Annotated in this window: 54 protein-coding genes and 1 riboswitch (2 of these 55 running past the window's edge); of the genes, 28 read left to right on the top strand and 26 right to left on the bottom strand. The window is 62.7% G+C overall.

Features of this window, described 5'->3' with window-relative positions:
* The 13 genes from tssG to KEC16_RS09745 all read right to left on the bottom strand — a co-directional run.
* Positions 1-666, bottom strand: the 5' portion of a protein-coding gene (gene tssG / locus KEC16_RS09805) for a type VI secretion system baseplate subunit TssG (RefSeq protein WP_211548331.1). Its footprint begins 396 nt before the window's first position; only the first 666 of its 1,062 coding nucleotides appear in the window; it begins with the start codon at positions 664-666; the stop codon falls past the left edge of the window.
* Positions 630-2,447, bottom strand: a complete 1,818-nt coding sequence (gene tssF / locus KEC16_RS09800) for a type VI secretion system baseplate subunit TssF (protein WP_211548329.1) — start codon at positions 2,445-2,447, stop codon at positions 630-632. Before tssF ends, tssG begins: the two co-directional genes overlap by 37 nt.
* Entirely contained in the window at positions 2,437-2,895 is a 459-nt protein-coding gene (gene tssE, locus KEC16_RS09795) for a type VI secretion system baseplate subunit TssE (RefSeq protein ID WP_211548327.1), read from the bottom strand. Before tssE ends, tssF begins: the two co-directional genes overlap by 11 nt.
* A 6-nt stretch (positions 2,896-2,901) precedes the next feature.
* Positions 2,902-3,393 (bottom strand): Hcp family type VI secretion system effector, encoded by a 492-nt coding sequence (locus KEC16_RS09790; protein ID WP_211548325.1) that lies wholly within the window; start codon positions 3,391-3,393, stop codon positions 2,902-2,904.
* A 110-nt stretch (positions 3,394-3,503) separates the two neighbouring features.
* A complete protein-coding gene (gene tssC, locus KEC16_RS09785) occupies positions 3,504-4,967 on the bottom strand; it encodes a type VI secretion system contractile sheath large subunit (RefSeq protein ID WP_211548323.1) in 1,464 nt (487 codons plus the stop codon).
* A gap of 63 nt (positions 4,968-5,030) precedes the next feature.
* The gene (gene tssB / locus KEC16_RS09780) at positions 5,031-5,552 is read right to left on the bottom strand and encodes a type VI secretion system contractile sheath small subunit (protein WP_211548320.1); all 522 of its coding nucleotides are present in this window, start codon (positions 5,550-5,552) and stop codon (positions 5,031-5,033) included.
* A gap of 98 nt (positions 5,553-5,650) precedes the next feature.
* Positions 5,651-6,748 carry a type VI secretion system protein TssA gene (gene tssA / locus KEC16_RS09775; RefSeq protein WP_211548318.1) on the bottom strand — a complete coding sequence of 366 codons (1,098 nt, stop codon included), beginning with the start codon at positions 6,746-6,748 and terminating at the stop codon, positions 5,651-5,653.
* Positions 6,735-7,343, bottom strand: a complete 609-nt coding sequence (locus KEC16_RS09770) for a hypothetical protein (RefSeq protein ID WP_211548316.1) — start codon at positions 7,341-7,343, stop codon at positions 6,735-6,737. Before KEC16_RS09770 ends, tssA begins: the two co-directional genes overlap by 14 nt.
* An 81-nt stretch (positions 7,344-7,424) precedes the next feature.
* The gene (locus tag KEC16_RS09765; RefSeq protein WP_211548314.1) at positions 7,425-11,339 is read right to left on the bottom strand and encodes a type VI secretion system protein; all 3,915 of its coding nucleotides are present in this window, start codon (positions 11,337-11,339) and stop codon (positions 7,425-7,427) included.
* The gene (locus tag KEC16_RS09760) at positions 11,336-12,124 is read right to left on the bottom strand and encodes a DotU family type IV/VI secretion system protein (RefSeq protein ID WP_211548312.1); all 789 of its coding nucleotides are present in this window, start codon (positions 12,122-12,124) and stop codon (positions 11,336-11,338) included. The genes KEC16_RS09765 and KEC16_RS09760 overlap by 4 nt, the downstream gene beginning before the upstream one ends.
* Entirely contained in the window at positions 12,124-13,542 is a 1,419-nt protein-coding gene (tssK, locus tag KEC16_RS09755) for a type VI secretion system baseplate subunit TssK (protein WP_211548311.1), read from the bottom strand. The genes KEC16_RS09760 and tssK overlap by 1 nt, the downstream gene beginning before the upstream one ends.
* Before the next feature lie 4 nt (positions 13,543-13,546).
* Positions 13,547-14,035 (bottom strand): hypothetical protein, encoded by a 489-nt coding sequence (locus KEC16_RS09750; protein ID WP_211548309.1) that lies wholly within the window; start codon positions 14,033-14,035, stop codon positions 13,547-13,549.
* The gene (locus KEC16_RS09745) at positions 14,035-14,424 is read right to left on the bottom strand and encodes a DUF4280 domain-containing protein (protein ID WP_211548307.1); all 390 of its coding nucleotides are present in this window, start codon (positions 14,422-14,424) and stop codon (positions 14,035-14,037) included. Before KEC16_RS09745 ends, KEC16_RS09750 begins: the two co-directional genes overlap by 1 nt.
* Before the next feature lie 237 nt (positions 14,425-14,661).
* Between KEC16_RS09745 and KEC16_RS09740 the strand changes: the two genes are divergently transcribed.
* The 4 genes from KEC16_RS09740 to KEC16_RS09725 are packed head-to-tail and all read left to right on the top strand — an operon-like array spanning position 14,662 to position 19,950.
* Positions 14,662-15,588, top strand: coding sequence for a DUF4157 domain-containing protein (locus KEC16_RS09740; RefSeq protein ID WP_211548305.1), 927 nt, complete (start codon positions 14,662-14,664; stop codon positions 15,586-15,588).
* A gap of 53 nt (positions 15,589-15,641) precedes the next feature.
* Entirely contained in the window at positions 15,642-17,309 is a 1,668-nt protein-coding gene (locus KEC16_RS09735; RefSeq protein ID WP_211548303.1) for a DUF4157 domain-containing protein, read from the top strand.
* Between the two features lie 6 nt (positions 17,310-17,315).
* Positions 17,316-19,283, top strand: a complete 1,968-nt coding sequence (locus KEC16_RS09730) for a type VI secretion system Vgr family protein (protein WP_211548301.1) — start codon at positions 17,316-17,318, stop codon at positions 19,281-19,283.
* Position 19,284: 1 nt separating this feature from the next.
* On the top strand, positions 19,285-19,950 hold the full coding sequence (locus tag KEC16_RS09725; protein ID WP_211548299.1) for a hypothetical protein: 666 nt from the start codon (positions 19,285-19,287) through the stop codon (positions 19,948-19,950).
* Between the two features lie 104 nt (positions 19,951-20,054).
* Here KEC16_RS09725 and ahcY read toward each other — a convergent pair whose 3' ends face one another.
* The 8 genes from ahcY to KEC16_RS09685 all read right to left on the bottom strand — a co-directional run bounded on the left by ahcY (position 20,055) and on the right by KEC16_RS09685 (position 27,416).
* Positions 20,055-21,452 (bottom strand): adenosylhomocysteinase, encoded by a 1,398-nt coding sequence (ahcY, locus tag KEC16_RS09720; protein WP_211548297.1) that lies wholly within the window; start codon positions 21,450-21,452, stop codon positions 20,055-20,057.
* A 164-nt stretch (positions 21,453-21,616) separates the two neighbouring features.
* Entirely contained in the window at positions 21,617-23,449 is a 1,833-nt protein-coding gene (locus tag KEC16_RS09715) for a phosphoenolpyruvate carboxykinase (GTP) (RefSeq protein ID WP_211548295.1), read from the bottom strand.
* A gap of 188 nt (positions 23,450-23,637) precedes the next feature.
* Positions 23,638-24,324, bottom strand: coding sequence for a HugZ family pyridoxamine 5'-phosphate oxidase (locus tag KEC16_RS09710; protein ID WP_211548293.1), 687 nt, complete (start codon positions 24,322-24,324; stop codon positions 23,638-23,640).
* Positions 24,325-24,494: 170 nt separating this feature from the next.
* The gene (locus KEC16_RS09705; protein ID WP_211548291.1) at positions 24,495-24,752 is read right to left on the bottom strand and encodes a hypothetical protein; all 258 of its coding nucleotides are present in this window, start codon (positions 24,750-24,752) and stop codon (positions 24,495-24,497) included.
* 183 nt (positions 24,753-24,935) lie between these two features.
* The gene (locus tag KEC16_RS09700) at positions 24,936-25,784 is read right to left on the bottom strand and encodes an energy-coupling factor ABC transporter ATP-binding protein (protein ID WP_249209033.1); all 849 of its coding nucleotides are present in this window, start codon (positions 25,782-25,784) and stop codon (positions 24,936-24,938) included.
* The gene (cbiQ, locus tag KEC16_RS09695; RefSeq protein WP_211548289.1) at positions 25,775-26,500 is read right to left on the bottom strand and encodes a cobalt ECF transporter T component CbiQ; all 726 of its coding nucleotides are present in this window, start codon (positions 26,498-26,500) and stop codon (positions 25,775-25,777) included. Before cbiQ ends, KEC16_RS09700 begins: the two co-directional genes overlap by 10 nt.
* Positions 26,497-26,772 (bottom strand): energy-coupling factor ABC transporter substrate-binding protein, encoded by a 276-nt coding sequence (locus KEC16_RS09690; RefSeq protein WP_211548287.1) that lies wholly within the window; start codon positions 26,770-26,772, stop codon positions 26,497-26,499. The genes cbiQ and KEC16_RS09690 overlap by 4 nt, the downstream gene beginning before the upstream one ends.
* Positions 26,769-27,416 (bottom strand): energy-coupling factor ABC transporter permease, encoded by a 648-nt coding sequence (locus KEC16_RS09685; RefSeq protein WP_211548285.1) that lies wholly within the window; start codon positions 27,414-27,416, stop codon positions 26,769-26,771. Before KEC16_RS09685 ends, KEC16_RS09690 begins: the two co-directional genes overlap by 4 nt.
* Before the next feature lie 90 nt (positions 27,417-27,506).
* A riboswitch (cobalamin riboswitch) is annotated at positions 27,507-27,744 on the bottom strand.
* Positions 27,745-27,830: 86 nt separating this feature from the next.
* Here KEC16_RS09685 and KEC16_RS09680 point away from each other — a divergent pair.
* The 7 genes from KEC16_RS09680 to ptsP all read left to right on the top strand — a co-directional run bounded on the left by KEC16_RS09680 (position 27,831) and on the right by ptsP (position 34,091).
* On the top strand, positions 27,831-28,538 hold the full coding sequence (locus KEC16_RS09680) for a response regulator transcription factor (protein ID WP_211548283.1): 708 nt from the start codon (positions 27,831-27,833) through the stop codon (positions 28,536-28,538).
* Positions 28,525-30,195, top strand: a complete 1,671-nt coding sequence (locus KEC16_RS09675; RefSeq protein ID WP_211548406.1) for a stimulus-sensing domain-containing protein — start codon at positions 28,525-28,527, stop codon at positions 30,193-30,195. Before KEC16_RS09680 ends, KEC16_RS09675 begins: the two co-directional genes overlap by 14 nt.
* Before the next feature lie 99 nt (positions 30,196-30,294).
* Positions 30,295-30,726, top strand: coding sequence for an HPr kinase/phosphorylase (locus tag KEC16_RS09670; RefSeq protein WP_211548281.1), 432 nt, complete (start codon positions 30,295-30,297; stop codon positions 30,724-30,726).
* Entirely contained in the window at positions 30,726-31,610 is an 885-nt protein-coding gene (gene rapZ, locus KEC16_RS09665; RefSeq protein WP_211548279.1) for an RNase adapter RapZ, read from the top strand. Before KEC16_RS09670 ends, rapZ begins: the two co-directional genes overlap by 1 nt.
* Positions 31,611-31,623: 13 nt before the next feature.
* A complete protein-coding gene (locus tag KEC16_RS09660; protein WP_211548277.1) occupies positions 31,624-32,031 on the top strand; it encodes a PTS sugar transporter subunit IIA in 408 nt (135 codons plus the stop codon).
* Positions 32,028-32,330: an HPr family phosphocarrier protein gene (locus KEC16_RS09655; protein ID WP_211548275.1), complete on the top strand. Its 303-nt coding sequence runs from the start codon at positions 32,028-32,030 to the stop codon at positions 32,328-32,330. Before KEC16_RS09660 ends, KEC16_RS09655 begins: the two co-directional genes overlap by 4 nt.
* Positions 32,331-34,091, top strand: coding sequence for a phosphoenolpyruvate--protein phosphotransferase (gene ptsP, locus KEC16_RS09650; RefSeq protein WP_211548273.1), 1,761 nt, complete (start codon positions 32,331-32,333; stop codon positions 34,089-34,091). It begins immediately after the preceding gene.
* Here the strand turns inward: ptsP and KEC16_RS09645 are convergent.
* Positions 34,063-35,862 (bottom strand): potassium/proton antiporter, encoded by a 1,800-nt coding sequence (locus KEC16_RS09645; protein WP_211548271.1) that lies wholly within the window; start codon positions 35,860-35,862, stop codon positions 34,063-34,065. The genes ptsP and KEC16_RS09645 overlap by 29 nt on opposite strands.
* Positions 35,863-35,978: 116 nt before the next feature.
* Between KEC16_RS09645 and KEC16_RS09640 the strand changes: the two genes are divergently transcribed.
* The 15 genes from KEC16_RS09640 to KEC16_RS09570 all read left to right on the top strand — a co-directional run bounded on the left by KEC16_RS09640 (position 35,979) and on the right by KEC16_RS09570 (position 49,456).
* Positions 35,979-37,688: a cation:proton antiporter domain-containing protein gene (locus KEC16_RS09640; RefSeq protein WP_211548269.1), complete on the top strand. Its 1,710-nt coding sequence runs from the start codon at positions 35,979-35,981 to the stop codon at positions 37,686-37,688.
* 487 nt (positions 37,689-38,175) lie between these two features.
* Positions 38,176-38,475, top strand: coding sequence for a 50S ribosomal protein L21 (rplU, locus tag KEC16_RS09635; protein ID WP_211548267.1), 300 nt, complete (start codon positions 38,176-38,178; stop codon positions 38,473-38,475).
* Between the two features lie 28 nt (positions 38,476-38,503).
* Positions 38,504-38,773 carry a 50S ribosomal protein L27 gene (gene rpmA / locus KEC16_RS09630; RefSeq protein WP_211548266.1) on the top strand — a complete coding sequence of 90 codons (270 nt, stop codon included), beginning with the start codon at positions 38,504-38,506 and terminating at the stop codon, positions 38,771-38,773.
* An 84-nt stretch (positions 38,774-38,857) separates the two neighbouring features.
* Complete coding sequence (gene obgE / locus KEC16_RS09625; RefSeq protein ID WP_211548263.1) at positions 38,858-40,177, top strand: GTPase ObgE; 1,320 nt, start codon at positions 38,858-38,860, stop codon at positions 40,175-40,177.
* Complete coding sequence (proB, locus tag KEC16_RS09620) at positions 40,125-41,273, top strand: glutamate 5-kinase (protein WP_211548261.1); 1,149 nt, start codon at positions 40,125-40,127, stop codon at positions 41,271-41,273. Before obgE ends, proB begins: the two co-directional genes overlap by 53 nt.
* A 139-nt stretch (positions 41,274-41,412) precedes the next feature.
* Entirely contained in the window at positions 41,413-42,675 is a 1,263-nt protein-coding gene (locus KEC16_RS09615; protein WP_211548260.1) for a glutamate-5-semialdehyde dehydrogenase, read from the top strand.
* 3 nt (positions 42,676-42,678) lie between these two features.
* Complete coding sequence (locus tag KEC16_RS09610) at positions 42,679-43,299, top strand: nicotinate-nucleotide adenylyltransferase (RefSeq protein ID WP_211548259.1); 621 nt, start codon at positions 42,679-42,681, stop codon at positions 43,297-43,299.
* Positions 43,300-43,330: 31 nt separating this feature from the next.
* On the top strand, positions 43,331-43,672 hold the full coding sequence (gene rsfS, locus KEC16_RS09605; RefSeq protein ID WP_346344060.1) for a ribosome silencing factor: 342 nt from the start codon (positions 43,331-43,333) through the stop codon (positions 43,670-43,672).
* A gap of 6 nt (positions 43,673-43,678) precedes the next feature.
* Positions 43,679-44,137 (top strand): 23S rRNA (pseudouridine(1915)-N(3))-methyltransferase RlmH, encoded by a 459-nt coding sequence (rlmH, locus tag KEC16_RS09600; RefSeq protein ID WP_211548258.1) that lies wholly within the window; start codon positions 43,679-43,681, stop codon positions 44,135-44,137.
* 90 nt (positions 44,138-44,227) lie between these two features.
* A complete protein-coding gene (locus tag KEC16_RS09595) occupies positions 44,228-44,734 on the top strand; it encodes a hypothetical protein (RefSeq protein WP_211548256.1) in 507 nt (168 codons plus the stop codon).
* 6 nt (positions 44,735-44,740) lie between these two features.
* On the top strand, positions 44,741-44,998 hold the full coding sequence (locus KEC16_RS09590; protein WP_211548254.1) for a hypothetical protein: 258 nt from the start codon (positions 44,741-44,743) through the stop codon (positions 44,996-44,998).
* Positions 44,999-45,111: 113 nt separating this feature from the next.
* Positions 45,112-45,537 (top strand): DUF2946 family protein, encoded by a 426-nt coding sequence (locus KEC16_RS09585; protein ID WP_211548251.1) that lies wholly within the window; start codon positions 45,112-45,114, stop codon positions 45,535-45,537.
* A gap of 77 nt (positions 45,538-45,614) precedes the next feature.
* On the top strand, positions 45,615-47,681 hold the full coding sequence (locus KEC16_RS09580) for a TonB-dependent copper receptor (RefSeq protein ID WP_211548249.1): 2,067 nt from the start codon (positions 45,615-45,617) through the stop codon (positions 47,679-47,681).
* A gap of 138 nt (positions 47,682-47,819) precedes the next feature.
* The gene (gene tpx / locus KEC16_RS09575; protein ID WP_211548247.1) at positions 47,820-48,320 is read left to right on the top strand and encodes a thiol peroxidase; all 501 of its coding nucleotides are present in this window, start codon (positions 47,820-47,822) and stop codon (positions 48,318-48,320) included.
* On the top strand, positions 48,320-49,456 hold the full coding sequence (locus KEC16_RS09570; RefSeq protein ID WP_211548245.1) for a DUF3095 family protein: 1,137 nt from the start codon (positions 48,320-48,322) through the stop codon (positions 49,454-49,456). Before tpx ends, KEC16_RS09570 begins: the two co-directional genes overlap by 1 nt.
* Here the strand turns inward: KEC16_RS09570 and KEC16_RS09565 are convergent.
* The 4 genes from KEC16_RS09565 to KEC16_RS09550 are packed head-to-tail and all read right to left on the bottom strand — an operon-like array spanning position 49,440 to position 56,017.
* Positions 49,440-50,594 carry an HD domain-containing phosphohydrolase gene (locus KEC16_RS09565; protein WP_211548243.1) on the bottom strand — a complete coding sequence of 385 codons (1,155 nt, stop codon included), beginning with the start codon at positions 50,592-50,594 and terminating at the stop codon, positions 49,440-49,442. The genes KEC16_RS09570 and KEC16_RS09565 overlap by 17 nt on opposite strands.
* Complete coding sequence (locus tag KEC16_RS09560; protein ID WP_211548241.1) at positions 50,591-51,811, bottom strand: response regulator; 1,221 nt, start codon at positions 51,809-51,811, stop codon at positions 50,591-50,593. The genes KEC16_RS09565 and KEC16_RS09560 overlap by 4 nt, the downstream gene beginning before the upstream one ends.
* Positions 51,804-55,193, bottom strand: coding sequence for a PAS domain S-box protein (locus tag KEC16_RS09555; protein ID WP_211548239.1), 3,390 nt, complete (start codon positions 55,191-55,193; stop codon positions 51,804-51,806). The genes KEC16_RS09560 and KEC16_RS09555 overlap by 8 nt, the downstream gene beginning before the upstream one ends.
* Positions 55,190-56,017: a phosphate/phosphite/phosphonate ABC transporter substrate-binding protein gene (locus tag KEC16_RS09550; protein ID WP_211548237.1), complete on the bottom strand. Its 828-nt coding sequence runs from the start codon at positions 56,015-56,017 to the stop codon at positions 55,190-55,192. Before KEC16_RS09550 ends, KEC16_RS09555 begins: the two co-directional genes overlap by 4 nt.
* 292 nt (positions 56,018-56,309) lie before the next feature.
* Here KEC16_RS09550 and KEC16_RS09545 point away from each other — a divergent pair, with 292 nt between their 5' ends.
* Together KEC16_RS09545 and KEC16_RS09540 are read left to right on the top strand one after the other, a co-directional pair.
* A complete protein-coding gene (locus tag KEC16_RS09545; RefSeq protein WP_211548235.1) occupies positions 56,310-56,621 on the top strand; it encodes a DUF485 domain-containing protein in 312 nt (103 codons plus the stop codon).
* Positions 56,618-57,363, top strand: the start of a protein-coding gene (locus tag KEC16_RS09540; protein ID WP_211548234.1) for a cation acetate symporter. Its footprint extends 934 nt past the window's final position; the window shows 746 of its 1,680 coding nt (coding positions 1-746); its start codon is at positions 56,618-56,620; the stop codon falls past the right edge of the window. Before KEC16_RS09545 ends, KEC16_RS09540 begins: the two co-directional genes overlap by 4 nt.

Here is a 57,363-nt window from a genome sequence, read left to right as displayed (position 1 = left end):
ACGACCGACGAAAGGAATAACCGCGACCGGCACGTTCAAGGCATAGGCCAGGGTCTGTTCGATGGCATGGGCGCTGACCGGGCGTTGGTTAAGCAAGCCGACGCAGGCCAGCAAGGTTTGGTCCTGGCCATTCAGGCGGTGCCGACGGTGGCGACATTGGGAATGTCGCAAGCCCGGCGTCGATAATCCCAACAAGGCCCATAGCAGGCGGGCGAAGTCGGTGTCCTCGGGGCGGCCGGGTTGCAGGGGCGGGCGGTGAATTCGCTTGGCCCGGATGAACAACGACATCAGCCGATGATTGAAGACATCGAGAAAGTCACGAATGCCGGTATCGCCGCGCCGTTGCCGTTCCAGCCCCAGTTCGGACAAGGGCGGCGGCAATGGACCAAAGGCGCCGCCAAGGCTGAGAAAGGCGGAGAGCAGCGAAGGCGGTTCGCCGTCTTTGCCCTCGGTCCAACTGACGATATCGCTGGCGGGAAAGGATTGCGACAGGCTGCCGCGCAGGCGGATGGCCTCGCGCCGGGGATCAAAGCCGGTGCCGACCGGCACAGCCGTGGGTATGGCCTGCTCGGCCAGCCGCACCGCTTGCAACAGGGCAAAGCGGTGCGGCTCGTTGCGCAGCTGTTCGGTCAGAGAATGGTTGCTTCGCCGGATTGGGCGGGCCATCTGATCCAGGTTCCTTCGTGCCGGCGCGACGCCACCACCAATTGGGTGAACATGTTGACGCCGCAATAAAGCCCAAGAAAGCGCGATAGAACGGCGGTGAAAAGGTAAAGTCCCGGTCCGAGAACGCGATCATCGACGGTCAAGGTCACCTCGGTGCCGCGACAAAAGCCGCGCCAAGCATCCTCGCCCATACGGCGAATGATCCGCCGCGTCGACAGCGCTTCCATGGAATCGATCACCTGCTGGCCGCGTGGGCCGCGCAATCCACCGTAAAGGTGCAAAATCTCTTTCAAGGCGGCCAGGCTTTCATGGCCGCCGGCCAAGGACAAATGGTTGAGCGATAGGTGCGAGACCAGCTGCCACAAGGTTTCGCCATCCTCGGGCGGGGCCAATTGCTGGGTCGGCCTGGTCTGGCAGACGATGGAAGCCACCGGGGCGCCGAATTCCATGGATAAAGGCGATCCCACCGGCAATTGCTCGGCGGCGCCGCGATTGGTGCACAGGGTATGGGCGAACAGCACCGCACTTTCCGGCACGGCCGGCTGCAAGCCTAAATCCTTGAATGACAAGACGATATCGGTGCCGGGAAGATCGGGGCGGCCGGTGGGCTGCCGCCGGGCCATCCAATAGCAATCGCGCGCCCCCGCCGATGGCGGATGCGAGACGGAAAAGAACGGCAATATGGCGCGGTCGGCGCTATTGGCGGCGGCGGTGTCCGACACTTTGACAATGGTGTGGATTTCGGTGGCCCGCTCCCAGCGGATATCGGGGTTTAGCCGGTATTCGGTCTGGGTGTGATCCAGCCGGATCGGTTCGCTGGTGCGAAGGAACAGATTGACCATGGGGGTACAGCCCAGACACAAGGTGTCTTGGTCCAAAATCAGCCCGGCCGGCGGTCGCGAGGTCAGCAGGAACAGCAAATCGACGCTGGTTCCCGGTCCCATGGGCGGCAGGCCGGCGACGTCGAGGAATTGGTACTTTTCCGGAAACAGGAAATATTCCTGCAACAGACGATACGCTTGATGGGCGGTGTTTGGATGCGGCAATACCGCCTCGTCGGCGCCAAAGCCCACCGGTTCGATGCGGATGGAACCGCCGGCGGTGTTTTCCGCCCCGTCGGGCAGGGCGGCAATGGCGCAGACCCGGTGACACAGCACCTCGTACAAGGCCTCGGCGGTGGCATGGTCGGCGTCGATGAAAAAGCGCAGCCGATCGGGGGTCATCTCGGCGAAATTGCGGGTGCCTTGACATTGCAGTCGGACGCGCAAGATGGCGGCGGCCTTGGTGTCTTCGGCCAGCGCCGCCACCGCCGGGATGGCGAAGGGGGGAAGGACCTCGACCGCGCCGACGGTGATCGGCCACAAGGTCACCGGATAGCAACTGAGGAAGCGGCAGGTCAGGCCATCCTCGGCCGTGGCGAAAAGCTGAGTGCGCGCGGGCACCGATATGCCCATGACCGCGCGCGAATGTTCGGCATCGGTGATGAAGCGGGCAATGGCCATGGAGGGCACGGGGGCGGTCAGATGGGGGTATAATGTCCCCAGCACCGCCGCCGGGATCAGCGGAAAGTCCGCTTCGATTTCCCGCTGGATGCGCCCGGTCAGAAAGGCAAAGGATTCGATCAGGCGCTGGACCTGCGGATCGGCGGAGCCTTCGCGGCTTAATTCCAGGCGGCGGGCCAATTTGGGGTGAATGCGGGCAAATTCGCCGCCGGCCGTGCGCAGATAGGCCAGTTCGTTCACATAGGCGCGAAACAGCGGATCGGGATCTTCAGCGCTCATCGCCGGCCCCAAGCGGAATGGCGAAGGAAACCGGCTCCAGCAGGCCGTCGATGACCAAATGGGCGGCAATATCGGCAATCAGCGCATTGCCCTGGGTCGCCACGGGCCGCAGCGAAACCAGTGGATCTTGCAGCCGCGGCTCGAAGACGACGATGGCGGCTTGAATCTGTGCCGCCAGCACCAGGCAGCCTTGGGGGTCGGCCGGGCTGATGATGGCCCCGTCGGGGATGCCGTAATCAAGGGTGCCGCGTTGCCGCTTTTCCAATGCTCGCGGGGGGACGGACAAACGGGTCGACAGCAACCGCTCCAACTCGGTGGCGATCGAACGCATCAAGCCATTCCGGTCATGTAAAATGAACGGCTTGCCTTCCCGTTGTCCCGGTTCCCCATCGATAAGGCGTTCGAACAGCAAGGCCCGTCCGCCTTCGATGGGCTGTAGCCCCGCCACTCTGACCTACTCGACCTTTTGCAGGGCCAGATCGTGCGATGCCGCCTTGTTGCCGTCATTGCCGGCGCCGGCGACCTTTTGCTGGGTATAGGTGTATTTGACCTTGCTATAGGACAGCGTGATGGTTTCCGACGCCATGTCGCCGGTGCCGCCGCCGAACGAGATGTTGGAGATAAGGACGTTGGTCATCTCCACCTTCAGGTATTCGATCAGCGAATCGCCATCCGAGCGATAGGCGGTGAAGGTGGCCGTGGCGATGGTCTTGCCGTTCCAGCACGACTTCATCAGCGGAACGCTGGCCACGTCCACATATTTGGTGAAGGAAAAGTCGGCATGGTTGGCCTGTTCCACCGTGCCGCCGCCGGCGGAAGAGCGGGTGGCCGATGTCGGCTGGTTGAAGGAATGGCTCCAGGACAGAACCTGGATATCCTTGGTATGGCCATCGACTTGCGACTCGCCGTCGATGCCGTCGATCTTGATGAAAAAATTCTGGGCCATTGGCCAAAAGCTCCCTGGTTAGAACAATTCCGGCGCCGGAATTGCAAAACACCCCAATCGCAAAACCTCCGAACGGCGCTTCGTCCCCAGCGGGAACGAAGCGCCCCGGATCACGCCGCCGGCGGCGGCAGTTCGGCGACCAGACGGATGGATGCGGTCAGTTCTTCCAATTGGAAGTGCGGACGCAGGAACACCACCGCATTGTAGCAACCGGGCTTGCCGGGAATGTCCGACACGTCCACCCGGCCTTCGCGCAGCGGATATTGGGCCTTGATGCTTTGGCCGGCATCGTCTTGGCCCAGCACATACATGCTCATCCAGGTGTTCAGATAGGTGGCGACATTGTCGCGGGTCATGAAGCTGCCGATCTTGTCGCGCATGATCACCTTGATGTAATGGGCGAAGCGCGACGCATTCAAAATATAGGGCAGCATGGCCGACAGCCGCGAATTGGCGTTGGCCTGGGGCGTGTTGTACAGCTTGGGCTTGTTGCAGGTGGCGCCGCCGAAGAACGCCGCGTAATCGGTGTTCTTGCAATGCACCAGCGAAATGAAGCCCAAATCCGACAATTCCTTTTCCCGACGGTCGGTGATGGACACCTCGGTCGGGCATTTCAGGGCGATGTCGCCATCGGGACTGCGGAAGGTGTGGGCCGGCAGCCCCTCGACCTTGCCGCCGCCTTCGACGCCGCGGATGGCCGCCGTCCAGCCGAAGCAGGAAAAGGCGTAGCCGATGCGCTGGGCCATGATGTAGGCGGCGTTCCCCCACAGATAACGATTGTGATCCAAGCCGTCGCATTCTTCGACGTAATGGAAACCTTCCACCGGCACGGTGTCGGGGCCATAGGGCAGACGCATCAACGCCCGCGGCAGGGCCAGCGCCACATAGCGGCTGTCCTCGCTGGCGCGGAACGACCGCCATTTGATCAGTTCGACGCTTTCGAAGATCTTGGCCAGATCGCGCGGCAGTCCCAGTTCGGTGAAGCTGTCCATGTCGAACAGCCCCGGATTGGGGGCGGTGATGAACGGGGCATGGGCGGCGGCGGCGACGTTGGAAATCTTTTCCAGCAAGGCCATGTCCTGGGGATGGCGACCGAATTCATATTCGCCCACCAACAAGCTGTAGGGGGTGCCGCCGAAGGTGCCGTATTCTTCTTCGTAGACCTTTTTGAACAAGGCGCTTTGGTCGAATTCGACCGCCTTTTCCAGGTCCTTGAGCAGATCCTGCTTGGAGACGTTGAGCAGGCGGATCTTCAACATGGTGTTGGTTTCGGTGTTGAACACCAGATAGGACAGACCGCGCCACGACGCTTCCAGCTTCTGGAACTCGGGGTGGTGCAGGATTTCGTTGACCTGGGCGGTCAGCAGCTCGTCGATATGGGCGATATGATCGGTGATCAGCGCGATGATATCGTTGGGGACGGTGCCGCCGGTCTGGGCCAGGACGTCGTTGACGTATTCCGCCAGCAATTCACGGGCGTACAGGCGTTGCGATTCTTCGCGTGCCATTTTGCCATCGACAAAAATCTGGTCCAGCAGGCTGGGGGTCTCGGTGGTGGTGGTCTCGTCGGCCATCGTGTCCTCGTTTCCTCGGAATGGGCTGCAAGGGAGAAGTCGGCGCGCCGCGCCGGCCCTTGATTATTCGGCGGCAGCCTCTTCGGCGGCGGGGGCCAGCAGTTTCTTCAGTTCTTCCTGCTTGGCCGGGTCTTCCGCCACCTGCTTGAGCAGGCCTTCCAGCATGTCGTTGCCATCCAGCTTGGTCAGCAGATCGCGCAGACGTTCGCGGGCTTCGAACAGGCGGCGCAGCGGCTCGACCTGTTTGAGCACCTCGACCGGGCCGAAATCGTCCATGTGGCTGAAGCTTAGGGCGGCCGACAATTGTTCGTCGTTGTCGGGAGCCAGGCGGTTGGGAACGCGCACCACCAGCTCGGGTTTGATCGAGGCCAGAACCTCGTTGAAATTGTCGCGGTCGATCTCGACGAATTTGCGATCCTTGACCGCCGGTAACGCCTCGGTCGGTTTGCCGGAAAGGTCGGCCAGCACCCCGATGATGAAAGGCAGTTCCTTGCGTTCGATCGCGCCGCCGGTTTCCACGTCATAGGTAATCTTGACGCGGGGCGGACGATTTCGCAGTAACCACTTTTGTGAGCTTTCCGCCATCACACTCTCCCATCAGGTGCAGAATCATTAGAAAGTTACGCAACTCTGACTCTATATAAAACCAGAGTCAAACTCTTTACGGTCGCTTTAACGCTGGTTTACTCACGAGATAATATAAGTTCAAGAATTGCGGACAGCTCATTGCGACCGCTGGCCATTTCCATCAAAACCTCGTGCAGGGGCATGTGACTCCAGCCCAGGACCCGGCGCAGCACATAGGGGGCCGGACTATGCGGTTCGGTTCGCATCAGGTAATCGGCGATTTCGGCCAATCGGCGATAGGCGTCATCGCGACTGCCGATGGGACCGCTGGCAAAGCCGTCACGGGAGGAAAGGGGCGAGGGCGCGGCTGCGGCCATCTCGGAATCTCCGGCGAATGCCGCTTGGGGCGGCTCGGGGGCGGGGGAAAAGGCGGCAGGCGGCAGCGTGGCCCCCAACCAGGCGGAAATGTCGATCAGCAGAGTCTTGATCCCCATCAGCGAGGGGGCGTCGCGACCACAGGCGTCGTCAAGGAAGCCATCCAGGCTTTCCACCGCATCCAGGCCCGCTTGCACGTCGTCGCGCAATCTTTCCAGGATCTGGCGCGGGGTGGCGGCGGCGCTGTCTTGAAAGACGGTGGTGGTGGCTTGGTTGGGGCTGCTCCCGCGTGTCTGATACAGCCGGGCGGTTTCGTAATCTCCCCAACTCAGGCGCACCGGTTCGGCGAAGCCCGATTGGGTGATCGGCTTGGTGCGCAAGGCCGGCGGTAGGCGGCTGTTGAGCAAGGCAATGGTGTTGGCGCGGGCCGAGAGGTCGCCATCGTCGTCGATGACGGGATGGATGGCGGGCCAAAATTCCCGGCACAACGCCTCGATCACGGCAAAAGCGGGGGCGATGCCGGCGAAGCCGTCACGCTGAACCAGGGCCTCGGCCAGCCAGGCGGCAATGCGCAGATCCTTGGAACGGGTGCTGAGGACGCTTTGGCACAGACTGACCACCATGTCCCAATCGGCGATCTTGCGGTCATGCACCCACACCCCCTGATCCAGGGAATCGTCCTGGCGGCGGGCTTCTTCTATGGCGGCCAGAGGGTTGTCGGGCTCGCTGCGCAAATCGGGGCCAACGCCGCCAGCCCCGCCCAGCGGCGCCAGGATCGTCGTCAAGGTCAGGTCGGTGTGTTTGTGCGGACGGCGATCGCCGCTTTCAACCCTGGTCATCGTCGGTCTTTCTTTCCGCCCCGGACCAGGCGCGCAAGCTGCTGGGAATCATGCGTTCCAACAACGCTTTGACGGCGTTGCTCAGGCGTTGGCTCAAGGCCCGGTGCTCGCTTTGCAAGGTGGCGACCATGCTGCGTTCCAAGCGGGCCAAGCTTTGGCGATGGCCTTCGTTCAGGGCCAAAACCGTATCCAGGCGTTGTTGCAAGACGACGATTTGTTGGGCCATTTCTTCCATACGGGTCACGGATGTGGGAAAGCCGAGATCATCGCCGCCGCCGCCGCTGCCCGCCAGGGCGGCGGCCGGCATGGCGCGGGCGCGGGCCGAGGTGCTGGGCGTCGGCCGGCGCGGGATCGGCAGTACCGGCGCCGGGGTCAGGGGGATGCGCGCTTCCTCGCCATCCAGCAGATGGCAGACCGAGGCATAACTCATGTCCAGGCTGGCGGCGATGCGGCGGTAGCTCCAGCCATCCTTGCGCAAGCGCCGGGCCCGGCGGGCGCGCTCATCGTCACTCCAGCCGCCGGCCGCGCTCACCTTGCTGTGGCCGTTGGCGACGCCGACATTAATAGTCACATAGCCGTTGACACCCCGTGCCATTTCATCTTCCCAACCGGCTTGACGTAAAACCTATCGTATCTCAGATCGCCACGCTTAACCATCAATGCGAGTCTATATTTCTCAGCGAACAATCTTAAGCGGTTGCGTGTCTTCCAGCCGGGGCGCGGCCACCGGGAAGGGGGAAAGCTGCACGGTTTGCTTCTCGTCGGGCTTCCCCGCTTTGTGCAGCACCCCGGTCAGGCCCAGACGCAGATACAAGGTGGCGTTCGGCGCCGAGGTGGCGCCCGGAGCGGCATCGGGGTTGCGTTGCAAATCCAGGGTCAGAGCCAGGGTCTGTGGCCGCCGGTCGGCCAGTTCGTGCAAGCGGCCGGGTTCGGGGCTGAGTTCTTGAATAAGCGATAGCAAGGCCCACGGGTCGTGGGCTTCCCAGGTGGCCATGGTGCCATCGACGCGATAGCGGCCCAAGGGGTCGGGGGCGGGGATGGAGGGGGCGTTGCGGGCGAAGCGGACGAACAGGCGGGCAGGCTGGCCGATGGACCACACCGCCATCCGTTTGGCCTCTCGCGATGAGACCCACTGGTCGCCGCCAAATTCCACCCCCCATTCGATGATTTGATTGCCGCCGACGTCTTGGGCCGGATTGGTGCGAAATTCGGCCTCGACCTCGTAGATCAAGGGCTGTTCCAGCGTCGGGTCGACCAGCATGGGGGCCAGGATCTTGCGGGCGGCGGCAAGCTCGGCGGCGAAGGCGGCGGCCGGGCGGCCGGCCGCCGCCTGCAAGATGGCTCCGGCCGGCAGCGGGTTTTGTTCCAGTGACCAAAAGAACTGGCGCACCGCCAATGGGTCGGCGCGCGGCACCGCCGGCTTGGCCTCGCGCGCGAAGGGGAAGCGGCCGGCCAGGGTTTCGTTGAAATGCGTCTGCACCTGGGCGTAGCTGTCGCGCACCCGGTTGGTGCCCAAGGCCTCGCACCGCTGGGCCAGATTCCGTTTCAACTGATCCAGATGCATGGCGAACATATCGCCGCCAGGGGTGGGCGGGCCGTTGGCGACGTTGGCGCAATTGGAGGGGCTGATCTGATCCATGTCGACCAGCAGGAATTGCTCCAGCCGGCGCAATGACGAATCGCGGTCCTTTTGTTCATAGCGCTGCAACGAGCGGGTAATGCTTTGCCATCTGGCGACACTCTCGCTGCGTCCGCCTTCACCCGGGATCGTCGCCAAAATCTTCAGCAAGGGGGCGACGTATTCGTGAATAAGCTTGCTCAACGAATCGCGGTTGGCTTCGACCAACAAGGACAATTCCGGCAGGCTGGGGACCCGGAAGGCCCGCGCCGCCACCGGCATGCTGCCGTCCCACCAATCGAATTCGGGCGGCGGCGCGGTCAGGAGCAGGCCGGTGGACAGGCCGTCGACATCCGAGAGCAAACGCAGGGTTTGGGTGTGGACGGTGCCGCGTAATTGGCTGCTGGCATAATCCATTTTGGCCAAGCGCAGTTGATCGGCGATCCCGGCCAAGGTTTGGCTGATGCCGATCAGGCCGCGCAATTCGGCTTCCATGTCATAGGCGCCCGACATCACCCGTTCCGCCGGTTGCGCCGCCGCCGACAAGGCGGTCAGCGTCCGTTGGCTGGCTTGATCGAACGCGGCCATTTCCACGGTGAAGGACAGTTCCGGCGGGAAGTTCAGGGCCTCGGTGGCGGCAAAGGCCAGATAATCATCGACCATCTGATGGGTTTTTTTCAGCCATTGCGCGTTCCACACAATGGGGCGTTGCCCCGAACGCAATTCGGGCTGAGAGGGCAGCGCTTCGCTCATGAACGGCCGGGCCAGCAGGGCGTCGAGTTGCGTCCTCAGGCTTTGCAGCGCTTGGGACAGCACCGCCTTGGTGCCGTTCAACTGCATCTGTTCGATCCGTTGGGCGTTGAGGCGGCGGAACAAGGCCTGACGGGCGCTGACGATTTGGTTCTCACCGGTCTTTCTGATCTGGCCAAGATCGTCGTCCGACACCAATCCCAAGCCGTCGAGTTGGGCGAGCATGGTGTCGAAGGCCGGGCCGATATCGTGGCCCTCGCCGTTGATCCAGCCGTAATCGCGCGAATCCAGGTCGTTGCTGATGCCGGCCAGCAGCGTTTGCAATTGCGTCAGCCGATCCATGGCGTCCATGGGATTATGGGGCTGATTGCTGCCGCTCAACTTGGCGATCTGCTCGAAACGCTGTTGCAGCCGCCCATCGTTGAAGCGATTGCGGAAAGCGGTGGTGAAATGGGTCTTGAGCGAACGGCCGATCAGTTCCGGCGCCTGTTCCAGCGGCGGCACCGCCGAAAAGCCCATGGCGCGCTGGTAAAGCTCGGCGTTTTCGTGGAAGTCGGGGGGCAGTTCGATGGCCAGGGCATAGCGGCTGACCAAGGCCAAGGCGGCGGCGCTGCGCAGCGTCGGCAAATCCTGATAGACGCGGTAAATGCGGTCGAACTCGGCCAGTTCGCGGACCATGCGTTCCAATTGTTTCATGATCACGTCGTCGCTGGCCCCATCCAGGGCCGGCATCGACACGATGTTGCGCAGCCGATTGCCCAGTCGCGTACGAATTTCATCGACGATGATGGCGTTGTAGCCAACGGCGATGGCGCCTTCGAGCTGACTGTCCGGGCTTTGCAGATAGGAAGCCGGGGCCAGCGGCGTCGCCAGGGTACTGACTTCCAATCGGGTCAGTTCCTGCAACAGGCGGATGGCGGCCCCTTGGGCAACGTCGGCGTTTTGCCGGCCTTCGGCTTGAACCCGGCTGGTCAGGTCGGAATTGATGGTGGCCAGCAGGTGGCGCAGGTTTTCCGCCCGAAACGGCGCGTCATAGGACAACCAGGTCAATCCCAACGCCTCGGCGACCAGGGTCAGGGCCAAGACGGCCTGGGTAATGCGTAGCTTCTTGGTGCGGGCGGTCAGAATGCCGCGCACCGGCTGAACCAATTGATACTCGCGGAAGGCCTTGCCCTCGAACAGGCCGCTGACGAAGGCCCAATTGGTCGTTTCGCCGGGTCTTTTGCCGGTCAGGTAAAGACCACGGAACAAAAAGGCCTCGTGATAGGCCGAGGGCTGGAACATGGCGGCCATCAGCGGTTTCAACCGCATGGTCAGCCGCCGGATTTCGGTTGGCAGCAACAACAGGCCGTCGGCATCGGTCACCGATGTTCCGGCCATCAATAATTGAATGGAGGTGTCCGACAGGCCGGCGGCGATGGTTTCCGTCGCCAATTCCGCCCATTCCGCCTGATAGGCGGTTTCCATGGCGAAGGGCATGGCCCAGCCCAGGGCGTCGGACAAGGTTTCCTCGGACAGGGCCGAGACCAGGGCGGCGAAGCCTTGCAGGCGGTCGCAGCCGCTGATGACCACCGTCACCGGAACCCGCAATCCGGTGATGCTTTGAACCGAGGCGATCATGGCGCTGAGGCGGGCGCCGAGATCGGCCAGGGTGTCGAAGGCGATGGCCTCGGGCCCGCTCAGCATGGTGGCGGGCAGGGCCAGGACCACCCCGTCCACCGGGCGATGCGGGCGGGCGGCGGTCATCAGACGGATCAATCGCCGCCAGCGGCGCAGCCCGCCATTATTTTCCAACAGATCGTCGCCAGCATGGAAGACCGCGCCCTGGCGGCAGAAATGCACGGAACCGGCGCTGGGAATGGTGCTGCCGCTGAGGTCGGAATGGGGGGCGATGGCCTGGATCATTCCCCGGCTATCGGCCCCGGTGGCGCCGACGGCGACAATCCATGGCACGGAATACGGATTGCCGCCGCTGTCGCTGAGGCGGGACAGGGTTTGCAGCGATCGCCGCACGTCGCGGCGCATATACGTGGTTTCCCAACGGTCGGCATCGTCTTCGGGGACGGCGGCGTCGGTGGCGGCGGGCGCGGCGGCGGCGGGTTTCTTGCGCAACAGCCACCACAGCACGGCGATGGTCGCGGACATCAGCAATGCGACGACGGCCAGCACCAGCCAAGGCAGCCAGTTTTGCGGTTCCGCCGCCAAGGTCGCCGCCGCGGTCATGGCGCCCCCCCGTCGCTGACCGAAAGGCCAAGCATGCGGACCTTTTTCGCCAAATCCAATGTCTGCTGCGAGGCGTTGTTCCAGATTATGGTGGAAACAGCCAATGTCAGGCCGAAGGCCGCGGCCATGGCCAGCACCCACGGCGTCACCCGCGGCAGGCGTTGCATGGGCTTGGCGTCAAGGACCGGGGCCAGTGCCGCCGGTAATGGCGATGGCCAGTCGATGGCCGAGGGCGGCGGCTGGTTATAGGCGTGTTCGAACAGATGGCGGCGCATGGCGTCGATGGCGCCGTTATCGGCAATATCGCGATAACGGCCGCGAAAGCCCAAAGACAGGGCCAGCATGATCGTCGCGGCCAGATCGGCCCGGCCGGTCAGGGTGCCGTCGATGATGGACTGGCCGAGGTCAAAGATTTCCTCGCCGGCCACCTGCGAGCCGTAGAGCGATTGTTCAAGCAGCGAGCCCATCCATTGCTCGCGGCCGGGCCAATCCACCTGATGCAGCATGGCTTCATCGGCCAAAGCGGTCATCACATAGCCCATGTCGGGACGGCCGTCGGTGGCCGGTGGCGGCGTGCCGCCGGGGCAGATGGCCACGCGCAGGCGCAAGAACACGTCCACCGGGGTGATGCCGTTATAGACGATCTGGGGGGTGACGCCGACTTGATCGGATTCGATCAGGATCATGGAATCAGCCACGCGCTTGGCCTCGACCAATTCCATGTGAAAGGCGAGAAAGCGGTCGATGGCGGCCTTGGCCATGGGAACGGGGCGCGGCGCGCTCATTATTTCGGCTTCGGCGCGGGGGCCGCTTCGCTGGCGGCGGCGGGTTTCGGCGGCTTGGGCGCCGGCGGCTTTTCCACCGCGGTATCGGCGGTGAACAACAAGATTTCCTGCGGTTCGCTGCTGTCGGCGGGGCCGATGAGTTCCAGAATCTGATCGGCCAGGACAAAGGCGGGGTCCACCGTCACCCGGAACAACACCATGCCGGCCGGCGGCAACAATTTCAGCTCGTCGGCGGTTTCGATGCGTTGCCGAGGGGCGCCACGGACGCGGCGGCTGCCGATGGTCTTCATCATCGAGCGCGAGCCGATCAGGGCCTTGCGCAGCCATTCCGTCGTTTCCGCCGGGGATGCCCCCGGCGCCGCCCGCACGCCGACCACCAAGGTGCCGGGGGCCAACATCTCGGGGCTGACCAAAAGCGAGTAAGCGTTGTCGCCGCTCCGCTTGAACCGAAGGGTGCGATAGCTTTCGCGGATCCGTTCCATCATGCGCAGCAGGAACTGAACGATGGTGACGAAGGCGGGCAGGCAATCGTTGTGATGATAAGGCGGGGGGGATGGCGGCACCGGCTGCCCGCCCATCCATGACAAGCTGCCCATCATGTCGCACAAGGCCAGATAGATCAGAAACGGATGAATCCGTTCGGCTTGCAGCAATCCCTCCATGCGCGGCAGAATCGCCACCATGGCCCGCAACGCGTCGAGCTGGGCGCCGCCGGGAAGGTCGGCCGAGGCTCCTGGCGTCGCCTGCAGGCGGTCGGCGATGCCCGAGGCCTTTTCGCGCAGCCGCTGCACCACCGTGCCGATCAACACCGCTAGATCGCTGGTGGCGGGGAAATCGGTGCGCGGCGGCGCGAACGGTTCAAGCGAGAAGGCGTCATCGCGAAAACCGACGCGGGCGATGGGCATGGAAACGAAACGGCGCGGCGGCGGCGTCAACGGCGAGTCGGTCAAGGCCAAGCTAAGCGCCGGGCGCAGACGCGGCACCGGGATTTCGTTGTCGCGGGAATTGGTGTCGGCGACGGCGCGGCCTTCGACCGAACGCCAGCGGCGGGTTTCGCCCGGCTCGGGGCGGGCGTTTTCCAGCGGAATGCTGAGGTGCACCGCCATGGTCGCCTGAACCAGATCGTTCTTGGCGGTGGTCAGGTCCAGTTCCAGCAACGGCTCGTCGTCGCGCGGGTGCAAGATGGCAAGGCCATCGGGCATCACCGCCTCCAGCGCCAACAGCCGCAACTTGCCCTGCGCCAATTGCCCGCGATCGATGACCAATTGCCGGACCCCCCACGGAAACAATCCGGCATGGCCAACGGCATAGCCCAACATGGCTTCATTGCGCAGCCATGCTTGCTGAAAATGCTGGGGCGCCAGCAACATGCCTTCATGCCATTGGACCGCTTCGGGGATTTCGCTCAACTCGGCCATGTGGCTATTCCGCTTTCTTTTTCAGGCCATCGACGATGAAATCGCTGGCTTGCAGGGTGATCCGCGCCTGCGATCCCTCGCCCGATAGACGGATGCGATGTTCCCCGGGCGAGCCGTAAGCGGCGAAGACAAAGCCATCCAGCACCTCGCGGCGGATCCGCTGGGACACGGTTTGGCCAGGGATCAACTCCCACGACAGCACGACCAGGCCATCCGGGTTGTCGCGCAGAATCTGTGTCTTGCGGCGGAACCATTCCGCCGCCGGCAATTTGCTCAGGGCCTCGCCGGCGCCGACCTTGGTCACCAGAACCACATCGACGGCAATGGCGCTGTTGGCGTTGGCGTCGGTGGCGGCGTTGATGGCGACATCGTCCAGACTAAGGCTTTGCGCCGCGCAGCCGCCCAGCGCGGCCAGCATGGCGGCGGTCAGCAGCAAACGCCGAAGAGGCCGGGGCCGGCGGGACGGCGGGGAGGGCGGCGGATGGGGATGCATTACGCCACCTGAACGGTCGTTTGTCCGGGCACGCTGACCTGGATAACCCCGGCCCAGTTGCACATCAGCTTGCAGCTGTTGCTCAGGGCCGGCATGCCGCCGATCAGGACGGTGGGGGAACCGGGAGCCCACGGCGCCGCGGTCGCCGGAATGCATGGCATGGGGGTCAGCACCCCCAGCGCCGCCGCCGTCGCCGCCGCGACGGTGGGATTGGCCGGGCTGGTGCACATGGCGAAGGGCAGGATGTTGACCATGGGGGCGTTATCCATGATGTTGGCGGCGACGGGGCCGCCGGCAAAGGTTTTGTTCGCCGGCAACACGCTGAGCGTGCTGGGCGCCGTTCCGAAGCTGCACATCAGCGTTGCCCCCATGCAGACTTGCACTGCCATGCCCCATCGACCCTTCAGTTTCCATCTAAAGTGGCTGATCAAAACATTATAGCCTCAGCCGACTGTCCGCAATGATTTAGGGTGATGGTTCTTCTTGCTGCAAGTCCTGATAGCTGTCTGTTGATTTTATCGGCAATAGCGCGGGCAATGGGATGGGGGATAAAATCTCTTTATGAGGCAATCAAAAACGATATTATCCATCAGTTGGAGATTTTTGCCTTTCTTGGGAATCGTCTCATGAGCACCCGTCATCAGCCGCCGCCAACCCGTTTCGGTCAGTCGAGCGCCGCGCAACCAAAGGGCGGCCACAAGCTCATTGTCGGCGCTTACCTGCATCAAGGACCGCAGGCGGCCGGCTTGCCGCCGGCCCTGGCCGGTCATGCCTTTGTTGGCATCGAAAGCCCCGACGGCCGGCGAGAAACCTTTGGCTTTTCCCCGCAAGAACGCTTTGACGGCAAGCGCGATGCCCGCAGCTTGTCCGCCGGAGTTCAGGGCAAGGTGCACGGCGATGCCGCCGCGTTTGCCAAGCCCGGTGTCCGCGTCTCGGTTATTCCCATTTCCGAAACCCAGGCGCGGGCGGCTTTGGCCAAGGTCGATCAGTACAAATCCGGGGGCCAGGAATTCAGCGCGACGCGGCGCCAATGCACCACCTTCGCCACTGACGTGGCCAAGGCGGCCGGGGTTTCGGTCTCAGCCACCGCCAGCGGGCAGCCGCGGCGGTTTTACGAAATGCTCAACCAACCCAACGGGGTGATGCAGGGGCGTTTTCAAGGCAGCTTGCAGGCCAAGGGCGATGCTTTCGCCTTGCCCGCTTCGTTCAATCTGCCATCGGGGCCGGGGCAGACCTTGCCCGATGCGGTGCGCGGCAAGATGGAGAGCTTTTTCGGGACCGATTTTTCCGGTGTCCGCATCCATGTGGGGCCAGAGGCTCCGGCCATCGGCGCCCTGGCCTTCACCGTTGGCGACACCATCGTTTTCGCTCCGGGTCAGTACGACCCGGCCAGCCCGCGCGGCCAGCAAATTCTGGGGCATGAACTCGCCCATGTGGTGCAGCAACGGGCGGGCCGCGTGCGCAATCCTTTCGGATCGGGATTGGCGGTGGTGCAGGACCGGGCGCTGGAAGCGGAAGCGGATCGTCTGGGGATGCGGGCCGCCTTGGGCTGAAGGCTCGGGATATGCCCCCGAGGGGGCTGGATGATTCGGCAAGGACTGGTTTCATGGGTAATCATCACGCACCGCCGCCGACACGGTACGGCGCCCCCGCCGGCGCCGGAGGAGGGATGAGCCGTCAAGGCGCGCCCAATCGCGTCATGCCCAATGGTGTCATGCAGGGACGGTTTCTTGGAAGTCTTCAGGCCAAGGGCAACGCCTTTGCCTTGCCGCCCTCGTTTACCTTGCCGTCAGGGCCGGGGCAAAAACTGCCCGAGGATGTTTGCGGCAAGATGGAAAGCTTTTTCCGCGCCGACTTTTCCGCCGTACGCGTCCATGTCGGCCCCGAGGCGTCGGCCATCGGCGCTCAGGCCTTTACCGTCGGCGACGCCATTGTCTTCGCCCCCGGCCAGTACGACCCCAAGACGACGCGGGGCCAACAGATTTTGGGGCATGAACTGGCCCATGTGGTGCAACAGCGTTCCGGTCGGGTCCGCAATCCGTTCGGCGGCGGTCTGGCCGTGGTTCAGGACCCGGCCTTGGAAGCCGAGGCTGACCGCCTGGGCCAGCGGGCGGTGCTGTCGGTGCAGATGACGGCGGCGCCGGGGGCGCCCCCTTGGGCCGGGCCACGGGGGGGCGCGGCTCTTCAGCCTTACAAGGTGCTCGGCCACGAAAAATTGTATAGTTGGGAGCCGGAAAAGCGACCTTGGGGCGGTTATCCCTATGCCATCGTGCCGCCGGGAACGATGGCGGCGCAGCATCGCAAACGTCCGACCCAAAGCGAGGCGATGTTTCTGGGGCGTCAGGACAAGACCACGGCCCATGTGGTTTATCGCGGCGCCGGCGACGTGTCGCTGCGGGTTTCCGATGATAACAGCATGGCCATCGAGGACAGCGATTTGGGGCGGCGTCAGCCCAAGACCTTCTTTGCCACCGATGCGGTGATCACCGCCAGCAACAATAGCTTGACCCAGGTCGGAAGTCCGGTGCGTCTGGTTCGCACCGGCGATACGGTCACCATTTTGACCGGCTGGTGGAGCCAGACCACCTTGCACGGTGTGCGTCCCAGCTTCAATAACGCCACTCCGAACGCTCTGCCGCAGAATTGCAACGAGATCGCCTCGACCATCACCGGCATCGCCAATGTCGATAATGCGGGCGAAAATTTGATGGAGGCCCGGTTTCGCGACCTGATGGGGCTGAACCGTGGCGATGATTACAGCGCCAGGGCGCAAGATTACGTCACCCGGCATGGGAATGCCGGCAATCGCAACAATCGGGCGCTGTCGCAGCGGCACCTGAACCAGTTCGCCAATCCGGGGGTGGGCGACACCTATATGATCCATACTGTCGGCCAAACGGAAAAAGACCAATTGCTCAACGAGCAGGCCGATTTGATGGGCATTGCGCTGAACGCCCAGACCCGCCAGCGTTTGGCCCAGATCGAACAGCGGCTGATCGTGTTGGCCCAGGCGCCGACGCGGGTTCACGATTTTGAAAGCAACACCGATCGTCAACTGAGCTGGTCGTATCATTTTGCCGCCGTCGTCGCCCGCAGCGGCGGCGATTGCGTCAGTCTGGAAAATTACGCCCGTGGCGACATGCGTGGCGCCGGGTCGGATCCTCGCTGGTATTTTCAGATGTACAGCCAGACCAAAACCGGCCAGACCTTCCACGAGTTCCACAAGGGCAAGGGCGATTACGCCAACCCGATCACCGTCGCCGTTTCCCGGTAAGCGCCGATGGCTTCGACCAACGACACCCAATCGCTGCAAGTGACCACGCCGTTGGGCAAGGACAAGCTGGTGGCGTCGGGCTTTGCCGGGTCTGAATATATCAGCGCGCCGTTCCAGTTCACCCTGACCGCCTCGGCTACCGCCGACGGCTTGGACCCCACCGCCGTTTCCGGCAAGGCGGTAACCGTGACCCTGGTCGATGGCGATGGCAAAACGCGCTTGTTCAACGGGTTGGCGACGCGGGTGGCGGTGACCGGCAGTCACTGGTCGCTGGATGTGCGGCCGTGGCTGTGGATGTTGCATCTGGGCTCGGACAACCGGATTTTCCAGCAAAAGACGGTGCCCGAAATCATCAAGGCGGTTTTTGATGGCGCCGGATTTTCCGATTACAAGGACAGCCTGACCGGCAGCTATACCGCCCGCGATTATTGCGTCCAATACAATGAAAGCCATTACGCCTTCGTCCATCGGCTGATGGAGGATGAAGGCATCTGGTATTGCTTCGAGCATGCCGATGGCGTCCATACCCTGGTGCTGGGGGACGACGCTTCTGCCCATGCCGCCTGTCCCCAGGTGGCGGCGGCGAAGTTTCTGGAATTGCCGATCGAGAAAAACTGGCTGGAAAACAACCGGGTCGAGGCGTTGACCCTGGAACTGGCGGTGGTGACCAGCAAGTACCAGGCCGATGATTTCAACTTTGAAACCCCCTCCACCGAGTTGAAGGCGCAGGCCAGCGGCACCGGCTCGGATCAGCAGATTTACGAATTTCCCGGCGGCTATGACAAAAAGGATGCCGGCGACAGCCGCGCCGCCAAGCGATTGCAGGCGTTCGAGGCCGGAACCAAAAGCATTTCCGCCCGGTCCGATGTGCGGCATTTCGTTGCCGGTGGAAAATTCACCTTGTCCAATCACCCGGACGCATCGCTGAATGCCGATTGGGTGCTGGCCTCGGTCAGCCATGACGCCAGTCCCGGCAATTATAGCAACAGCTTCACCGCCTTTGCCGCCGATGTGGTGTTTCGGCCCATGCCGAGGACGCCGCGTCCGCGCATCGCCGGCAGCCAGACCGCCATCGTTACCGGCAAATCGGGCGAGGAAATCTGGACCGACAAATACGGCCGCATCAAGGTGCAGTTTCATTGGGACCAATTGGGGGCCAAGGACGAAAACACCACCTGCTGGATTCGGGTGGCGCAATCCTGGGCCGGGAAAAGTTGGGGGGCGTGGACGCTGCCCCGGATCGGCCAGGAAGTGGTGGTCAGTTTTCTTGACGGCGATCCCGACCGGCCGCTGGTCACCGGCTGCGTCTATAATGGCGAGAATTCGCTGCCTTACGCCTTGCCCGACAATCAGACCCGCACCACGTTGAAATCCAATTCGTCGAAGCAGGGCGAGGGCTATAACGAGATCCGTTTCGAGGACAAAAAGGATTCCGAGGAAATCTTCGTCCATGCCCGCAAGGACATGAACATTGAGGTGGAAAAGGGCAATCGCGCCGCCACCATCATGGAAGGCGACGACAGCCTGACCATCTCCAAGGGCAATCGCACCACCACCATCTCCAAGGGGAACCTTGCCACCACCATTACCGAGGGCAACGAAACCCACGACGTGTCCAAGGGCACCCGCGCCATCACCGTCAAGGATAACGAAACCCACACCAATTCCGCCGACTTCACCCACGAGGTCAAAGGCAATTTCACCTTGAAGGTAACCGGTGATCTGACCATCCAGGCCACCGGCAAGATCAGCATGAAATCCGATGCCGACGTGACGGTCGAGGCGGGAACCACCGCCACGGTAAAGTCAGGCACCAGCATGACGGTGCAATCGGGCACCGATCTCACCGCCAAGGCCGGGACCGGCGCCACCCTGTCCGGCGGCACCACGGTCGAGGTCAAGGGCTCGGCCTCGGGGACCGTCGATGGCGGCGGTATGTTGACGGTCAAGGGCGGCATGGTGAAGATCAACTGAGATGAGCACAAAAACCCATCTGCCTCCGCCAATTTCCTGGTCCGGCCCGGCCCCGCGACACGCCGCGCCGCTCCAGCCCATGCGCGCCTTTGGCGCCCATCAGCGCCCCCAAGGACCGCAGCCCCGACAGGGCGCGGCCGGCGACGAATTGGTTTCCCTGTCCGGCGGCGCCTATGGGCTGCGGGCGCATGAGCGGCCAGCGCTGAGCGCCCCCAGCGGGGTGTATAACTTCGTTCGGGTCCAAGGCATGACCCGCAACCAATCCACCACCATGCTGTCGGCGCAGGCGCCGCACGCCGCCTTGGCCAATGGCCGTTCGGTCCTTTATGCGGGGACCGCCGCTTTCGATGCCGGCAAGCTGCAATGGTGGAGCAATTATTCCGGCACCTATCAGCCGCTGGCCGAGTTCAACCGCCAAGCCGGTTTGCCGACCGACCGCTTTGTCCCGTGGCAGAAATTGCAATTGGGCGGCGTCGGGATGCAGCGCGGGATGTTGCACGATTTGCGCGGCGCCCAGGCCGAACCGGCCCCAGAAAAAAAACAACCGCGGAAACCCGAGCCGGTGGTCAAATCGGCGGTTCCGGCTGGGGGCGAAAAATCACCGGCCTTGCCGGTAGGGGCAAAAGCACCGGCTTTGCCGGCAGGTCCCGATCGCCCATTGAAATGATCGGTTGCGATCACCGGGATCGGGCATAAGAGCGAATTCACCCATGCCGTGGGCAAAAGAAAACCCCCGCCCGGTGTGGGGCGGGGGCTGTCCATCAGACAAACTTAATAGCGATAGGTTTCCGGCTTGAACGGGCCTTCGACGGCAACGCCGATATAGTCGGATTGCTTGGCGTTGAGCTTGGTGAGCGAGGCCCCCAGCTTGGCCAGATGCAAGGCCGCGACCTTTTCATCCAGATGCTTGGGCAGCACATAGACGCTCTTGCCGAACTTGCCGTCGGCATTGTTGGCGAACAGCTCGATCTGAGCCAGCACCTGGTTGGTGAACGACGCCGACATGACGAAGCTGGGGTGACCGGTGGCACAGCCCAGATTGACCAGACGGCCTTCGGCCAGCAGCAAGATGCGCTTGCCATCGGGGAAGCCGATTTCGTCGACCTGCGGCTTGATGTTGTTCCACTTGAAGTTCTTCAGGCCGGCGACCTGAATTTCGCTGTCGAAGTGGCCGATATTGCAGACGATGGCGCGGTCCTTCATGGCCCGCATGTGATCGACGGTGATCACGTCCACATTGCCGGTGGTGGTGACGAAGATGTCGCCGCGGGGGGCGGCTTCTTCCATGGTCAACACCTCATAGCCTTCCATGCAGGCTTGCAGGGCGCAGATCGGGTCGATTTCGGTGACGATGACGCGGCAGCCCTGGCTGGCCAGACTTTCGGCCGAGCCCTTGCCGACATCGCCGAAACCGGCGACCACGGCGACCTTGCCGGCCAGCATGACGTCGGTGGCGCGACGGATGCCGTCGACCAGGCTTTCACGGCAGCCATACTTGTTGTCGAACTTGGACTTGGTCACCGAATCGTTGACGTTGATGGCCGGCCACAACAAGGTGCCCTTCTTTTCCATCTCGTACAGACGATGCACGCCGGTGGTGGTTTCTTCGGTGACGCCGCGAATAGAGGCGCCGTTGCGGGAATAGAAGGTGGGGTCGCTGGCCAGCTTCTTCTTGATGGAGGCGAACAAAACCTCCTCTTCCTCGCAGGTCGGGGTGTCGAGGACCGAGATGTCCTTTTCGGCGCGAATGCCCAAATGGATCATCAAGGTGGCGTCGCCGCCATCGTCCAGGATCATGTTGGGGCAGCCGCCATCGGTCCATTCGAAGATGCGGTGGGTGTAATCCCAGTATTCTTCCAGGCTTTCGCCCTTGACGGCGAACACCGGGATGCCGGCTTCGGCGATGGCGGCGGCGGCGTGATCCTGGGTCGAGAAGATGTTGCACGAGGCCCAGCGGATATCGGCGCCCAAGGCCTTCAAGGTCTCGATCAGCACGCCGGTCTGAATGGTCATGTGCAGGGAACCGGCGATGCGGGCGCCCTTCAACGGCTGGCTGGGGCCGAATTCGGCCCGCGTGGCCATCAGGCCGGGCATCTCGGATTCGGCGATGTCCAGTTCCTTGCGGCCCCACGAGGCGAGCTTGATATCGGCAACCTTATAGTCAGTCATGGCGGTCCCTTGTCTTGGCTGGGTGTACATGGTCACGGGTTGTAGCAGGGCCTGAGAAGAAAGGCAATATGATATAAAGATATCTTTATGTCGGCATGGGGCTGGAAATGGCGACAAAAAAGCCCCCGTCGACACCGACGGGGGCTTGATCGCAAGCAGACTGCTTACAGTTCCCACTTATCGGGCGAACGCCACAGCCGCGACTTCAGCAACTCGCGCAGGGCGCTGAATTCGGGCGGCAGACGGTCGTGGAACTTGTCGAACAGTTCTTCCTGGCTGCGGGCTTCCGCCACACCCTGTTCGCGGTCGATGGACATCAGTTCCAGGAACTTGTCCTTGGGATAGTCCAGGCCCTTCCATTCGATGTCTTCGAAGGTGGGAACGTTGCCGAACGGGCTTTCCACCGCCGGGGCGCGGCCATGGACGCGGTCGACGATCCACTTGAGCACGCGCATATTGTCGCCGAAGCCCGGCCACATGAACTTGCCGCCCGCATCCTTGCGGAACCAGTTGACACGGAAGATCGGCGGCGGATTGGCGACCTTGCGGCCCATGGACAGCCAATGGCTGAAGTAATCGGCCATGTTGTAGCCGCAGAACGGCAGCATGGCGAAGGGATCGCGGCGGATGGCGGCCTGGCCGACGGCGGCGGCGGTGGCTTCCGAACCCATGGTGGCGGCCAGATAGACGCCGTGGGCCCAGTTGAACGACTGATAGACCAGCGGCATGGTCTTGGACAGGCGGCCACCGAAGATGAAGGCCGAGATCGGCACGCCGGCCGGGTTTTCCCAATCCGGGTCAACCGACGGGCATTGCGACACCGGGGCGGTGAAGCGGGCGTTGGGGTGGGCGGCCGGAGTTTCCGAAGCCGGAGTCCAATCCTTGCCCTTCCAATCGATCAGATGGGCCGGCTTGTCGTCGGTCATGCCTTCCCACCAAATGTCACCGTCATCGGTCAGGCCGACATTGGTGAAGATGGTGTTGGAAGCGCAGGCGGCCATGGCGTTGGCGTTGGTCGACGCACCGGTCCCCGGGGCGACGCCGAAGAAGCCGGCTTCCGGGTTGATGGCGTAGAACTTGCCGTCGGCGCCGGGCTTGATCCAGGCGATATCGTCGCCGACGGTCCAGATCTTCCAGCCGTCAAAGCCCTTGGGCGGCAGCAACATGGCGAAGTTGGTCTTGCCGCAGGCGCTGGGGAAGGCGGCGCCGACATAGGTCTTTTCACCCTGGGGGTCTTCGACGCCGACGATCAGCATGTGCTCGGCCAGCCAACCCTCGTCGCGGGCCATGGTCGAGGCGATGCGCAGCGCGAAGCACTTCTTGCCCAACAGCGCGTTGCCGCCATAGCCCGAACCGAACGACCAGATGGTCCGCTCGTCGGGGAAATGCGAGATATAGATATTGTCCGGGTTGCACGGCCAGGCGACATCGGCTTCGCCGGCGGCCAGCGGGTGGCCGACCGAGTGCAGGCACCTGACGAATTCGCCATCCTTGCCCAGCAGGTCCAGCACCTTTTGGCCCATGCGGGTCATGATGCGCATGTTGGTGCAGACATAGGGGCTGTCGGTGATCTCGACGCCGATATGGGCGATGTTGGAGCCCAGCGGCCCCATGGAGAACGGCACCACGTACATGGTGCGGCCCTTCATGCAGCCGTCATACAGCTTGCCCATGACGACCTTCATATCGTCCGGGGCCATCCAATTGTTGGTCGGGCCGGCATCGGCCTTGGTGGCCGAACAGATGAAGGTGCGGTCTTCGACGCGGGCGACGTCGCGCGGGTCAGAGCGGCACAGATAGGAATTGGGGCGCTTGGCCTCGTTCAACTTGATCATGGTGCCCGCGGCCACCATCTGGGCGCACAGGGCATCGTATTCCGCCTGGGAACCATCGCAGATGTGAATGCTGTCGGGTTTGCACAGCTTCGCCATCTCGTCGATCCACGCCAGCAGGCCAGCGTTGATCGTCGTTCCGCCGGGGATACCGATATTGCTCATAATCTGCCTTTCTCCGTCCCTTTTTTTGGGAAGTCGCCCTGGTCGCCGGTCCGACCACCGGACCGGGCGTTGTAGGGTCATCCCCGTTTGGCGCTTTAGGCCGCGCCATCGCCTGAAGAGGTGGCGAAGATACTCGCCTCGGCGTCAGGACGCAATAATATTGCTGTCATGTCTGCCGCGATCAATGCTCAGAACTGGCCTTGTATTTGCAAGTTTTCCAAGGCTTTTCGGGCGTTTCCCAGGTTTTCAGCGGGGTGGCTGAAAGCGATACGGGTTGTGCTTTCATTGCGTGTCACATCGACACCGTCCACATCCCAGCCGATAACGTCTCCGCCCCCCCAAAGAGTGGGGATGCGCTGCCCAAGCACCTCGGATTGCGCGGCGCTCAAGGTTTCAGCCACGGCTGAATCAAGGCCGAAGGGGGTGTTGATCCAGACCGCCCGGCCAAAGCCGCCGACGAAATGGGCGCGGTCGGGGTTGACCCGCCAAAAGCCGAAATCGGCAAAATCGGCATAGAGCGCCGCCGCCGGATGAAGGGCTAAAAAGCGGGCGCGCAGACGCGGGCAGTCGGTTTTCTCGGCCCGGCCCATCAGGGTGACGCGGGGACCGGTTTGCGGATTGGGGTGACCGTCGGTGCCATCAAACAGCAAGGACACCCGGTCATCGGCGGCGATGTTGCGGCTATGGTCCGCCAGGCCCGACAACAACAAGATGGCCGACAGATCGTGATCGAGCGCCACTGTCACCAGCGAGCCGTAAGGGGCGCCGCCCTCGGCCATCACCGTGGCCAGGGTCGCCTTGCGGCAGGCGCGGGCCACGTGGCGCAGGGCCAGTTTGTTGTCCTTGGGCAGCTGTTGCGGAGGGGCGGTATCCATGGGTTTTCCATCATGGTCAGGGGAAACCCATCATGACAGAGGGCCGAGCCGCAGGCAAAGAAGGTATCCCCCTTCTCCGGGGAGGCGGAGAAGGGGGAAGTCTGCCGGCGACCTGTGTGGGGGGGCGGGATGGTCGCCGGCAAGGGGAAATTCTTCGAACGCCGCCGCTGTTAACGCGTCTCCAACCAGCGATGCAGCAGGGCCATGTCGGTGGCGACACAGACCGGGTGGGCGGTCCGGTTGCGCCGCCAGCGCAGCACGTTGCCGCGCGGCTGATCCTTGATGGCGCCGATGATGTCGTCGAAAAGATCGTCCAATTCAGCCCGCATCGCCTCGCAATCGGCGTTGGCCTGACCTGCCGCCAGCAGGGTGTTATAACGATCAACCCACTGTTCGGCGTTGATCCAGCTGGTGTGCAAAGCTTTCATGGTCCACTCCGCGAGCCCTCGGACGGAAGGCGTTTTGAATGGAACCAAATTGCACTATTAATACGAATGTCGTTCGTGGCGCGGGTAAAGCACCAAACAATGGACTATGACGTTTGTATAAATATGTGCAGATTTTTCAGCTTATACCGGCCGTCTCGGCATGAACTGAGCCAACGGATCAGTTCATTGGCCGGGCGGTGTTAAACGGTCCAGCAGGGCCAAGCTTTCGCTCCGGCCGCGCGGCAAGGACTGATCGGCGGCCAGCAATCCCAGCTGTCGGGCCTTTAATCCCAAGGCCAGGGCCATGGGCATCTTAAGATGGGCGGCGGCCAGGGCGGCGCGGTCGCTCAACAGGCTCTCGGCGCTGCCTTGGCAGGCGACGCCGCCTTGGTGGAACAGCGCCACCTGGTCGGCCCAGGACCAGGCCAGATCGACGTCATGGGTGGTGAACACCAAGGTGGTGCCGGCTTGACGCAGTTGATCCAACGCCGCCAGCAAATGGGCGGTTCCCATGCTATCCAGCCCGGCCGAAGGCTCGTCCAGCAGCAGCACTTCGGGGCGCATGGCCACGGCCCCGGCGATGGCCACCCGCTTTTTCTGACCAAAGGACAACATGTGGGTGGGGCGTTCGGCCAGGGCGGTGATGCGCAAGGCTTCAAGGGCTTCTTCCACCCGAAGGCGGGCTTCGGCTTCGCTCAGGCCCAGATTCAGCGGCCCGAACGAGACATCCTCGAACACGGTGGCGGCGAACAATTGGTCGTCGGGTTCCTGCAACACCAGACCGACGCGGCGGCGCCAGCTGTTCAGACTGGCGCGGTCATAGCCGACGGCCCGTCCATCCAGCAGCACTTGGCCGCTTTTCGGGCGCAAGGTTCCGTTCAGATGCAGCAGCAAAGTGGTCTTGCCGGCGCCGTTGGGGCCAAGAATGGCCAGACGTTGGCCGCGCGGCACCGCCAAATCAAGATCGCGCAGGGCCTCGACGCCGCCGACATAGCAATGTCCGAGGCGGCGGGCTTCCAAAATCAAATCCATAGGCTTAATCCCGCCATCAGGGCCAACCCGCCGGCGATGACCGCCAAGCGCCAGGGCCGGACGCGTTGCGCCGGCATCAAGGTGCGCAAACTGCCGTCAAAGCCACGGGCCAATAATCCCATCTCCAGTCGTCGCGCCTGATCAAGCGCGCGCGGCAGCAACGCCGCCGCCAACAGGCCGGCGGAACGGATGCGCCGGCGCCAGCCGTCGCCGCCCAGCCGGGCCATTTGACTGGCATGCATGGCGGAGGCGGTATCTTGCAAAATAAAGATGAAGCGATAGGTGGTCATGGTCACTTCCGCCAATTCCACCGGCAGGCCCAATCGGCGCAAGCCTTGGACCAACTCGGCCATGGGGGTGGTGACGGTCAGCAGCAGCAAGGCGGCCACCGCGGCCAAGGCGCGGCTCAGCAACAGGCCGGCCTGGATGCCGCCATCGGCGGCCAGACCGATCCCGTCGGCACTGACCTGCACCAGCAAGGTGGCGGCCCCGGTGAGAATGAAAAAACAAGGCGGGGCCAATAGCCGCAGCCATGTCGGCAGGGTAAGGCCCGAAATCACGGCGCCAGCCGATGCGACCAGCAGCACCAGAACCGCGCCTGGCCATGGCGGCAAGGCCATGGCCAGGATCAGCAGGCCGAGGCAAAGCAAGGCCTTTTCCGCCAACGGCAGCCGTCGCCACCGGCTGGCATGGGCCAGCCGGTCGGCTTCGATCACTGTTGCCGCTCACGCCGGCCGTGCAGACGGCCGACGACATACCCGACGACGCCAGCCCCCAATGCGGCTTGCAGGGCGAACAGCATGCTGGCGATCTCGCCCGAGGGCGGTTCCCAGATGGAATCGAACCACGGCTGATAGCCGGTTTCCTCGATGGCCGATTTGGCCCGGTCATCGGCGCCGCCGTATTCGCCGGGGATGTTCAGGATCATCGGCGCGGCGGCGATCAGCACCGCCAACCCAATCAACATCCAGTTCAAGCGCGCGCTCATGCCCGGATCTCCGTTTTGATCTGGCGTCCGGCCAGGGCGTTCATCACCACCACGGTCAGCAATCCCTCGGCGATGGCCAGCGGGATTTGGGTGATGGCGAAAATGGTGGCGAACTTGGCGAAGGCGCCGCCGAAACCACTGACCGCGTCGGGGAAGGCCAAGGCCAGTTGGAACGATGTCACCACATAGGTGCCCAGATCGCCAAGCGTCGCCCCCAAAAAGATGGCCAAGCCCATCGGCGCGCCCAGTTTCCCCGCCAATTTCCAGACGCCAAAGGCGATCCATGGGCCGGCGATGGCCATGGAAAAGACATTGGCGCCCAAGGTGGTCAGTCCGCCATGGGCCAGCAACAGCGCCTGGAACAGCAGCACGATGGTGCCGATCACCGAGGTTGCCGCCGGCCCCACCGCCATGGCTCCCAGCCCGGTCCCGGTCGGATGCGAGCACGAACCGGTGACGCTGGGCAGTTTCAGCGCCGACAAGACGAAAGCAAAAGCGCCGGCAGCGGCCAGGGTCAACCGTGCTTCGGGACGATCGCGCAGGATTTTGCGCAGCCGCATGGCCCCGACCACGACCAATGGCGCCGACACGGCGCTCCACGCCAGCGCATGGCCGGCAGGAAGAAAACCTTCCATGATATGCATTCTATTCCACCTTCAAACCGCGAAAGCGGGCGCACTTCCGGCTCAAACGAACCAGAGCACCTTCCAGGGTCACCCCGCCCGGAAAAGCGTGCGCACGCAAGTGCGATGGCAGGTCTCCTGGCTTGCGGGTCACGGGTCTGGTCAACAGCCTTCCCGGCTTTATTCGTGCGTCGGTGGAAACCTTGACGACGAGCCAGTGGCGATCTTAAAAGCGACCGAACCTATCCGCCTACAGTTGCGGGGGCAGCCCCGGCTTGTGCCGCGAACGACAGGACCGGGTTCCCTTTTCACCCCGGCGAACCGGGGAACCATCAGCGGCCACTATAATTTCGCCACATTGGCAAAGTCAATTGCCCCCAATGGCGGGATTAGGCACCCTGCCATCGGTATTCTTCGGATGATAAGGTTTAAGACGTGGCCCACACCATCGCTCTGGTCGATGACGACCGCAATATCCTGACCTCGGTTTCCATGGCGCTCGAGGCCGAGGGCTATAAGGTCCGCACCTATTCCGACGGTGCCGAGGCCCTGCGCGGGTTGACCAGTCAACCCGCCGATTTGGCGATCTTGGATATCAAGATGCCGCGCATGGACGGCATGGAGCTGTTGCAGCGTCTGCGCAAGCAATCGGCCATCCCGGTGATCTTCCTGACCTCGAAAGACGACGAGATCGACGAATTGCTGGGTCTGCGCATGGGGGCCGACGATTACATCAAAAAGCCGTTCTCGCAGAAATTGCTGATCGAACGCATCCGCGCCTTGTTGCGCCGTCTGGATCTGGCCAATGACGCCGAAGCCGGCGCCGCCAATGCCAATGCCGCCATCGTGCGGGGGCCGCTGGTTCTTGATCCCGGTCGCCATATCTGCACCTGGAACGCCAAGCAGGTGGATTTGACGGTCACCGAGTTTCTGTTGCTGAAATCCCTGGCCAGCCGTCCCGGTCACGTCAAGAACCGGGATCAGCTGATTGATGCCGCCTATGGCGAAAGCATTTATGTGGATGATCGCACCATCGACAGCCACATCAAGCGCCTGCGCAAGAAATTCCGCGAAGTCGACGACGATTTCGCCCAGATCGAAACCCTGTACGGCGTCGGCTATCGCTATCGTGACGAAGCCTGAGCCGCAGCCCGGCACGGGCCGCGCCAAAACCTCAGCCCGAGCGGCGTCTGAGCAGCCCGGCACGGGCCGGGTCAAGACTCCTCCGCGCCGCCGCTGGAATCCGTTATCGTCGCCGCTGACCCGCCGTATCTTGCTGGTCAATCTGGTGGCTCCGATCATCTTGGCCACCGGGTTGCTGTATCTGGACCGCTATAAGCAAGGCCTGATCCGCAGCGAATTGGCCGGCTTGGCGACGCAAGCGGAAATGGTCGCCGGGGCGGTGGGCGAAGGCGCGGTTTCCGAACAGGCCTTGGGATTTCTTGAAATCAATCAAGACTTGGCGCAGCACATGGTGCGTCGCTTGGCCAAATCGGCGCAGATCCGCGCCCGTCTGTTTGACGCCGTCGGCGGTCTGGCCGCCGATTCCCGCTTTTTGCTGTCGGCCAAGGGCAATATCCGCATCGAGGATTTGGACCCGCCGCGTAAATTGGGGTGGCTGGCGACACTGGCTTATTGGTGGGAAGCGGCCTCGACATGGATGCCGCTGGACGAATCCTTGCCGGTCCACCTTGAACCGCCCCGACAAAAAGCCGAGCATTTCCCCGAAGTGGTCGCCGCCTTGGGCGGACGCGGCCAGGGGGTGGTGCGGACCGATCCCAAGGGCGGGATTATCTTGTCGGCGGCGGTGCCGGTGCAGCGCTACAAGCAGGTGGTTGGCGCCTTGATGGTCAGCCATGACGGCAGCCGCGTCGCCCACGCTTTGTTTCAGGTGCGTCTGGCCATTATTCAGGCCTTTTTGGTGTCCTTGGCGGTGACGATCGGCCTGTCGCTGTACATGGCCGGAACCATCGCCCGGCCGATTCGCCGGCTGGCCTTGGCGGCGGAGCAGGTCCGCCATGGCCGCGGGCGTGCCCACCGCATTCCCGATCTGTCGGCGCGGGGGGACGAGATTGGCGAATTGTCGCTGGCTCTTAAGGAAATGACCGAGGCCCTGTGGGCGCGCATGGACGCCATCGAACGTTTCGCCGCCGACGTGGCGCATGAGATCAAGAACCCATTGACCAGCGTGCGCTCGGCGGTGGAAACGGCGGCGCGGCTGTCCGATCCGGAAAAGCAGAAAAAGCTGCTGTCGATTATCCAAGACGACGTCGAGCGCCTGAACCGGCTGATCAGCGACATTTCCGACGCGTCGCGGGTGGACGCGGAAATGAGCCGGGCCGATACCGAACCCGTGCCGCTGGCGTTGTTGTTGGAAACCCTGGCCGAGGTTTATCGCAGCACCAGCGAAACCCTTCATTTCCCCCTTGAGCTGCCGGCTGGCGACGCCTTGGTGGTCGAGGGAATCGAAGGGCGGCTGGTGCAGGTGCTGCGCAACTTGATCGGCAACGCCATCTCGTTTTCGCCTGCCGGCGGCACCATCCAACTGGCGGCGTCCCGCCATGGCCCCCATATCCGCATCAGCGTCGATGATGGCGGCCCCGGTATCCCCGACGGCAAACTTGAAGCCATCTTCGACCGCTTTTATTCGGAACGTCCCGAAGGCGAGAAATTCGGCACCCATTCCGGCCTGGGCCTGTCCATCAGCAAACAGATCATCGACGCCCATGGCGGCCGCATCTGGGCGGAAAACCGGAGCGAAGGCGGCGCCCGTTTTGTCTTGGAGCTGAAAGCGGCATAGTGGGGGGCAGGCGTAAGCCCGGCCAACGTTAGCTCGACAAACGTAAGATGGACGGCGCGGTGACTTGACTCGTCTGTCTGGTGGGCACACCCTGATCACATGCAGCTGGTTCACGCCACCAGTATCGAGATTGATGGTCATGCCGTCCTGATCCGCGGCCCGTCGGGCTGCGGAAAGTCTGATCTCGCCCTGCGTCTGATCGATGGCGGCGCCATGCTGGTGGCCGACGACCAGACCGAGATTTCGGCTGAAAATTCACGGTTGTTCGCCAGTTCGCCCGCCACCATCAGCGGGATCATGGAAGTCCGGGGCCTGGGGATCGTGCGTCTGCCGCATCGCGACCGGGTGCCGGTGGCCCTGGTGGTTGATCTGATTGCCGCCAAGGATGTGGAACGCCTGCCGGAACCGGCCATGGCCGGCTTTCTGGGGCTGCGCGTGCCCCGCGTGGCCTTGGCGGCGTTCGAGTCCTCGACCCCCGCCAAGGTTCGCCTTGCGGTCGGGGTGGCGACGCGAGATAGTGCTGTCCTGTAATGACTGAAATTATCGCCCCTTCGCCGGCTCCGGGCCGTGCAGTCATCGTCACCGGTCTTTCAGGGGCCGGAAAGACCTCGGCCCTGAAGGTGCTCGAGGATCTTGGCTATGAGGCGGTGGACAACCTGCCGGTGATGCTGCTGGCCAGCCTGATGCAAGGCGGTGGCGAACGGCCGCTGGCGGTGGGCATTGATATTCGGACCCGCGATTTCGGCGTCGAGCCGGTGCTGGCCGAAATTGACCGCATCATGGCCGAAACCGGTCGTGATTTACGCCTGCTGTTTCTGGATTGCGATGACGAAGTGTTGCGGCGGCGCTTTACCGAGACCCGGCGTCGCCATCCCTTGGCCGCCGATCGGCCGTTGATCGACGGCATCCGGCACGAACGCGCCTTGGTGTCGCCGCTGAAACGCCGCGCCGATGTGGTGTTTGACACCTCGAATCTGGCGCCGGGCGATTTCAAGCGGGTACTGTCGTCGCATTTCGGCTTGGCCGGTGATCGCGGGCTGATGGTCTTCGTCACCTCGTTCGCGTACCGCGAGGGCTTGCCGCGTGAGGCCGACCTGGTGTTCGACGCGCGGTTCCTGACCAACCCCCATTATGTGCCGGATTTGAAGCCGTTGACCGGGCGCGACGCCGACGTCGCCGCCTATGTCGCCGCCGATCCGGCCTTTCCCGCTTTTTTCGAGTCCTTGACCCACTTGCTGGCGCCGCTGTTGCCGCGCTTTGCGGCTGAGGGTAAGAGCTATCTGACAATCGCCATCGGTTGCACCGGTGGCCGACACCGTTCGGTCTATGTGGCCGAGCGTTTGGCCCAATGGCTGAAAGACCAGGGTGCCAGGGTCGAGCTGCGTCACCGCGAGCTGGGCCTGGAAGGGATATGACAAGGGGATGGAAATGATCGGTCTGGTACTCGTCACCCACGGCCGGCTGGCCGATGAATTGGTGGCCGCCATGGAGCACGTGGTTGGCCCGCAACCCAATGTCGGATCGGTGTGTATCGGTCCCGACGACGACATGGAACAGCGGCGCAACGATATCTTGGCCAGCGTGGCCAAATGCGACGACGGCACCGGCGTGGTGGTGCTGACCGATATGTTCGGCGGCACGCCGTCCAATTTGGCCATTTCCATCATGGACAAGGCCAAGGTCGAGGTCATCGCCGGCGTCAACTTGCCCATGCTGATCAAGCTGGCCAGCGTGCGCCATTCCGAGCCCTTGGCCGAGGCGGTGGCCGCGGCCCAGGACGCTGGACGCAAATACATCAACGTTGCCTCCAAGCTGCTGACCCAGGATCGCAAATGAGTGCCGATTCCGCCCCTGTTTTGGACAATCCCATCAGCCGACAGGCGACCATCTGTAATCGGCGTGGCCTGCATGCCCGCGCCGCCGCCAAATTCGTCAAGTTGGCCGCCACCTTCGATGCCCAGATCAATGTCGCTCATCGCGGCACCGAAGTCTCGGGCATGTCGATCATGGGGTTGATGATGCTGGCCGCCGCGCCGGGCTGCTGCATTGACCTGTCGGCATCGGGGGTTCAGGCCGAACAAGCGCTGGAGGCGCTGTGCGCCTTGATCGCGCAGAAATTCGACGAAGAAGATTAAATGGCTTCGGCCGAACTCATCTTGGAAGGCATGGCGGTCAGCCGGGGCATTGCCATCGGTGTGGTGTATCGCCACGAATCCGACACCGTCACGGTGGCCGAATTTTGCATTCTTCCCAGCCAGATCGAAAGCGAGAAGCAGCGCTTCACCATTGCCGCCGAGCAGGCCGGGCAGCAGGTGGCGCGCTTGCAGGACAAGGCCCGCACCCTGGATGGTTCCGCCGCCGAGGAACTGGGCTATCTGCTTGACGCCTATCAGCAGATGCTGCACGGATCCCGATTGATCCGGGGCGTGCATCGTCGCATCGAGGACGAAAGGGTCAATGCCGAAGCCGCCGTCCAGCACGAGATCGACCTGATCGCCCGTGGCTTCGAGGCGATGGAAGATACTTATCTCGCCGCCCGTGTCGCCGATATCCGCGATCTTGGCCGCCGGTTGATCCGCAATCTGACCGGCAAGACCTATCGGCCGTTCCAGTCCTTGCCCCGCAACGCCGTCATTGTGGCCGAGGATCTGACCCCCGCCGATACCGCGTTGCTGGATCCCCGTCACGTGGCCGGTCTGGCCACGCAATTGGGCGGGGCTGAAAGTCATACGACCATCATGGCCCGATCGCTGGGATTGCCGGCGGTGCTGGGGGTTGCCGGCTTGCTGAAAGGCGCCGTCAATGGCGAATTGATCATCATCGACGGCGGTCAGGGCCGGGTGATCCGCAATCCCGCGCTTGAAACCCTGGCAATCTATCGCCAGGGCCGGGCCCGCTATCTGCGGGAGCGGCGCACGCTGTCGCGGTTGCGAGACGTTCCCGCCATCACGCGGGACGGGGTCCGCCTGCAATTGCAGGCCAATATCGAATTGCCGTCCGAGATCGATTCGGTGCTGGCCGCCGGGGCCGAGGGCATTGGCCTTTTCCGCTCGGAATTCATGTATATGAACCGCGACGATCTGCCGTCGGAAGACGAGCAATATCAGGTCATGCGCACGGTGGTGGAGCGTATGGCGGGGCGGCCGGTGACCATTCGGACCCTGGATGTGGGCGGGGACAAGCTGGCCCATTCCTTGGGTATTATTCCCGGTCCCAATCCCGCCTTGGGGTTGCGGGCGATCCGCTTGTCACTGGCTCGGCCGGAATTGCTGGACATGCAAATGGCCGCCATTTTGCGCGCCAGCGTTCACGGCCCGGTGCGTATTCTGGTGCCCATGGTCGCCACCATCGCCGAAGTCACGGCCGCCCGTGCCGCCCGTGACCGTGCGGCAATCACCTTGTGTCGGGCCGGGCATGTGCTGCCCGATCCATTGCCGCCGCTGGGGGTGATGATCGAAATTCCCGGCGCGGCGCTGTCGGCGGATTCGCTGGCGCGGCATGCCGACTTTTTTTCCATCGGCACCAACGATCTTACTCAGTACACCCTGGCCATCGACCGAGCCGACGAGGCGGTGGCCCATCTGTACAATCCGCTGCATCCGGCGGTTCTGCGGCTTATTCAATTCACCGCCGAAGCCGCCAATCGCGCCGGCATCCCGGTTGGCGTCTGCGGCGAAGTCGCCGGCGATCCCCGCTATGTCGGGCTGTTGCTGGGCTTGGGCATCCACGATCTGTCCATGTCGGCCACCAATATTCCGGTGGTGAAAAAGCGTATCCGCACCTTGGAATACAGCCAGGTGCGCGGCTTTGCCCAGACGGTGATGAGCCAAAGCGAGACGGCGCGGATTTCACAATTGCTGGAACAGTTCAACCAGGACGCCGGAAAAGCGTCTTAAGCCGCAGGCGGACTTCCTGTCCGGACGGAAACAGCGGCAGGCGCGGCTTGTCGATCTGTGTCGGTTCGGTGGCCAAGCCGATTTCGATGATGGCGTCGTCGGGGCCAAGGGCTCGGACGATCAGCTCGACTTCGCCCAGGGCGATGCGGTCGCCGATGCCGAGATGGCGGCCCAAGGTGTCGGCCATCCATTGCGCGACGGTGACTTCCGAGCAATCGGACGGCATGGCCAAGCCATAGAGCAGGCCAAGATCGGTCATTTTGGCCTGGGGATCGATGGGAAAATCGCCGAAGAATTGACGGTCGGCCTCGGCGGCGCCGGCTGGGCTGGCGAACAGACGGTCCAATTGGTTGACGCGGTCGGGACGGGCGAACAGCCAGACCAGATCGCCGGGACGCAAGGCCTCGACGGTGATGCCCAGCAGCGAACGGCCATCGCGGACCACCAGGGATGGCGCCGCCCATCGCGGCAGACGCTGACCCAAAGCCACCAGCGAATCGGCGACGATGCGGTATGACACCAGCTCGTGGCGGGCGCCGGGGATTTCCAGCTCCATGCGCTCCACCGGGCCGATACGGCGCGGCACCACTTGGCCCAGCCAGCGGGCCACCGGACCCAAGGTCCAGCCTTGCACCGCCAGCGACACCAGCACCACCATGAAGGCGACGTTGAAGAACAGGCGGCCGTTTTCCATGCCGGCGACCATGGGCAGCACCGCCAACAATATGGAGACGGCGCCGCGCAGGCCGACCCAGGCGACAAAGGCGGTTTCGTTGCGGTTGGTGCGAAACGGCAGCAAACCCACCCAGACCGCGAACGGTCGGGCGATGAAGATCAGCACGGCGGCAACAGCCAGGCTGGGCAGGATCAGAGGGCCGAATTCCGATGGCGTCGCCAGCAGACCCAAGGTCAGAAACATGGCGATTTGCGCCAACCAGGACGCGCCATCTTGGAACCGGCGCATGGTGTCCGGGGCGAGCAAGGTCGAGTTGCCGGCAACCAGACCGGCCACATAGACCGCCAAAAAGCCGGAGCCGCCCAAGGCCATGGTGCCGGCGAACAGCACCAGGGCCAAGGACAACGAGGCGATGGGCATCAGGCCGCGTTCCAAGCCCAGCCGGTTGACCGCCTGGACGATAAGGGCGCCGCCGGCCAGACCGGCGACGAAGCCGATGCCGAATTGCTGGAGCAGGTGAACCAGGACATAAAGGCCAAAACCGGTATGGGTGGTGCGGTCGACCAGGAATTGGATCAAGATCATCGTCAGGAAGATGGCCATGGGATCGTTGCTGCCCGATTCCACTTCGAGAATGGAGCGGACGCGTTCGCGCACGGTGATGCCGCCGACCCGCAACAAGAAGAACACCGCCGCCGCGTCGGTGGAGGCGACGATGGAGCCCAACAGCAGGCTTTCCAGCCAATTGAGATCAAGCAGGAAAAAGGCGGGAATGGCGGCGAGCGACGCGGTGATCAGAACGCCGATGGTGGCCAGCGACAGTGCCGGGAAGGCGGCTTGACGCACGCTTTTATAGGGGGTGTGAAAGCCTGCGTCGAACAACACCACCGCCAAGGCGATCGAACCGATCAGATAGGCGGTGCCGACGTCGTCGAACCCCAAGCCGCCGATCCCGTCCTGGCCGGCCAGCAAGCCAACGCCCAGGAACACCAGCAGCAGCGGCGCGCCGACCCGATAGGACAGCAGACTGGACAAGACGCTGATGGACACCAACGCGGCCAGGATTAAAATCACGGCGTTCATGCTGTCGATCACAAGCGTCCTCCTTTCCGTCCCCCCTGGTTTAAGGGCCATCACGGTTCTTGTCCAGAGTCGGCAAGGAGATGGCGGCGGGTTATATTCCGCATGATGACAGAAATGGAGGGCCTTGCGTGCATCACGGCATCATTCTTGACCTATTGATTTTTTTGGCCATTGCCGTGGTGGTGTCGCCGGTCTGTCATCGGCTGCGGATCAGTCCGGTGCTGGGCTATCTGCTCGCCGGATCGGTGGCCGGGCCGGTGGGGCTGGGATTGATCGCCGATAATGACGGGACGCGGTCGCTGGCCGAATTGGGCATCATCTTCCTGCTGTTCATGATTGGGCTGGAACTGTCCTGGGATCGGCTGCGGGTCATTCGCCGTTTTATCTTCGGCCTGGGTTCGGCCCAGGTTCTCGCCTCGGGTCTGGCGGCGGCGGCGGTGCTTGGCGTGCTGGTGCCGGCCTTGCCGTTCAAGGGGGCGGTCGTGGTCGGTTTGGCTCTGGCGTTTTCATCCACCGCCTTTATCTTGCAAATCTTGTCGGAACGCGGCGGACTGACCAGCCAAACCGGCCGGGTGGCGGTGGCGGTGCTGATCTTGCAGGATTTGGCGGTGGTGCCGCTGCTGGTGATGATTCCGTTGCTGGGATCCAATGCCGATAGCGGCGAAATGGTGTTGGGCATGGCCGCCGCCCTGTCAAAGGCGGCCTTGGCCATGGCCGTCATTTTTGTGCTGGCGCGCCTGGCGCTGCGGCCGTTGTTTCAGGTGGTCGCCGCCACCCGATCGCCGGAAGTGTTCGTTGCCGCCGCTCTGTTCGCGGTTATCGGCACCTCGTTCGCCACCGAATCGGTGGGGCTGTCCCACTCGCTTGGGGCTTTTCTCGCCGGGGTGATGCTGGCCAGCACCGAGTTTCGTCATCAGGTCGAAGCGGACATCTTGCCCATTCGCGGTCTGCTGATGGGGTTGTTCTTTCTGACCGTGGGCATGACCATCGCCCCTGCCGCCTTGCTGAACGATTTGCCGCGGACGGCCATCGGCGTCGGTCTGTTGCTGGTGCTCAAGGCCAGTATCTTGGCCATGTTGGCCTTGGCCTTTCGCTTCAGCCTCAGCACCGCCTTGCATTTGGGGGTGTTGCTGGCGCAAGGCGGCGAATTCGCCTTTATCGTTTTGGCGCGGGCCCAGCAGAACGCCTTGCTGGATGTGGGCTCGGCGGAACTGATCACCGGGATTGTCGCCATCAGCATGGCCTTGACCCCGGTGCTGGCTTTGATCGGCGAGTGGATCGCCCGTCACCAGCGCCTGCATAGCGGCCCGTTGATCCAACCGGGGGACGAAACCAAGGATCTGGCCAATCACGTGATCATTGCCGGCTGTGGCCGCGCCGGTCAGATCGTGTTGTCGATCCTGCGCGAGCAAGGCATTCCCTATGTCGGCATCGAGCGCGAGCCGCTGTTGGTGGAAACCTTGCGCAAACGCGATGAACCGGTGTTTTTTGGCGATATCCGCAAACTGGAAGTACTTAAGGCGGTGGGGGGCGACCGTGCCCGCGCGGTGGTGTTGACCATTGATTCCGGTTCGAGCCGGGAAAAGCTGGTGCCGCGCCTGCATGCCTTGTTTCCCGATTTGCGCATTCTGGTGCGGGCGCGGGATCGCCGCCAGGCCAAGGGCTTGGAAATCAGCGGCGCCGCCGTCGTCGTGCCGGAAATCTTGGAAGGCAGCTTGCAATTGAGCGGGCATGTGCTGCGCCAATTGGGCAAACCGCCCGAGGAGGTTCAGGCGCTGCTTGAGGAATACCGCAAGGACGATTACGCCAAATTGGCGCTGACCCACGAAAAGGATTGAGGGCGCCGTCTCCCCATACATTCGTTTCGGTTGTGAGAAACGCGGGCGGGGGCTGCATATTCGGCAATGCTGGAAAGCGGAGGGCTGCGGTTAAGGTCCCTCTTGTCCCTTATATCAGACCCGGCGTGGGCCGCGTGGCGGCAGTTCGTGGAATGGTGATGGGGGATGTCATGACCGTACTTGATTTGCTGGAAGAGATTGGTGTTGCGGCCTTGCCGGGGCTTTCGTATCTCTTGTTGGGCGTCATGTTTCTGGGGTGATGAAAAAGCGGCCCGTGATCGGGGCCGCTTTTTCATTTCCGGCCTTGGCTTTCGCGGCGCTGCCGGCGGTCGGGCATGGCCGTTTTTGGCCTGTTGCCGGTCTGATTCGCCCCGAAGGAATTGGCGAGTTTGAGTGCTTGACTCTCTGTTCGTCCCGAGTATAGTTGCGCCCTCTCGCGCTGGGTGACCCTTGGCGCGCAAGTTCATTTTTGCGGTAGGAAGTCGTGATGTTCGCAGTCATTCAGACCGGCGGTAAGCAGTACAAGGTCGCCAACGGCGACGTGATCCGCGTCGAAAAGCTGGCCGGCGAGGCCGGTGGTTCCGTTGTGCTTGACCAGGTGCTGATGGTCGGCGAAAAGATCGGCGCCCCGCTGGTGGCCGGCGCCACGGTGACCGCTGAAGTGGTCGCCCAGGCCCGTGGCCCCAAGCTGATCGTGTTCAAGAAGCGTCGCCGCCAAAGCTCGCGCCGCAAGAACGGCCATCGCCAGGATATCACCATCCTGCGCATCACCGACATCACCGGCTGATTACGGTCAGCGTTAAGGAGTAACAACCATGGCTCATAAAAAAGCTGGTGGCTCGTCCCGCAACGGCCGCGATTCCGACGGTCAACGCCTGGGCGTAAAGAAGTTCGGCGGCGAAGCCGTCATTCCGGGCAACATCTTGGTCCGTCAGCGCGGCACCAAGTTCTATCCCGGCGCCAATGTCGGCATGGGCAAGGATCACACCTTGTTCGCCAAGGAAGCCGGCAAGGTCGTGTTCCGTCACAAGGCCGAAGGCCGCACTTTCGTGTGCGTCGAGCCGTTGCCGGAAGCCGCTGAATAATCAGCCGTTTCCCGCATTCGGGTTTAAGATAAGGGGAACGGTCCGCCGTTCCCCTTTTCGTATTTGCAGTTTAAGGTTCGCGTCATGAAGTTCCTCGATCAGGCCAAAATCTTCATCAAAAGCGGTGACGGCGGGGCTGGCGCGGTCAGCTTCCGACGCGAAAAGCACATGGAATTCGGCGGTCCCGACGGCGGCGATGGTGGCCGCGGCGGCGATGTCATCGTCGAATGCGTGGCCAATCTCAATACCCTGATCGATTACCGCTATCAGCAGCACTTCAAGGCTGACAAGGGCATGCATGGCATGGGCCAGCAGCGCACCGGCGGCAAGGGGAACGACGTCATCATGAAGGTGCCGGTGGGCACCCAGATTCTGGACGAAGAACGCGACGTGGTGGTCGCCGATCTGACCGAGGCGGGGCAGCGTCTGGTGCTGTTGCGCGGTGGCGATGGCGGCTTCGGCAATCTGCATTATAAGACCAGCACCAATCAGGCTCCGCGCCGAGGCGATCCCGGCTGGCCGGGCAAGGAAATGTGGGTGTGGCTGAAGCTGAAGCTGATCGCCGATGCCGGTCTGGTCGGGTTGCCCAATGCCGGCAAATCGACCTTTTTGGCGGCGGTGTCGCGGGCGCGGCCCAAGATCGCCGATTATCCTTTCACCACGCTGCATCCCAATCTGGGCGTGGTCTATTACGACCAGGAAGAATTCATTGTCGCCGATATTCCCGGCTTGATCGAAGGCGCCCACGAAGGCGCCGGCATCGGTGACCGCTTTTTGGGCCATATCGAACGCTGCCGGGTGCTGCTGCATCTGATCGACGGCACCGGGGACGATGTGGCCGAGGCTTACCGGGTGGTGCGCGGCGAGTTGGAAGCCTATGGCGGCGGTCTGGAATCCAAGCCGGAAGTGGTGGCGCTCAACAAGTGCGATTCGCTGCTGGCCGAGGATATCAAGGAAAAACTGGAAGCCCTGGAAGCCGCGTGCGGTCACAAGGTCTATCCGCTCTCTGGCGTCTCGGGCATCGGTCTCAAGGATATCTTGGGGACGCTGTTGCGGCATATTACCCAATCCAAGGCCGAGGATCCGGGGGTGGTCATCGCTTCGACCGCCATCGGCGCCGGGAAGCGCGGCCAGGAAGGCTTCTTCCGTCGCCGCAAGGACGCCGTCGCCGCCGAGGACAGCGAGTTCGAGGATGGCTATTGGGGCGCCGATGGCGAGTGGATCTGGTACGAAGACGACGAAGCCGATGAGGATGATGTCGAGGTCGAGGACGCTGCGGCCGGAGCCGACGATTCCGACGACGATCTCGCGGCGGAAGACGTCGACGACGAAGAAGACGACGAAGATGACAATGACGAAGAAGACGGTGACGAAGAAGACGGTGACGACCAATCGCATCGCTGACGCCCGACGGCTGATCGTCAAGATCGGCTCCAGTCTGCTGGTGGATGAAGCCAGCGGTCATATCCGGCGTGCCTGGATGGATTCACTGTGCGACGACGTCGCCCGCTGCCGGGCGCGGGGACAAGAGATTATTCTGGTCTCGTCCGGCGCCGTCGCCGTCGGGCGCCGTCATCTTGGGCTGACGCCGCCGTTGCGGCTGGAAGAAAAGCAGGCCGCCGCCGCCACCGGCCAAATTCGTTTGGCCCATGCCTATCAGGAAGCCTTGGCCCGTCACGGCATCACCGTGGCGCAGGTGCTGTTGACCTTGGCTGATTCCGAGGATCGCCGCCGTTTCCTGAATGCCCGCAACACCCTTGATACCTTGTTGCGGCTGGGCGCGGTGCCGGTGATCAACGAAAACGACACCGTCGCCACCACTGAAATCCGCTTCGGCGACAATGACCGGCTGGCGGCACGGGTGGCGCAGATGAGCGGGGCCGATGCCTTGGTGCTGTTCTCCGACATCGATGGCCTCTATACCGCCGATCCGCGCAAGAACGCCGATGCCCGCCTGCTGCCCGAGGTGCGCGAGATCACCCCGGAGATCGAGGCCATGGCCGGTGATCCCGGCTCTGCTTTCGGCTCGGGGGGCATGGTCACCAAGCTGGCGGCGGCCAAGATCAGCCTGTCGGCCGGTTGCCGCATGGCCATCTGCAAGGGGGAACCGCTGCACCCGCTGACTGCTTTGGAAAACGGCGCCACGGTGACTTGGTTCTTGCCCTCGGCCGGGCCGATGACGGCGCGCAAGCAATGGATCGCCGGTTCGATGAGCGCCATGGGCAGCCTGCACTTGGACGATGGCGCCGTCCGCGCCTTGGCCTCGGGCAAAAGCCTGCTGCCGGCGGGGATCCGCGCCATCGACGGCGAATTCGACCGCGGCGATTGCGTCCAGATGGTCAATGGCGACGGGCGGGTGATCGGCCGCGGCCTTTCGGCCTATTCCGCCGCTGATGCGCGCCTGATCATGGGGCGCAAATCCACCGATATTGAAAGCGTGCTGGGTTTTCGCGGCCGCGACGAAATCATCCACCGCGATGATCTGGTGATGGAGGGGTAATCCCCTGCGTCATGCCGGCAAGGGTTTGGTGTCGAACTCATTTCGACGCCTTGTTTTTCAAGCATTACATTGAGGGTCAAGGCTTGCCCTTGGCTTGGTTCAACAACAAATATAGCGCGGCTGCTACGGGAACCTGGTCATGACCGATATTCAAACCATGATGTTCGACCTTGGCGCGCGCGCCCGTGTCGCCGCCCGTCTGTTGGCCTTGGCCCCCGACGCGGTCAAGACCACGGCGTTGCGCGAAGCCGCCGCCGCCATTCGGGCGCAGGCCGCGGCCATCGCCGCCGCCAATGGTCAGGACATGGCGGCGGGCGCGGCCAAGGGCTTGACCAAGGCGTTGCTTGACCGGCTGATGCTGGACGACAAGCGCATCGAGGCCATGGCCACGGGACTGGAAGAGGTCGCCAACCTGCCCGATCCGGTCGGCCGGGTTCTGGCTGAATGGGATCGCCCCAACGGCTTGCATATCCAGCGCGTCGCCGTGCCGCTGGGGGTCATCGGCATCATTTATGAAAGCCGTCCCAACGTCACCGCCGACGCGGCCGCTCTGTGCCTGAAGTCAGGCAATGCCGCCATCTTGCGCGGCGGCTCGGAAAGCTATCATTCGTCCCAGGCGATCATGGCGGCCATGCGCGCCGGCATCCGCGCCGCCGGCTTGCCCGATGACGTGGTGCAGATGGTGCCGACCACCGATCGCGCGGCGGTGGGGGCGATGCTGACCATGGATAAGCATATCGACGTTATCGTGCCCAGGGGCGGCAAGGGCTTGGTGGCGCGGGTCAAGGCGGAAAGCAAGGTGCCGTTGTTCCAGCACCTTGAGGGCATCTGCCATACCTATATCGACAAGGCCGCCGATCTGGAGATGGCCAAGGCGGTGGTGCTGAACGCCAAGATGCGGCGCACCGGCGTTTGCGGTTCGACCGAGACGTTGCTGGTGGATCAGGCGGTGGCCGCCACCCATCTGCCCGCCTTGGTCGCCATGCTGGCCGATGCCGGCTGCGAGGTGCGGGGCGATGCGGCGGCGCAAGCCGCCGATGCCCGCGTCATTGCCGCCAGCGACGCCGATTGGGATACCGAATATCTGGATTCCATCATCTCGGTGAAGCTGGTCGATGGGGTCAATGGGGCGGTGGAGCACGTGAACCGCCACGGCAGCCAGCACACCGAAGCGATCATCACCAGCGATGCGCAGGCGGCGGAAACGTTCCTGAACGGCTGCGATTCGGCGATCGTGTGCTGGAATGCCTCGACTCAGTTCGCCGATGGCGGCGAATTCGGCATGGGGGCGGAAATCGGCATTTCCACCGGTCGCATGCATGCCCGCGGCCCGGTCGGCGTCGAGCAATTGTGCACCTTCAAATACAAGGTTCTGGGAGCCGGCCAGACCCGGCCGGGCTGAACCATGCTGGCCCCCAATCCCTGGGGCGATCGTCGCCGGGTGCGCATCGGCCTGCTGGGCGGGTCGTTCAATCCCGCCCATGCCGGTCATCGTCATGTGGCGGAAACGGCATTGCGCCGGCTTGCCCTGGATCAGGTGTGGCTGTTGGTCAGTCCGCAGAACCCGCTGAAACCGCTGGTCGGCATGGCGCCGCAAAGCCAGCGTCTGGCCGGCGCGCGGGCGGTGCTTGGCGGTCATCCGCGCCTGATCGCCACCGATATGGAAAGTCGTTTCGGCACCGCTTATTCCGCCCACACCTTGGAAAAGCTGCGCCTGCGCTTTCCCAAGGCCCGCTTCGTTTGGCTGATGGGGGCTGATAATCTGGGGCAAATGACCCACTGGCTGCATTGGCGTCGCATCTTCGCTGCTGTTCCCATTGCGATTTTGGCGCGCGCTCCCTATTCTCGGAAGGCTTTGGCTGCGCCTGCTGCCCAGGCCATGGCCGGGTCTCGACGAAAGACGGCCGGGGCTTGGGCCTTGGCGGCGCAGAAACCGCCGGCTTGGGTGTTCTTGCACACCCGCTTGCATCCCGCTTCGGCGACGGCCATCCGTGCCCGACACCATGAATTTATTTTGAAGGAGTAAACCGATTCAACCCCGACCTAAATCCGCCGCCTTGACGGCGGAAGAGCTGGTTTCGCTGGTCTCTTCCTCTTTGGATGACGACAAAGCCGAGGATATCTCGGTGGTCGATCTGCGCGGTAAAACCAGCATGGCCGACCATATGGTCATCGCCACCGGCAATTCCGGCCGTCAGGTGGGAGCCATGGCCGAACACCTGATGGAAAAGCTGAAACATGCCGGCCAGCCGGTGGCCGCCGAGGGCATGCCGCAATGCGACTGGGTGCTGATCGATGCTGGCGATATCATCGTCCATCTGTTCCGCCCGGAAGTGCGCGCTTTCTACAATCTGGAAAAGATGTGGGGCGTGGCGCGACCGGAAGCCCGGCAAGGCTGACATTCGGTGCGTCTGTGGCTGGCTGCCGTGGGCCGGGTCAAACCCGGCCCCGAGCTTGACTTGTTCAACCAATATTCCAAGCGCTTGGCCGCCCCCATCACCCTGCGCGAAGTCGAGGAAAAGCGGCCGTTGCCGCTGCCGGAGCGCATGGCCCGCGAAGCTGACCTGCTGCTTGCGGCCATCCCGGCCCAGGCTGTGGTGGTGGCCTTGGACGAGCGCGGCAAGGTCATGGGCTCGGTCGATTTCGCCACTCGCCTTGGCCGCTGGCGCGATGACGGGATCGCTGATCTGGCTTTCGTCATCGGCGGCGCCGATGGCCATGGCCAGGTGGTGCGTCAGCGTGCCGCCTTGTTGCTGTCGTTTGGGGCAATGACGTGGCCGCATATGCTGGTGCGGGCCATGCTGGCGGAGCAATTGTGGCGCGCCCAAGCCATCGCCGCCGGTCATCCCTATCATCGGGCTTGAAGCAGAATCTCTCTAACTTACCGCCGCGCTTGAATTGTAACCGACAACAGGCCAGGATACGGGGCGGGGGAATACAGGGAGAGGGCCAAGGTGGAGAGTGAAATCCCGCCGGATGAGTTGTCTGGATTCGAGGAATATCGGGCCAAGGTCGCTGGAACCAACATCAGCTCACAGACCTTGCTGGCAACCGATTACCTGAACCATTTCAATGAAATCGTCATGTTGCTCGACATGCTGCCGGATATGCCGGACATGATCGAGGAGTGCAAGGCCTGGGCTCCCAAGGACTATAAGTCCCACTTTGCCGATTCGACCTTTTCCGATAAGCAATTGGCCATCGAGGCCTATGACCGGGTGCCGAGCAAGTTTCGGCTGCCGTTCGAGGCGACCATCGGTCAAATCAACGCCTTGTTGCTGGAAGGCATGGACCGGCTTGATCATCTGATCGCCGATGGCGCCGAACCGGAACAATTGCAGGAAGGCTGCCGAACGATTTCACGAGCGGCGCAATTGCTGATGGATTGCGCCTCGGGGATCATTCATGGCGGTGACCGGGCCATGGCCCAGGCGGAAATCGACGGCTTGCTGGGGCGTTAGCGGGGCATGCGGGGGGAAGTTCTGCTGTTCCTTCCCGTGGCTGGCGGCTTGCGCATTACCGACGAATTTCAGCACACCACTTATGGTCAGCTCACCACCACGTCACTGGGGCGGCCGCACTATCCGCATCAACGGGAACGATTCCGGTTTTGCCTCAGCATTGATTTGGGCGGCGGCATCGTCTGTACCGAGGTCTTTGATGATCTGGCCCAAGCCCAGGCTTTCGCCGAGACTTTCCTGCGCCGTCAGGGGGTGCTGGGCTAGGTCCTTGATGCATGGGATGACCGATATTCATATTTTCCCCCAGGGAAATTGATGCTATTGCTCGAACCTTCGCTTGATGCTTGTGGCGTGAAAATGACGTTGGCGGTGCCGCCTTGCTTGTCCGCTTTATTCGCAAGCTGGCGCCCATGAGCGGGCGGCGGCGGGCGCGGCGCGTGGGGGCGTGGCTGGGCTTGGCCCTGCTGGCCTTGGACATCTTCCTGGGCACCGCCATTCCGCTGGCACGGGCGGCGCAAAGCGACCGCCTGATTGCCATTGCCGACATGGCGGTTTGTACCGCCAGTGGCATGGTTGCCGCACCGACCCGCGCTGACGAAGGCGACGCGCCGGCGATGGGTGAAACCAGTGCGTTTTGTTCCGCCTGTTTGCCTTTGGTGCAATTGCTGCCCTCGCCCGAGGCGCCGGCATTGCGGCAACCGGCGCGCATCCACGGTTTTGTCGTTGCGCAGCCCGCATTGCCGTGGCAAGCCAAAGCCAGCGGACAGGGCTTTTCCGCCCGCGCGCCCCCATTTTCCGTCTGACCCGAACCTCATCGCAACGCTGACGCGCCGCCGCTGAAACGGCTGGCGCGCTCCTATCCTTTGTTCGGAGTTCCGACGTGACCCAACGCACCCATATCCTGGGCCGGCGCGCTTTGCGTGCCTCGACGGCCGCCTTGACCCTTGCCTTGTTCCTGCCCGTTTCCGCCGCTTGGGCGGAAGAGCCGGCGGCCGATCCCAAGGCCAAGGCGGAAGATGACAATAAAGCCAAGACCACCACGTTGAAGGAGGTGGTGGTCACCGCGCCGGCCATGGAACAGCCCATGGTCATCGAAACCGACACCAGCAATCCGCGTTCGCCCATTCCGCCGGCCGATGGCGCCGGCTATCTGAAGAATATTCCGGGCTTTTCCGTCGCCCGCCAGGGCGGCATCGACGGTGATCCGGTCTTGCGCGGCATCGGCGGATCACGCCTGAACGTGTTGCTGGACGAAGCCCCGTTGCTGGGCGGCTGCCCTAACCGTATGGACCCGCCCACCGCCTATATCTTCCCCGATTCCTTTGACAAGTTGACGGTACTCAAAGGCCCGCAAAGCGTCGTTCATGGCGGCAGCGCCTTGGGCACCATTCTGATCGAACGCGAACCGCCGAAATTCGACACGCCGACGTTAAGGGGCAGTGCTTCGGCTCTGTATGGCAGCCATGACCGCAATGACGAGGTGATCGACGCCCAGGGGGGGGCCAAGGAGGGATTCTTGCGCGCCATCGCCACCCATTCGTCATCGGATGATTATCGAGACGGTAACGGTGACGCCCTGCACAGCCGTTATTGGCGTCAGAGCGGCACCGCCATGGTCGGCTGGACCCCCGATGCCGACACCTTGCTGCAATTCAGCTTTGATAAAAGCCAGGCGCAGGCGGCCATGCCGGGCAAGATGATGGACGGCACCCAGTTTGACCGCGAGGGCGTCAATCTGGAATTTTCCAAGACCAATATCTCGCCGTTGTTGGCCAAGGTGAAGTTCCTCGCCTATCACAATTACGTCGATCACGTCATGGATATCTATTCCATGCGCTATAACCTTGGCGGCATGGGGACGATGACGGCAGCGTCGCAGGTGGATCACCTGATGCAAGGCGGCAAGGCCATGGCCGAGCTGACCCCCGATGCCCAGACGCTGATCAGTCTTGGTATCGATTATAATCACGACGAGCATACCGGGCGGACCCAGAGCCTGGCCGAATATCGCAACGGCGTCAGCTTGGACAGCAAGGCGCGGGTTCGCGACATTTCGTTCGACACCTATTCCGGTTTCGGCGAAGTCACGCGGGAATTGTCGGCCGCGGATCGGGTGGTGGGCGGCTATCGCCTGACCCGTGTCGAGGCCACCCGTCACAATGTTCAGCCCAATCTGACCGACGATCGCACTTTGCATTCCGGTTTTGTCCGCTATGAACGCAACGTCGATGTCGGCTTGCCGCTGACCACCTTCGCCAGCCTGGGGCATGTGGAACGCGCCCCGGATTTCTGGGAACGCAACAAGGTTACCAGCAGTGATCGCACCTTTAAGCTGGCGACGGAAAAGACCGAACAATTGGATATCGGCGCTTTGTTCAAGCAAGGCCCATGGCGGGCCTCGGCCTCGCTGTTTTATGCCTATACCGATGATTTTATCCTGGTGGCCAGCAGTGACGCCAAAAGCGTCGAGGCCCGGCGGTGGGGCGGCGAAGGCGACATCGCCTATCAGTTCCAGCCGTCGTGGAGCGTCGAAGCCACCGCTGCCTATGTTCACGGCAATAATCTGACCGACAATGTCGCCTTGGCGCAGACTCCGCCGTTGGATACGTCGGTGGCGGTCAAGTATGACGATGGTGAGTTCATGGGCGGCCTGCATTTGCGCGCCGTTGCCGGTCAGCATCGCACGAATAACGGTTGGGGCAGCGTCATTGGCCAAGATATCGGCGAGACCGGCGGCTTCGCCGTGTTCTCGCTCAATGGCGGCTGGCGTCTGAACGATGCCGTCACCTTGACCGGCGGCGTCGACAATATCTTCGACAAGACCTATGCCGAACATATCAGCAAGACCGGCGCCTGGTCCGGCGCCGACCTTGCGGCCTATAACGATAATGTCCGGGTTAACGAGCCGGGGCGCACGTTCTGGATGCGCGGTTCGGTTAAATTCTGAGCAATGCTCAGCCCCGCTGATCGGTTTCCATGAGCGGGATTTGGCGAAAAAGGGCGGGTCGGCTTGCCGGCCCGCCTTGTTCGGCGAGGATGTCATCCCCACATGGGGGCAACCCATCCCCAAGCGTAAGGACACGCCATGGCCACCGTCACCTTGAAGGGCAACCCTGTTTCCACCGCTGGCGAAATCCCGGCAGTGGGCGCTCAGGCCCCTGACTTCCGCCTGACCCGCACCGATCTGGGGGATGTGACCCTGGCCGATTACACTGGCAAGAACGTGGTCTTGTCGGTCTTCCCCAGCGTCGATACGCCGACCTGCGCCACCTCGGTGCGGAAATTCAACGCCGAGGCTGCCAAGCTGGCCAATACCGTGGTGCTGTGCGCCAGCGCTGATTTGCCCTTCGCCCACAAGCGGTTTTGCGGTGCCGAGGGATTGGAAAATGTCGTCTCGGCCTCGGATATGCGCGACAAGGATTTCGGCACCCGTTATGGCTTGACCATCACCAGCGGTCCGCTGGCCGGCTTGCTGGCTCGGGCGGTTATCGTCATTGGCGCCGATGGCGTGGTCAAACACAGCCAGTTGGTGGGTGAAATCGGCGAAGAACCCGATTACGCCGCCGCCATCGCCGTTCTCGGCTGATGCTTCCCAGTATTCACGATTTCGCCGCCGATGGCTTGAATGCGGCCAATTACGCTTGTTTGGGCGGTGATTGGTGGGTGGCTGCCGCCGATGTCGAGGGCAGCACGGCGTTGGCCCAAGCCGGGCGGGATCGTGATGTCAATTTTGTCGCCGGGGCGGCGGTGGCGGTTTTGGCCGCCATCGCCGGCCGTCCCGGCGCTCCCGCCGCCTGTCAGTTCGGCGGGGACGGGGCGGTGGCGGTGATTCCACCCGATTGCGTCGATGCCGCCCGGATCGGTTTAGCGGCCTTGGGGCACTGGGCCTTGCACGAAATGGCGGTGCCGTTGCGGGTTGGCATGGTGCCGGTTTCGGCCTTGAACCAGCACGGTCACCAGGTTCTGGCGGCCCTGCACGATTTCGGCAACACCAATGTGTTCGGCCAGTTCCTGGGGGCGGGCGTCGCCATGGCGGAACGCTGGATGAAGGATGACCCCCGCTGGCGCATCGCCTTGGAACCCGGTGAGTTGCCGGGGCTGGAAGGTTTGTCGTGTCGGTGGGAGCCGATCGCGCCCCGACGCGGCCATGTGCTGTGCGTCATCATTGACCCGGTAGAGGCCAGCGGGGAAGCATTGCCGACATTGTTGCGAGATATACAGGCCATCGTCGATACCGCCGCCGCCGGTCCCTTGGGGGATGGTGGCGCTTTGCGTCCGGTGGTGTTGCCGCGTGCCCGCCTGCTTGGTCTCGAGGCCAAGGTGGTCGAGCCCGGTCGCCGTTTTGCCCGGGTGATGCGGGCCGTTCTGGGCAGCGTCATCCTGGGGGTGGTTCATCGCCTGGGCGGCACGCTGCTGGGCCTTGATGTCGAACATTACCGCCGCAAGGTGGCGGAACGTTCCGATTACCGCAAACTGGCCGGGGGGCCTCGGCTGGTGTTGGACGTCACCGCCGCCGAAGATCGCCGTCTCGAGGCTTTGTTGAACACGGCCGAGGCGGCAGGCCACATCCATTTCGGTCTGGCCCGCAGTTCGGCGACCACCATGACCTGCATGGTCGGTGACTTTTCCGCCGACCGCCATGTGCATTTCGTCGATGGCGACGGTCTGGGCTATTGGCGTGCCTCGGTGATGCTCAAGGAAAAGCTTAAACCTGCGCCTTGATCGGTTCGATGAAACTGGAGATGCGGCGCAGTGCCCGCAATCGTTCGATCTGGGGTTCGGTCAATTGGGTGTTGGCGGCCAGGATCAGATGCCCGTTGGTCAGGCGGATATCGGACAAGACCACCGTGCCGGCGCGCAAGGCGGCAACCGGGACTTCGACCACGGTGACCGCCAGCGGGTCTTCGCGGACGCAGAGCGATTGCTTGACCTTCTTGAGCAGCAGCGGGTCATAGCGTTTTTCATTCTTTTCCAAGGCGGCAAAGGCGGCCGGGCTGGGAATGTTGCCGCCACTGAATTCGGACAGGTCCTTGAGAATTTTCAAGATACGGGCGTCCAACGGGATCATGCCGCCGCTGGGGCCGCCCGACGGAAAGCCGGTGCCGTCATAATTGCGGTCTTGCAGATAGACGATTTCGGCGACGGCGCTAAGACGCGGAATATTGGCGATCAGGTTGCGCGCCGCTTCCGGCGCACGTTCGAACAAGGCGGCTTCGTCGGGGCTCAGAGGGGCGCCGTCGCGCTGCTTGGTAATCAATTCAGGCGGAATTGAAACCAGCCCGATGGGCACCAGGGCGGCGGCGATGTCCAATTGCCAGCGCGCCGGCAGGTTCAATTCCTGCGTCAGCTTCCGCACCCATTGGCGCAGGCGATTGCTTTGTGCCGAGGCCACCGGGTCGTTCATGGACACCACGTCGACCAGCAATTTGACGCTGCCGGCCAGGGTCTTTTCCAGCAATTCCCGTTCGGCGGTGATCAGGCGGTACTGATCAATGCCGGCTTGCAGGCCCAACGCCAAGGTTTCGGCCGGACACGGCTTGGTGAAAAAACGAAAGATGTTGCCAAGGTTGATGGCGTCGATGGCGGTTTGCTGATCGGCGTTGCCGGTCAGCATCATGCGGACGGTATCGGGCGAGGACTGGCGGATTCGGCTCAGAGTTTCGATCCCGTCCATGCCGGGCATGCGCATGTCGGAAAGAGCGACGGCAAACGGGGCATTGTCGGCCGCGGCCCGTTTGATTTCATCCAGCGCCGCCGCCCCCCCTTCGGCGGTGGTCAGGTTGAATTGCTTGCGCAACTGCCGCTGCAAGGCCGACAGCAAGTTGGCGTCATCGTCGATCAAGAGGACGCGTTCGCTCATGGGGACACCTCGGCGGCAATGTTTTGGGCCAGTTCGGTCAGTTTGGGCAAGTGCGCCACCAGCCCGGTTCGGCTGAGATATTCGCTGTCCAGGTGGCGGACGTCGTGGACGTTTTGCGGCAAGGGGGGGAAGGCCGGCCCCAGGCTGCGGGCCAGATGGACGATGGTCAGCAGGTCGTTGTCGTAACGCCCGGCCTGACTTGGGGCGGGGGCATGGGCCACCGCTTCGACCACCCGGTCGGCGAAGCCCCACAATCCCAGCAAATAGGCGCCAACGTGACCGTGATGGACGCCATAAGCATTGATTTCGGCCTGATGGACCGGGACATCGGCGTTCACCTGCCCCAGCATCCGCGGATAATCGGCGCCGTGACAATCCAGCAGCACCAGGGCGCCGATATTGGATAACAGGGCGGCGCAACCGGCGGCTTCGGCAATGGTGGTGGAGCTGCCGATGGAAAGGGCGATGGCCTTTGCCAGCCGCGTCAAGGCCAGTCCATGCCGATTAAGGCCGTCGAGAAACGGCGCGACCTGGGCGCTGCCGGAAAAACGCCGGAAGATGGCGGTCTTAAGGATCACCGTCTGGATGGTTTCCAATCCCAAGGTGCGCACCGCCTGCAACACCGAGTTGACCGGTTGGCCGATGCCGAAATAGGCGGAATTGGTCAGTTTCAGGATTTCCGCGCTCATGGCGGTGTCTGAACCGATGATGCGGGCGACAGAGGCGGTGGAGGAATTGGCGGCGTGCAGTTCCCGGTCCAGGCGAATGAACAGATCGGGCAGGCTGGGAAGGGATTCAAGTCCGCCCAAGGCGCGGCGCATGACATCGGACGACAAGAGACGGCGCAGGGCCAAGGGCTGGCGGATGGCGGCGCGCAGGGTTTCGCCGTTGCAGGGCTTGGCCAGATAGGAATGGGCGGGGCCAATGGTGCGCAAAATCGATTCATTGTCGGCATAGCCCGACAAGATGACCCGGACGGTCTGGGGGTAGTCTTGTCGGATGCGGGTCAGCAAGGCGGCGCCATCCATTCCGGGCATGCGCATGTCGCTGACCACGACATCGAAGGGACCATTTTGAATCATGGAAAACAGGGCGGCATCGCCGCTGAGATGAAACTCCATCTCCCACTCGTCGGCCATGGGCCGCATGAAGCGTTTCAGGCCTTGCAGGATATTGGGCTCGTCATCGACGAAACAGATGCGGGTCTTGTCAGTCATTGGCGCTTGCCTCGGCGGAGCCATCGATGGGAAGGGTGATGACGAATTCAGCGCCATTGCCTTCGTTGCCGTTCACGTCCAGACGGCCGCCATGTTTGATCTTGATCACATCCAGGCAGATGGCCAAGCCTTGGCCGGTACCTTTGCCGACCGATTTGGTTGTAAAGAATGGGTCAAAAATCTTCTCTTTGATGGCGCTTGAGATGCCTGTGCCGCTATCTTGGATGCTGATGCGGACGTTGTCTCGATCTTTTCGCGTGGTGATGGCGATGCGTCCCGGCAGAGGCTTGCCCGACGCTTCGATGGCATGGGCGGCGTTGGTGATCAGGTTGAGGAAAACCTGATTGATTTCGCCGGCATGGCACTGAACCGGCGGCAGATCGGCGGCGAAATCGGTTTCGATGGTGGCCACCTGTTTCCAGGTGTTGCGGCTGACGGTGAGGGTGCTGTCCAGCGCCCGGTTGATATCGGTCATGCTTTTGTGGGAACTGCCCGGATGGGAAAATTCCTTCATGGACAAGACGATGCGCGATACCTGGGCGACACCGTCGAGGGATTGGTCGATGGCGGTCGGCAGTTCATCCTTGAGATAATCGATATCGGCGGCGGCATACGCGGTTTCGAAATCCTGGCAATTGCCGCTGTCGCTGCTGTGCGCCAGGGTGCGGGCCATGGCCAACACGTTGGCCATATCGCCGATGGCGTCGCGGACAAAGCGAAGGTTGTCGCCGACATATTGGATCGGCGTGTTGATTTCATGGGCGATGCCGGCGGCCAATTGACCGACGCTGGCCAGGCGCGACGATTGCAGCGCTTCTTGCTGGGCATTCTTTAACTGACCGATGTCGCGGAACGAGATGATGGCGCCGACGCAACGGCCTTGTTCGATCAGCGGCGAACAGCCAAACGCCACGTTCAGCGTCGTGCCGGCGGCGGTGACGAAACGGGCGTCGTCGTCGTGGTTGGGCTTGCCGTCGGCGATGACCTTGGGCCAGCAAGCGCGGGTGAAGCCGATAAGGTCGGTGCCGACGCCCAGGCGCATCACCTGGTCAAGGGCGAGCCCTTGGGCGTGGGGGCATTGCAGCAGGCCGCGGGCGGAATTGTTGGCAAAGGAAATCTGACCCGCCTCATCGACCACCAGCACCCCTTCGAACAGATTGTCCGAGATCCCCCTCAGGCGCTGCTGTGACGCACTCAGCGCGGCGGTGCGTTCGGCCACTTGCTGTTCAAGCAATTGCTGCTGGTCGGCCAAGGTCTGTTCGTATAGACGGCGCAGGCTGACATCGCGAAACACCACCACGGCGCCGACGACGTTGTGTTGTTCCAAGATCGGCGCGACCAGATATTCCACCTGGAGGGCGCGGCCGTCGCCATGGCGGAATAATGCATCCTCGACCTTTTCCGCCAGCCCGAGGGTATAGGCGCGACGGACGGCATTGCCGGAATCGTTGGCCGATTCCGGGTCGATCAGGGTGTGATAGTTGTGGCCGACAATGGTTTCATCGCCGATTCCCAACAGATCGCAGGCGGCGCGGTTGGCGAAACTGATCAGGCCCTGGGCATCAAGACCGATGATGCCGTCGCCGGCGGCATCCAGGATCAGCTGATAGCGCCGTTGCAATGTGTCGAGCGCTTCTTCGCGCTGTTTCAACAAGGTGATGTCGGTGCGCACGGCGACGACGCCGCCATCGGCGGTACGGTATTCCCGCGACAAGAGCCAACGGCCATCGGACAGATGCTGCATGGTGGGTTCGCCGGTGGCGGCACGGTGAACAGCCAGACGGTTCTGTCGCCATTCCTCGGTGGGAACGCCGTCTTGGTCGAATTGCTTGATGGTCGCCGAGGCCGAGATGATCTGTTCGAAGGTCATTCCCAGTTTCAAGGAATCAAGCATGCCGGAAAAAACCCGCCGACATTCCTGGTTAAAAAGCACCAGCCGATCCTCGGCGTCATAGACGGCGATGCTGTCATTGATGCTTTCGATGGCGTCGGCCAGACGCTGGCGGGCTTCCTTGGCCTGGCGTTCGGCGATGACTTCGCGGGTGATGTCGGCGCCGACACCGCGATAGCCGAGAAAGCAGCCGTCGTTATCGAACAAAGGCAGGCCGCTGATCCGGATGAAGCGACCATCCTTGCCGCCCAGCGGGCCGACCGGAAAGACGACGTCGCGGAACGGCCGGCATGACGCCAGATCGTCAAGATGGGACTGCACCAGCCCGGGTTCGGCGTCGGCCAGTCCCAAATCCATATAGGAGAAACCGATGATGGCCGAGGGCTTGACCCCCAAAACCGCCCCCAGGCGTTCCGAGACGAAGGTCAGACGATGTTCGTCATCGGTTTCCCAAAACCAATCCGAGGCCGAGCCGGCCAGATCGCGAAAGCGGCTTTCGCTTTCACGCAATTCCGCCTCGGCCTGTTTGCGCGAGGTGATGTCGCTGATGGTGGCGACGAACAGGCGACCATCGGCCACGGTGATCTCGGTCAGGATCAGCCACAGCGCCACATCCGACCCATCGACTTTGTGGCCGATGGTCTCGCAGCCCTCGGCGCTGGTCGGGGTGCAAGGGTGATGCGGCAGCAATTGAGACAACGGCAAACCGGCCACTTCGCGTTGTTCATAGCCGAAGATATTTTCCGCCGCCTTGTTGCACGAGATGATGACGGTGTTGGCATTCAAGGTGATGACCGCTTCACCTGAACTGTCGATGACCGCGGCAAGTCGCGATTCGCTGTGCCGTAACGCCGCTTCGCGGGAAGATACCGCGCGCATCATGTCGGTGAAGGCGGTGACCACCACGCCAACCTCGCCCGAGGCGCGGGGCAGGGTGATGGTGGTGCTGCCTTGCGACAGGGCAAAGGCGGCACGGGCCAGGCCGGCCAATGGGGTCAGCAGCCAACGGCCCTGCAAATGGACCACCAGGGCGGCGCCGGCCAACAGCAGTAGGATGACGATAATTTCCATCTGCGCCATGATGCCAAGGCTGTCGGCGATGGTGGCCGGGATGTCGCTGTGTATGGTCAGGACCGCCAGGTCACGGCGATCAACCCGGACCGGGCTGCTTAGCTTGGTGAGGCCGCCCATCAGAACCGGGCGATGCAACGGGAACAGCAAGCGGCCATCGGCGCGCTCAAGGGTCATGGACCGCCACCATAAGCGCTCGGCCCAAACATCGTTCAAGGTATCGTAGATTTTGGCCATGTCGCCGCTCAGCAGATCGGGGGCGATGGCCAGGGAGACCATGGCCAAGGCCTGTTGTTCCGAGTGCAGCTTGTCGGCGATCAGCCGTTGCTTGAGCATATCGAAGATGACGAAATGCATGATCCCCAGCACCGCCGTCAGCAGCACCATGAAGGGGAGCAGAAGTCTGATGCGCGCGTTCATTGGTCGATGCGGAAGGCTTGCAGATCCAGACCGGTCAATGCGGCATAATCGCCGGATTGAGCTGGACCTGCGTGTTTCATGGGGATTTCCGCCAGCAATTCCGCCCCTGACGGCTCCGTCGCCAAGGCTAAAAAGGCCAGGGTGATCTGTTGGCGAAGCGTGGGGGGCACGCGCGGATGCGCGGCCAAAGGATGGGGCGGGAAATGGCGGCTCTCGTACACGATCCGCAAGCGGCTTTTGATCTGCGGGTCGAGCACTTCAAAAGTGGATCGCGCGCCGCCGCCGGCATCGGCTTCGCCCAAGGCCACGCTCAGGTAAGCCGAGGAATGGGTTTTTGTGTATTTCTCGGTGACGGCGATGTGGAAGGTGCGGGCGAAATCCGCCCGCGGCAACAGCGCCGCCAGGGCGTTGGGCGACGGAAAGGCCACGGTCTTGCCGGCCAGCATGGCGACGGAGGTAATCGGTGAATCCCGCGCAACGACGATGATGGCGGAGAAATCGCCGGCCAGATCGCGAACCAGCGCTTCATAGCCTTGGCGCTTATGGGCGATGGCGAAGTGATAGGGATTCATATAAGCAAGATCGTATTGACCGGCATCCAGATTTTTCTCGAAGGCCGGAATGCTGGGGGGGATGTCCAACTGGAAGGCTAATCCGGTATCTCGGCCCAGTCGTTCCAGCACCGGCGTCCAGATGGCGCTGAGATGGCGGGAATCGAATTGCGGCACGACGCCGACACGCAGCGCTTCGGCTGCGATCCCCCAAGATGTTGGGGTGAATGCCAAAAAAAATAGGCACAGCAATGTGATGAACTTCGTTTTCATTCCATCTATCGCTTGTTTAATAAGTTAACACATGTGGCCGGTCTGTCTTTCTTTTTGGTCTGTGCTTTCACGCTATTCCATAGTGATACGATCTTCGAAATATAAAACTATATTTATGGCTTATCAGTCTCATACTTTTGGTTGAGGCGGGGTGATTTGTCGGCGTATGCAATAAATGCATTTGCAATAATCCGTCACGATTCGGGCAAAGTTTCGCAATGCTCCTTTGCTACCCAGGCGCGATCAACGCGGCGGGCTGTCTTGCCGCCAAGCACATCGAACCGGAGGGGCCATGTCCGATCCCATCTACGAAAAGGTACGGGGAAACCCGAAATTCGCCGAATTGGTGAGGCGGCGTGGCCGTTTGGCGGCGCTGCTGTCCGCTCTCGTCTTGGGCGCATATTATTGCTTCATGATGGTGGTGGCGTTCGCCCCGCAGATTCTGGCGGTTCCGCTGACCGAAGGCGGCGCGCTGACCATTGGCGCCCCCATCGGCGCCGCGATCATCATCATCTCGTGGCTGCTGACCGGGGTGTATTCCCATTTCGCCAATGGCCCGTTCGAGCAGTTGAACAACGACATCGTGCGGGAGACGCTGAAATGATCCGTCCCGTGGCAAGGATTTCGGCCGTGATGGCCGCCGCCGTGTTGATCGCCGCTCCGGCCTTGGCCGCTGGCGGTGATTTGGGCGTGGTGGAAAAGCAGCCCATCAACCTGTCGGCCATCGGCATGTTCCTGGTCTTTGTCCTGCTGACCCTGGGCATCACCTATTGGGCGGCCACCCGCACCCGTTCGGCCAGCGATTTCTATACTGCCGGCGGCGGCATCACCGGCTTTCAGAACGGTCTGGCCATTGCCGGCGATTACATGTCGGCGGCGACCTTGCTGGGGCTGTCGTCGCTGGTTTTCGCCAAGGGCTTCGACGGCTTCATCTACACCATCAGCTTTTTCGTCGGCTGGCCGATCATCTTGTTCCTGATGGCCGAGCGGCTGCGCAATTTGGGCCGCTTCACCTTCGCCGACATCGCCTCTTATCGTTTGGACCAGTCCAAGATCCGCACTTTCGCCGCGCTGGGGTCGTTGGCGGTGGTGTGTTTCTATCTGATCGTGCAAATGGTCGGCGCCGGTCAGTTGATCAAGCTGCTGTTCGGCCTGGATTACGCCGTGGCGGTGGTCATGGTCGGCGTGCTGATGGTGGTCTATGTCACCTTTGGCGGCATGATCGCCACCACCTGGGTGCAGATCATCAAGGCCTGTCTGATGCTGGGCGGCGGCATCGTGCTGACCCTGCTGGCGCTCAGCCATTTTGGCTTCAGCCTGGAAGCGATGGCGCAAAGCGCCATGGC

The sequence above is a fragment of the Magnetospirillum sulfuroxidans genome, assembly GCF_018224925.1.
In the GTDB taxonomy this organism is placed as follows: Bacteria; Pseudomonadota; Alphaproteobacteria; order Rhodospirillales; family Magnetospirillaceae; genus Magnetospirillum; species Magnetospirillum sulfuroxidans.
Note: the sequence above shows the minus strand (reverse complement) of the source record. Positions and strands in the feature narration are given on the sequence as shown.

Bases quoted from the DNA above. Each gene is read 5' to 3' on its own strand.
- KEC16_RS09790 (WP_211548325.1), bottom strand. From the start codon at position 3,393: ATGGCCCAGAATTTTTTCATCAAGATCGACGGCATCGACGGCGAGTCG.
- ptsP (WP_211548273.1), top strand. From the start codon at position 32,331: ATGGCTTCGGCCGAACTCATCTTGGAAGGCATGGCGGTCAGCCGGGGC.
- KEC16_RS09750 (WP_211548309.1), bottom strand. From the start codon at position 14,035: ATGCATCCCCATCCGCCGCCCTCCCCGCCGTCCCGCCGGCCCCGGCCT.
- KEC16_RS09745 (WP_211548307.1), bottom strand. From the start codon at position 14,424: ATGGCAGTGCAAGTCTGCATGGGGGCAACGCTGATGTGCAGCTTCGGA.
- KEC16_RS09610 (WP_211548259.1), top strand. From the start codon at position 42,679: ATGCTGGCCCCCAATCCCTGGGGCGATCGTCGCCGGGTGCGCATCGGC.
- KEC16_RS09545 (WP_211548235.1), top strand. From the start codon at position 56,310: ATGTCCGATCCCATCTACGAAAAGGTACGGGGAAACCCGAAATTCGCC.
- KEC16_RS09705 (WP_211548291.1), bottom strand. From the start codon at position 24,752: ATGAAAGCTTTGCACACCAGCTGGATCAACGCCGAACAGTGGGTTGAT.
- KEC16_RS09670 (WP_211548281.1), top strand. From the start codon at position 30,295: ATGCAGCTGGTTCACGCCACCAGTATCGAGATTGATGGTCATGCCGTC.
- tssF (WP_211548329.1), bottom strand. From the start codon at position 2,447: ATGAGCGCTGAAGATCCCGATCCGCTGTTTCGCGCCTATGTGAACGAA.
- KEC16_RS09710 (WP_211548293.1), bottom strand. From the start codon at position 24,324: ATGGATACCGCCCCTCCGCAACAGCTGCCCAAGGACAACAAACTGGCC.
- obgE (WP_211548263.1), top strand. From the start codon at position 38,858: ATGAAGTTCCTCGATCAGGCCAAAATCTTCATCAAAAGCGGTGACGGC.
- KEC16_RS09655 (WP_211548275.1), top strand. From the start codon at position 32,028: ATGAGTGCCGATTCCGCCCCTGTTTTGGACAATCCCATCAGCCGACAG.
- ahcY (WP_211548297.1), bottom strand. From the start codon at position 21,452: ATGACTGACTATAAGGTTGCCGATATCAAGCTCGCCTCGTGGGGCCGC.
- tssK (WP_211548311.1), bottom strand. From the start codon at position 13,542: ATGGCCGAGTTGAGCGAAATCCCCGAAGCGGTCCAATGGCATGAAGGC.
- KEC16_RS09690 (WP_211548287.1), bottom strand. From the start codon at position 26,772: ATGAGCGCGCGCTTGAACTGGATGTTGATTGGGTTGGCGGTGCTGATC.
- KEC16_RS09660 (WP_211548277.1), top strand. From the start codon at position 31,624: ATGATCGGTCTGGTACTCGTCACCCACGGCCGGCTGGCCGATGAATTG.
- KEC16_RS09715 (WP_211548295.1), bottom strand. From the start codon at position 23,449: ATGAGCAATATCGGTATCCCCGGCGGAACGACGATCAACGCTGGCCTG.
- proB (WP_211548261.1), top strand. From the start codon at position 40,125: ATGACGAAGAAGACGGTGACGAAGAAGACGGTGACGACCAATCGCATC.
- KEC16_RS09735 (WP_211548303.1), top strand. From the start codon at position 15,642: ATGGGTAATCATCACGCACCGCCGCCGACACGGTACGGCGCCCCCGCC.
- KEC16_RS09560 (WP_211548241.1), bottom strand. From the start codon at position 51,811: ATGACTGACAAGACCCGCATCTGTTTCGTCGATGACGAGCCCAATATC.
- KEC16_RS09700 (WP_249209033.1), bottom strand. From the start codon at position 25,784: ATGGATTTGATTTTGGAAGCCCGCCGCCTCGGACATTGCTATGTCGGC.
- rapZ (WP_211548279.1), top strand. From the start codon at position 30,726: ATGACTGAAATTATCGCCCCTTCGCCGGCTCCGGGCCGTGCAGTCATC.
- KEC16_RS09740 (WP_211548305.1), top strand. From the start codon at position 14,662: ATGAGCACCCGTCATCAGCCGCCGCCAACCCGTTTCGGTCAGTCGAGC.
- KEC16_RS09765 (WP_211548314.1), bottom strand. From the start codon at position 11,339: ATGACCGCGGCGGCGACCTTGGCGGCGGAACCGCAAAACTGGCTGCCT.
- KEC16_RS09760 (WP_211548312.1), bottom strand. From the start codon at position 12,124: ATGAGCGCGCCGCGCCCCGTTCCCATGGCCAAGGCCGCCATCGACCGC.
- KEC16_RS09550 (WP_211548237.1), bottom strand. From the start codon at position 56,017: ATGAAAACGAAGTTCATCACATTGCTGTGCCTATTTTTTTTGGCATTC.
- KEC16_RS09570 (WP_211548245.1), top strand. From the start codon at position 48,320: ATGCTTCCCAGTATTCACGATTTCGCCGCCGATGGCTTGAATGCGGCC.
- KEC16_RS09590 (WP_211548254.1), top strand. From the start codon at position 44,741: ATGCGGGGGGAAGTTCTGCTGTTCCTTCCCGTGGCTGGCGGCTTGCGC.
- tssA (WP_211548318.1), bottom strand. From the start codon at position 6,748: ATGACCAGGGTTGAAAGCGGCGATCGCCGTCCGCACAAACACACCGAC.
- rplU (WP_211548267.1), top strand. From the start codon at position 38,176: ATGTTCGCAGTCATTCAGACCGGCGGTAAGCAGTACAAGGTCGCCAAC.
- KEC16_RS09685 (WP_211548285.1), bottom strand. From the start codon at position 27,416: ATGCATATCATGGAAGGTTTTCTTCCTGCCGGCCATGCGCTGGCGTGG.
- tpx (WP_211548247.1), top strand. From the start codon at position 47,820: ATGGCCACCGTCACCTTGAAGGGCAACCCTGTTTCCACCGCTGGCGAA.
- KEC16_RS09555 (WP_211548239.1), bottom strand. From the start codon at position 55,193: ATGAACGCGCGCATCAGACTTCTGCTCCCCTTCATGGTGCTGCTGACG.
- rpmA (WP_211548266.1), top strand. From the start codon at position 38,504: ATGGCTCATAAAAAAGCTGGTGGCTCGTCCCGCAACGGCCGCGATTCC.
- KEC16_RS09730 (WP_211548301.1), top strand. From the start codon at position 17,316: ATGGCTTCGACCAACGACACCCAATCGCTGCAAGTGACCACGCCGTTG.
- KEC16_RS09770 (WP_211548316.1), bottom strand. From the start codon at position 7,343: ATGGCACGGGGTGTCAACGGCTATGTGACTATTAATGTCGGCGTCGCC.
- KEC16_RS09615 (WP_211548260.1), top strand. From the start codon at position 41,413: ATGACCGATATTCAAACCATGATGTTCGACCTTGGCGCGCGCGCCCGT.
- tssB (WP_211548320.1), bottom strand. From the start codon at position 5,552: ATGGCGGAAAGCTCACAAAAGTGGTTACTGCGAAATCGTCCGCCCCGC.
- KEC16_RS09725 (WP_211548299.1), top strand. From the start codon at position 19,285: ATGAGCACAAAAACCCATCTGCCTCCGCCAATTTCCTGGTCCGGCCCG.
- KEC16_RS09565 (WP_211548243.1), bottom strand. From the start codon at position 50,594: ATGAGCGAACGCGTCCTCTTGATCGACGATGACGCCAACTTGCTGTCG.
- tssC (WP_211548323.1), bottom strand. From the start codon at position 4,967: ATGGCCGACGAGACCACCACCACCGAGACCCCCAGCCTGCTGGACCAG.